We start from the raw sequence: 57671 nt of genomic DNA on the forward strand, positions 1-57671 counted from the left end.
GCGATGGCCTGGCCGAGGTCGTAGTCCGCGAACTCGGAGTAGAGCAGTTCCGTGTCGTCCACGTGGCGGCGCGCCGACGTGACGACGAGCAGGCCGGCGTCCGTCGCCCACCGGGCCGAGCTGGGCGCGAGGTGGCGGACCACCCGTTCGTGCCCCGGCTCGCCGGGGCGGCTCGTGAAGAAGCCCCAGGGCTGGGAGTTCCCGGCGGACGGCGCCCACCGCGCGGCTTCCATCAGCAGCCCCAGGGAGTGGTCGTCCACGGTGGCCGCCGGGTCGAACCGGTAGGGGCTGAACCGTCCGGCCAGCAGGGGGTGGATGCCGCCGAGCAGCTCCTGTTCGCGTCGCATGTCCTGGTGCAACCGGCCGCCGAGCAGGGGTATTCCGGCCGGGACCGCGCCTCGTCCCCGCCGGTCCGGCCCGTGTGGTCCCGCACCTCGGGGCCGGTCCCGTCCGGGTCCGGGACCGCGGTGCGCACGCCGTTCCTGACGGTTGATCAGCCGCGCGGCCCCGTCGGTCTGCCTGGTCCGATCCGGAACCTCAGCCGGCAGACCACGGCGTCCGTGTCCCGGCGGACGGCGTGGGCGACGACCGCTCCCCGCTGGTTCTGCAGCACCCGCTGCCACAGGTGTTCCGGCTCCACCTCGGGCACGAGGACGGTGACCCGGGTGTCCGGTTCGGCGGCGCGCAGTCCGCGTACGTACGTGGTGACGGGACGGCCGAGCGTCCGCCGCTCGGAGGGGAGCCGGACCAGGGGGACGCCCGGGTTCCACAGGGCCCAGTCCCGGGCCAGGGCGTCGGCCTGCTCGCGGTCCTCGGGGTCGGGGTGGCAGACGGTGACCGCCCGCACCTCGTCGCCCAGGGAGACCGCCGCGGTCAGGGCCTCGCTGGTGAGCCGGGTCAGGGAGGAGACCGGGACCAGGACGAGCGAACGCTCGCGGTGCGGCGGCTCCGGGATCCGGCCGACACCCAGGCGCTCGCCGATCCGCCCGTACGACCGGTGCACGGCCTCCAGGACGAGGACGAGCAGCGGCAGGGCGATCACGATCAGCCAGGCCCCGTCGTGGAACTTGGTCGTCGTGACGACGACCGCGCCGACCCCGGTCAGAACGGCGCCGAGGCCGTTGAGCAGTGCCTTCGCGACCCACCTGGCTCCCCGCCTCCGGCGCCAGTGGAGGACCATGCCGGTCTGGGCGATCGTGAAACCGACGAAGACGCCGATGGCGAAGAGCGGGACCAGCGTGTTCGTGTCGCCGCCGGAGAGGACCAGCAGGGCCGCCGACACGACGGACAGCCACACCACGCCGTGCCGGTGCACCTGGCGGTCGGCCCTGAGACCGAAGACGTGCGGGACGTAGTTGTCGCGGGCCAGCAGCTTCAGCAGGACGGGCAGCCCGCCGAAGGAGGTGTTGGCGGAGAGCGCGAGCAGCACCATGGTGGCGAACTGGACGACGTAGAAGGCCCAGTTGTGCCCGAGGGAGGCATCGGCGAGCTGGGCGAGGACGGTGACGCCCTGCACCGGTTGCAGCCCGAAGCGGGAGATCAGCACCGCCAGGCCGATCAGCATCACGCCGAGCAGCACGCCGAGCGCCGCCTCGGCGCGCATCGCCCGGCGGGCCGCCGGGGCGCGGAAGGAGGGAACGGCGTTGGCCACCGCCTCGACGCCGGTCAGCGCCGAGCACCCGGAGGCGAACGCCTTCAGCAGCAGGAGGGCACCGACGGTCGAGGCGTCCGCGGTGAGGGCGGAGGCGTGCCCCTCGGAGGCGGCCGTGGACACCGGCCCGTCACGGAGCAGGCCCACCGCGATCAGCGTCAGGACCGAAGTGACGAAGACCGCCGTGGGAACGATGAACACGCGTGCCGAGTCGACGATCCCCCGCAGGTTCACCCCCGTGATCAGGACCAGGACCGCCAGGCAGATCCACAGCCGCTCCCCGTACAGCCCGGGGAAGGCCGAGGTCAGGGCGGCGACACCGGCGGTGACGGCCACGGCCACGTTCAGGACGTAGTCCAGTACGAGCGAGGCGGCGGCCACCAGCGCGGTGCGCCGTCCCAGATGGGCCCGGGCCACGGCGTACGAGCCGCCGCCGTCCGGGAACGCGGCGATGACCTGCCGGTACGAGGCGACCAGCACGGCCAGCAGGACCGCGATGCACAGGGTCACCGGCAGTGTGAAGCCGAGCCCGTGTCCACCGGCGGTCGCCAGGACCAGGACGATCGCCTCGGGGCCGTACGCCACCGACGCCATCGCGTCCAGCGACAGTGCGGCGAGACCGGTGACGGCGGTCAGTCTGTGTCGCGCCCCCGGGTCCGGGGGCGCGGGCACGGGGTCGGTGCCCCGGTCTGCGGCCGGGGCGGGCAGAGCGGTCATGCGGGGAGCTCCTTCGGTTCGGGACCGGCCCAGCGTCCGCCCCGGCGGGCGCGTTCCCGCCGCTCCTGGCGCGTTCTTGGCGCCGCCCGCTCCGCTTCTGACAGCTCCTTGACGCGGGTCTCGGCCCGCGCGGCGTCAGGACCGCGTGAAGACTCCGCCGGGGTCCGCCCGGGGCCCGCCGCCCCGTCCTACAGTCCTCCCATGAGCCCATCCGGCGGGCGGACACCCGCCGATCACCAGGTACGGCGGCTCTCGGTGCTGCTCGCCGTCGGCGCCGTCCTCGTCAGTGGCTGCGGAGTGGCGGCCGACAGCATGTGGCTGCTCGGCACCGGGGCCTGGCTCCTCATCGCGGCCATCCTGCTGGACCTCGTCTACCGCCCCTGACCCCGTGCCCCGGACCGGGCACGGAGCACCCCGCCGCGTCGTGTCACGCTCCCGGGGCGGGCCCCGTGGACGAGCGGATGATCAGCTCGGGGTCGAAGAGCAGTTCGCCCACGGGGACGTCCCGGCTGCCGACCAGGGCCAGCACGCTTCGGCCGACCTCGGCGGCGAGGCGCTCGGCGGGCTGGCGGACCGTGGTCAGCGGAGGGTCGGTGAACTCGGTGATCGACGAGCCGTCGTATCCGACGACGGAGACGTCCCCGGGCACCGAGTATCCCCGCCGCCTGATGCCGCGGATGGCCCCGAGCGCCATGTAGTCGCTCGCCGCCACGATGCCGGTCGCCCCGAGGTCGAGGAAGGACCGGACCGCCGCCTGGCCGCCCTCGATCGTGTAGGACTGCCGGATCACCAGCCGGTCCGCGTCCTCGATGCCGCGCCTGGCCATGGCGTCCAGGAAGCCTCGCACCCGCCGGTCGGCCGGATGGTTGCCGACCGGGCCCGACACCATGCCGATGGTGCGGTGGCCCAGGCGGTGGAGATGGTCGACGGCGAGCTCCGCGGCGAGGGCGTCGTCGGTGGAGTACACGGGGACCGGCACGCCGTCGGCGAACACCCCGTTGACGCCCACGTACGGGATGCGGCGGCCGCGGAGCATCTCGTAGGGCTCCAGCTCCGCGCCCTCCACCGTGTTCGACGACGACAGGAACACGACGGCGGCGATGCCCTTGTCGACGATCGAGGCGATGTACTCCGGCTCCTGGACCCCGCCGGGGAAGGCCGGGCAGAGGACGGTCTTCAGTCCGTGGGGGGCGAGCGTGGCCTCGATCCGCTCGGCCACGTCCGCGAAGAAGGGGTTGGTCACGTGCTCGGTCACGACGGCGACGAGCTGTCCGCTCACCGGGCGCTCGTACCCGAGCTCGGCCATGGCGCTCTCGACGGCGTCACGCGTCTTCTTCGCCACGCCCTGGCGCCGGTTGATGACCCGGCTGACCGTTGCCTCACTGACACCGGCGAGCGCCGCGACCTCGACGATGCCGACCTTCATGCGCTCCCTTTCCACCACCGGTTCACTCTCCGCCCCTGATGGTGGCGGAGCCCATCCGCGGCACCGTCAGGCTGTTGAGGCCGACGGGGACGACCATCCGGTTCCGCTCGATCATACGACCGTCCGGGCCACGGACCTCAACGTCCACTTCGGCCCCGTCCGCGAAGTCCAGGACCAGCCGGTCGACTTCCGATCCGTTCACCAGGAACGTCGTCCGGACTGACGGGCGGTCCATCGGAACGGCCCTCTCGCTGTGCACGGTGACGACCCGGGTCTCGTCGTTCTCGGCGCGGACCAGGGTGTAGAGGTCGTCCGGACGGCCGGGCTCGACGTCCCCGTCGAGCAGGGTGTCACGGAGCCGCCTCCACCGGCCGAGCCAGAACCGGAGCGCCGCCGTGTGGCTCTCGGGAAGGGTGTCGAGGCGGACCGAGACCTGGGGCACCGAATGCAGCGCGCCGATGAGCTGGCGCGCGGCCGCCTCGACGGGTGCGGTGGTGTCCCACAGGAGGGGGTCCGAGTGCACGGCGCCGCCCACGGCGAGGAACGCCGTGTCGATGGTGCGGACCCGGTTGGCGGCGGAGTCGGCCGGGCAGTCGAACGAGCGCAGCATGTTGCCGAAGGCGGCCATCCCGGGGCCCACGTAGGGCTGGCGCAGTTCGAGCAGCAGGTCGGTGCGGACCGCCTCCAGGGCGGTGCGGAGCTCGGTGAGCAGCAGGGTCAGGGCCCTGCCGATGTCGCCCTGTCCGTCGCCCGCGTAGACCATGGCCTCGTCGAGGAAGTCGACCTTGAGTCCGTCGAGGCCGTGTTCCCGGACCAGGCGGACGCAGAGGCCGACCACATGGGCCCGGACCTCGGGACGGCGGGGGTCGAGGACGTACGCGCCCGGCACCCTTGCCGCGGCGGTCGCGTGGGGTGCCCACCGGGGGTGGCAGTCCGCGCGCGGGCCGAGCAGGAGGGGCGCCACCCAGGCGAGGTACTTCAGCCCGGTGCCGCGCACGCGGGCGACGTGGGCGGTGAAGTCGGGGAACTTCGCGGGGTCCGGGACCCAGTCCCCCACTCCCGCGTAGCCGCGGCCGCTGCCCAGGTGCTGCCATCCGTCGTCCAGGACGAGGGTGCCGAACCCGAGTCCGGCCGCGCACTTCGCCTGCGTCTCGACGGTCGCCGCGTCGACCTGCTGGTTGAAGGCGTACCACGTGGAGTAGAGGGGCAGTCGGGCGGCCTCGGGGACGGGCATGGCCGGCAGCTCCGCCGCGTACCAGGTGCGGAGGGTCTTGAGGGCCGACGCGACGGAGGGGCTGCGCGGGACGAGGAGGAGGCGGTGGGGCCGTGCCGAGGCGGGCAGGGCCAGGTGCACGACGTGGGTGTCGTTCTCCTCGGAGACTCCGTAGCGGACGGAGACCTCGGGAACGGGGTCGGCGGCCGCGAAGGTCAGCATGGTGGCGCCGGTGTGGTCGTAGAGGCAGCCGGCCGCCAGCCCGTCGACCAGGCTGACGTCGGTGCGGCCCGCCCAGTCGGCGACGACGGTGCGGGACCAGCCGGCCTTGGGGTGCCAGTATCCGGCCGCGTCTCCCAGGGGAAGGGAGAGGCGGACCTCCACGGGGGCGTCCGGGGCGTCGATGCGCAGCATCCTGAGTCCGCCGGGCAGTTCCGTGACGTTCCACTCGGGCTCCGTCCCGGGGGCGAGGACGGCGATCTCGACCGTGTCGAGCAGTGCGGTGTACGTGGCCGGGGCGAGTTCTGCGGTGGTGACGGCCTCGTGGGGCAGGGGGGTCACGTTCACTCCTTGACGGCTCCGGCGAGCAGGCCGGAGACGAAGTGGCGTTGGAGGGCGAGGAAGACGACGGCCATGGGGATCGCGGCGACGGCGGTGCCGGTGAGGATGGCGCCGTAGTCGGTCTCGTCGACGCCCTGGAGCGAGGCGAGCGCGACGGGGATGGTGAACGAGGCGTTGTCGCGCAGCACGACGAGCGGCCAGATGAAGTCGTTCCACTGGTACAGGAAGAGGAAGATGCCCAGCGCGGCGAGTGCCGGCTTCATGGGCGGCAGGACGACCCTGCAGAAGAGCCGGAACTCCCCGCAGCCGTCCATGCGGCCCGAGTCGAGGAGTTCGTCGGGCAGTGCGCCCATCGACTGGCGCATCAGGAAGATCCCGAAGGGCAGGGCCAGGTTGGGCATGATGACGGCCTGATAGGTGTTCAGCCATTCCAGCTCGGCCATCATCTTGAACAGCGGGACCAGTGTGACCTGGGTGGGGATCACCAGGCCGAGCATGAGGACGCCGAAGAGCGCGTTGCCGCCCTTGAAGCGGTACTTGGCGAAGGCGTATCCCGCGAAGGTGCACACGGCCCCCGCGGCGAGTGTGTAGAGGACGGCGATGAGCAGGGAGTTGAGCACGACCTCGTCGAAGGAGGCCGTGTCCCGGAGCGACCGGAGGTTCTGTCCCAGGTGACCGCCGGGGAGCAGGGCCGGGGGCGAGCCGAAGATGTCGTCGGTGCTGTGGGTACTGGCGACGACGAGCCAGTAGAAGGGGACGAGGACGGCCGCGAGCACGATGGCGAGGCCGGAGGTGAGCAGGATGCTCCTGCCGGCGGTCCGGTGGCGCGAGGGGCGGGGCGCGGTGCTCGCCGCCTTCGCGGTTCCGCGTGCGGAGGTGGTCATTTCTTGTCTCCCAGGACGCGGAACTGGATCAGTCCGAGGATGCCGATGAGCACGGCGAGGACGTAGGCGATGGCGGAGGCGTATCCGAAGTCGAAGTAGGTGAAGGCGTTCTGGTACAGGTACAGGCCGATGGTGAGCGTGGCGTTGTCCGGGCCGCCGCTGGTGAGGACGTACGGCTCGTCGAAGATCTGCAGGGTGCCGACGGTCGAGAGCACCGTGGTGAGCAGGATCGCCGGTCTGAGGCCGGGCAGGGTGACGTGCCGGAAGGCACCCCCGGCCCCGGCGCCGTCCACTGCGGCGGCGTCGTACAGCTCCTTCGGGATCGTCTGCAGCCGGGCGAGGAGGATCACCGCGTTGTAGCCGGTGTAGTGCCAGGTGAGGGCGATTCCGAGGGAGATCCTGGCCCAGAGGGAGTCGGTGAGCCAGGGGACCTCTCCGGCGCCGACCGCCGACAGGATCCAGTTGACCAGCCCGTACTTCTCGTTCAGGAGGACCGAGAAGACGACGCCGTAGGCGACGAGGCCGGTGACCATCGGCAGGAAGAAGCCGAGGCGGAACAGGGAACGGGCCCTGAGCACGGCCGAGTCGAAGGCCACGGCGAGTCCGGTGGCGAGGGCGAGCATCACGGGGACCTGGACCACCAGGATGACCGCCGTGTTCTTCAGCGCGGTCCAGAAGACCGGGTCGTCGAGGAGCCTGCGGTAGTTGTCGCCTCCGACGAACAGGTCGACGCCGTCGACGGTCCTGTGGAGGCTGAGGACGAAGGACCAGGCGATCGGGTACAGCTTGAACGTCGCGAAGAGCAGGACGGCGGGCAGGACGAAGAGGTACGGGGCCGTGCGGCGCCCCGTCGGGCGCGGCTTGCGGGCGGCGGCGGGGGACGGCGTGCCGGTCGCCGGCCGCGTGCGGTCGGGTGCGGTGGTCACGGCGGTCACCCGGCGACCTTGCGCCCGGTCTGCTCGGCGAGCTGGTCGGCCGCTGCCCGCAGGACGGTCGCGGGGTCGGCCTTCTTGAGGAGCACCTTGGTCTGTGCGTCGGTGACCGCCTTGAGTGCGCGCGCGTAGTCGCCGGTGTAGTTGAAGGCCGGGGAGGGGGCCTTGAGTGCTTCGAGGAAGATCTCCCCCTTCTTCCTGCCGCCGAAGAACGGTGACGGCTCGTGGAAGACCGGGTCGTCGTAGGCCTTGAGCAGTGCCGGGGCGATGCCCTTGCCCTTGTAGACGGCGGCCTGGGACTCGGGGCGGGTGAGGACGAACTCCACGAATCTCCACGCGGCGGCCTGCTGCTTGCTGGAGCCGGCGACGGCGAGGTGGGTCGAGTTGACGGTGGCGGCCCGGGTGCCGCCCCGGCGGACGGCGGGTGGCAGCCGGACGCCCCACTTCCCGGCCTCCCCGGGCACGGTCTCCTCGATGATGCCGCCGAACCAGGTCGGCCAGGGCACCACGGCGTTGGTGCCCTTCCTGATCGAGCCGATCAGGGAGTTCCAGCCTCCGGAGATGTCGCTGACGAGGCCGGCGTCGTTCATCCTCTTGATGAGCGTCATCGCCCTCACGGCCTCGGGCGATCCGATCATGATCTCGCCGTCGAGGTTGAAGTACATGGTGCCCTGCAACTGGAGCAGCAGCTGGAAGAAGTTGGCTGAGTCGGCCTGCGAGGCGGGTTTGTCGATGCCGAGCAGGTGGGTGCCCGTCCTGGCCTTGATCTTCTTGCCGGCCTCGATGGCGTCGTCCCAGGTGTCGATGGCGTCGACGTCGACGTCCGCCTTCTCGAAGATGTCGGCGCGGTAGTAGAAGCCGCCGGAGTTCGCCTCCCAGGGAAGGGCGTCGACCCGCTTGCCGTCGGGACAGACGGTCTCCCACAGTCCCTCGGCGAAGGCGTCGCGGTACTCGGTCGCGCCGAGGGGACCGAGGTCGGCGAGCTGGCCGGGGAACTTGGCGACGTACCCGGGCAGGTAGTCGACGCCGATGTGCATGACGTCGGCGAGGCCCGCGCCTCCCGCCGCCATGGCCGTGGTGATCTTGGCCCAGATGGCGGGGTTCCCGATGTCCTGGACGTCCACCCCGATGCCCGGGTACTTCCTGTTGAACGCCGGTATGAGCTTGCGCAGTTCCGCGGCCGGACCGGCCCAGCTCCACACCGTGATGTCCCCCTTGCCGGGGTCGCCCGCGGAGCCGCTCCCACCTCCGGTCGCGCTCCCCGTGCCGGAACAGGCGGTGAGCCCGCCGAGGCCGGCTCCGGCGGCGAGAACCCCGCCCGCCCTCAGGACTCCGCGGCGACTCATGTCCATGGCACAACCACCTCTGCTCACAGCTGGGGACGTCACACCGGCGGGCGCCAGGTCGACGGCACCGGACGCTAGCAATCGACCAAATCCACTTGCAAGACTTCATTGAAAATTTTCTGCCGTACCGGACATCGGTCCTGCGCATGTGTATTGAAAGTCCGAGAGGGCTGCTGTTAGCGTCCGGCCACCACCCCCGTCTCCACGCAGACCGGAGCTTCCATGAGGCCCTCTCGACCCGTGCGGCTGCCCCTTCTCGCGGCCCTCGCCACACTCGCGCCGCTCATCGTGGGCGGCGAGGCGTCGGCCGCCGCGCAGCCCGCGCAGCCCGCGCAGCCCGCGCAGCCCGCGCTGAACGTGATCAACCCCGGTTTCGAACAGGACCGCACCGGCTGGGACTTCACCTCCGGAACCGGCACCGCCACCAACGCCCCGCACGGCGGCACGGGGCTCGCCTACCTGGACGGGGGCAGCGGGAAGAAGGTCTCCCAGACCATCACCGCCCGGGCCGACGGCAGTTACGACCTCTCCGCCTGGATCGCCGCCGCCGGCACCGGCGGCAGGTTCGTCGCCCGCGTCAACGGAGCCACCGCGGGCAGCGTCGGCCTACCCGACCGCTCCACCTACGCCCGCTACACGATCAGTCGCGTGGCGCTGCGGAGCGGAGACACCCTCGAGATCGCCTTCGAGTCCGGCACCGGCTGGGTCAACGTGGACGACCTCATGGTCTCGCCGGCGGCACCGGTCGACCCGGTGGTGTCCTCCTCCGACCCGAAGATCGTCGCCATGTTCGACTGGGCGAAGCGCAAGGCGAACAGCTGGGTGCGACTGCCCGGCACCACCGGCCCCCTGAACGTCGACGAGAACAACCCCTCCGGAACCGGAACCGGGGTCTACGCCCCGTCGTACTGGGCCGGTTACGCCCACCGCAGCGCCTACTACTCACGCGACATGGCCCACCAGGTGGCCGGGGCGTCGGTGCTCGGCCTGAACGACGAGAACAGGGCGATGCTCCGCGCGTTCGCGGGCTCCGCCACCGCCCGGCACAAGTACTACCCCGTGTGGGCCCTCAACTTCGACAACAAGACCTACCTGTCCATCGACTACCACAACCCGAACAGCTTCGTCCGCGAGGTCCCCGCGACGTTCGAACTGGTGGAGAAGGCGAACGCGGCCTACCGGTGGAGCGGGGACAGCGCCTACATCGACGACCCCGCCCTGTGGAACTACTACAAGCACGCCACCAAGGAGTTCATCGAGCTCCACGACGGCATGAAGCCCAACGGGGTCGCCGAGGGCAGTGGCGGCGGCATCTTCTCCGGAGTGGCCACCTACAACGAGATGGGCACCGAGCACCCGATCGAGTCCGGCGACGCCATCGGCTCCCAGTACCAGGCGTTCCGCGCCATGTCCGCGCTGGCCGCCGACAAGGGCGAGGACGCCCTGTCCGCCGAGTTCGAGAAGAAGGCCGACGACCTGAAGTCGTACTTCAACACCTCCTGGAGCGGCACCGGTTCGGGCGGCTCCATGACCCGCGCCTACGGCAAGGACGGCGAGGCGTACAGCGGCTGGGGCAAGGAGAACAGCTGGTTCATGCCGATGAAGCAGATCATGGAGCCGGGCACGCGCACGGACGTGTACCTGGACTTCATCGACCAGCAGTCGAGCGGCAGCGGCAAGCCGGGCAACATCGAGGCGATCTCCTACCTGCCGGACACGTTCTTCGCCTACGAACGCAACGACACCGCCTGGAAGTGGATGAAGTACGTCTACGACCAGCGCGACCTCCAGCACCCGGTCTCCCGGCAGGGCCCCAACGGCGACTACCCCGAGGTCTCCTACACCCTGGTCGGCCAGACCGTCGAAGGCCTCATGGGGGTCCGCCCGGACGCCCCGTCCCACGCCCTGAGCACCGCCTCGCGCCTGCCCTCGGACATGGACTGGCTGCGGATCGAGGACATCAGGATCGGCGGCAACACGTTCGCGCTGCGGCACGACGGGGCGACGAAGTCGACGCTGACCAACACCACCGGACCGTCCTCCTACACCTGGGAGGCCCGCTTCCCCGGCGACCACGCCCGGATCGAGATCGACGGCACGCCCCGAACGGCCACGACCAGGACCGTGAACGGCAGAACGTTCAGCTGCGCCACGGTCACGGTCGCCCCGGGCCGAACAGTGACGGCCGAGGTGCCGTAGCCCCCCGCGGCGAACGACGGCACGCGCGGCCGGGGGCCGACGCACCTTTCCTTGTGCGTCGCGCCCTCGTCCGCGCTGTGACCACAGACCCTTCATGGCATCCGCTACATCCTTTGACCTGCAGGTTTGCCAACCAACTGATTGTTTCGGAATGGATTGAGCTCGGGTCTTGCACTCGGTGATCTCGGTCGGCAGGGTGTCCGGAGTGCGAGCTGATCTCGTTCCTGATGGCCTGTAGGAGCGGGCATCCCCGCTTCTGCCGTCCGCCCCCGAGCGCCGCCGCCGCTGCCCCGGGCGGCTGCGGGTTCCTGACCGGGCGGCCCTCGTCGGCGTCATGTACGTGTTGCGAACCGGTGCCGCGTGGCGCGATGTTCCCGCAGAGGCCGTGGGCCGCTCCGGGGTAACGGCCTGGCGCCGGCTGCGGGACCGGTCCGAGGCCGGAGTCCGGCCGCGCCTGCACGCCGCCCCGCTGACCGGACTTCGCCGCGCCGCCCTGCCGGACCTTGACGACTGCTCCGTGGACGGATCGTGCGTCCGGGCCCTCGAAGGGGGACCGCGTCGGCCCCTCATCCGTCGACCGCGCCCGCCCCGGCTCCAGGCACCACCTGACTGTCGACGTCACGGAACCCCGCTCGCCGTCACCCCCACCGGCGGCAACCGGCACGAGGTCACCCAACTCCTGCCCCTGCTTGACGCGATCCCGCCGATCCGGAGTCTTCGGGGACGTCCCCGCCGCAAGCCGCGGCGTCTGCATGCCGACCGGGACTACGACTTCGACAAGTGCCGCCGCCTGCGAACCTCGTCCTGAAGCGACCAGCAAGCGATCAGCCGGCTACGCCGAACCACCCCGGCCGTACCTCGGTCAGCAGCGGTTGCAGCGACTGCACGGCGGACCGCAGATCCTGATCCGTGACGTCAAGAGGCTCCGGCAGGCTCAGCCCGTACCAGCGCAGCCGCCAGAGGTCGAAGATTTCGCTCCCATCGGCTGTGAAGTCCACATCGACCTCGGTGCCGTTGTCGCTGACGAAGCGGCATCCTGCCCCATGAACCGTGTAGGAGTAGGTGCCGACGTGCCCACTCCGACTGATGATCCGGCGCGAACGGACCAGGCCGAGGATATCTGCCAGTCGCTCCAGCGAAGGCATTGCCGCCTTCATCGCCTCGTCAATCGCCTTCAGGGCGTGGACGTAACCGAGCACGAGGTCTTGCGCAGCCCCAACCCGTTCCATACGACGTCATCCCCCCTGAGCCCGTGGCCGAGGGGATTGTTCCATGGGCCCCAGCGTCTCCGTAGGACGGCATTCTGGAACGACCAGCAAGACCGTTTCCTATACGGTGATTGCTCGTCGGGCTGTTCATGGGGCGGGATATGTGAAGTCGGATTGTTCCGGCCGAATTACGGGAGATCGCGAAGCCGTTGATCCCGCCGTCGAGGACGCGGCCGCAGGGCGGCGGGACGCAGGGCCCCCTGACGAGACCCTGTTCCCGGCAATCGCCCATGTGCTCGTCAGTGACTGTGCGTGGCGGGCGCCGCCGTCGCGTTTCGGGGTCTCGAAGTCCACCGCTCACCGGCGTTTCGCCATCTGGTCCAGGGCCAATGTCTGGGGGCCGACTGCACGAGGCCGTCAGACGACGACGGCAATCTCCTCTCCGGCCTCGAAGTCCTCTGCCGGACTTGCCGCAGAGCCGCCGTCGATCTCTCTGAAGGGGACCAGCCCGAAGACCTCATCCCCGAGGTCGGCGAGGACACCGATGGGAAGCGCCTCCTCAACCGTCCCGCAGAATTCCTGGCCCACCACTGTGCGGTCGGCGAAAGCCTGGAGGGGGTCGGGCTCCAGCGCCTTCAAGGACAGTCCGGCCTCGGCGTTGTAGGTGTCGGACCCGATGAACTCGCACGAGACACGCTGCCCTGCCTGAACGGCATCGGCGGGATCATCGAAGCGCCGCCAGGACAGTCCGGGGATACCGAAAAACCCGACACCGGGCAGAGTGGGATGGCCGGTCCCATCGTCCAGGGCCACGAAGACCCCGAACCGTTCGATCGCCGCAACGGCGCCGGACAGGATGTCGCCACGGTGCAGGGACTCAAGGAACGCCCAGAGTTCCGGGCTCCCGGACGGCCAATCCATACCCACAGCACCGGCGCACGACGTCGTGCGCCGGCCATGTCCCAAGCTGAAGCGACCGTCCGCAATCCCGCCATGCCTCAGTCGCCGGCACCTTGATGGCCCGGACAAGTCCTGGCACCGACCCAACCACCGCTACGAACACCATCCCCGCAACTACCTGGCCTTCCTCGGCCTCGCCGTCCTCTGCCGCTACAAACAACTCGCCGAACTCACCACGTAGGACGCGGTCTGAGCTTGACTCTGTCGGGGATCTTGATTGCGCCGTGAGGCGCTGTGGTTCGAGTGGAGGTGAAAGTCCATCACCTCTGGCCTGTCGCAGCAGGTCAGAGTAGCTGAGGGCAGCCTGGTCCGGGTGGTGCCGGGGAGGGCGGGAGCGGCCCTGACAAAGCCGGAACGTACCAGCACTGCCAGATGGTGCGGGTTCGGCGAGCGAGACGAAGAGGAGTACGCGAGGAACCGGCGTAACTACGTCCTTCAACCCCGACACCGGCTCGAACCTGGCGGATCTGGGCCGGGCGCGGTGCGTCTCGTCGTCCGAAAGGGTCGGCGAGAACTTCCACGACCGTATTCAAGAGCGGGCGTGGGAGGCCACGAGGAAAGCCTGCTGCGTACTCGTGGCGAGGCCGCTGGGACATAGTCGGGCTCCTACTTCGACAAACGAACCACAGTGAACACGGGAACCGTCCGGTCACAGCTCCGCGCTCCTCATCTCCCTGATGAGGACTGCGGATAGGCGCACCGACAGCCGAACGGATCGGGCGGGGCGGAGCCGCCGTAGTACTCCGAGGCCGGGAAAGCCGGTCACATGGGGAAGGGCGGCAGCGGAGAACATGGAAGGAGGGACTGCAATGCCAGAAGACACCTCGCTGAACAGCGAGGATCCGAGCTCTCGGGTTCGGGTACTGGAGATGCAGACCAAGCTGCACCATTGGGCGACGGCCGATCCGGGCCGTCGGTTCGATGACCTGTTCAACCTCGTGCACGATCCGGCGACGCTGACCACGGCGTTCGCCCGGGTCGCGGGAAACCAGGGTGCCCGCACTCCCGGTGTCGATGGCCTGACGGTCATCGAGGTCGAGGAGCGGATCGGGGTGCCCGGGTTCCTGCATGACCTGCGTGCCACCCTCAAGGACGGCTCGTTCCGACCTCTTCCGGTGCGGGAGCGCAAGATCCCGAAACCGGGCGGGTCGGGGAAGGTCCGCAGCCTCGGGATTCCGACGGTCGCGGACCGGGTCGTGCAGGCCGCGCTGAAGCTGGTGCTGGAGCCCGTCTTCGAGGCCGACTTCACGCCGGTCTCCTACGGCTTCCGGCCCGGCCGGCGGGCCCAGGACGCGATCGCTGAGATCCATCACTTCGGCACCAACGGCTACCGCTGGGTGCTGGATGCGGATATCGAGGCGTGCTTCGACCGGATCGATCACGTGGCCCTGATGGATCGCGTGCGCGCCCGGGTGAAGGACAAGCGCGTTCTGGCCTTGGTCAAGGCGTTCTTGAAGGCCGGGATTCTGACGGAGCTCGGCGAGAACAAGGAAACCATGACCGGGACCCCGCAGGGTGGAATCCTCTCCCCGCTCCTGGCCAACATCGCCCTGTCGGCGCTCGATGAGCACCTGATGGGGCCGTGGAAGCCGGGTGGGGCGATGTCCACCGCATGGCAGCGCCAAAGCCGCCGCACTCGCAAGCAGTTGCCGAACTGGCGCGTCGTCCGCTACGCGGACGACTTCGTCGTGCTCGTCAACGGCAGCCGCGAAGACGTGCTGGCGGTGCGCGAGGACGTCAGCCAGGTGCTCAAGCCACTGGGTCTTCGCCTGTCGCAGGAGAAGACCCAGGTCACACACCTGGAGGACGGAATCGACTTCTTGGGGTTCCACATCCAGTGGCGCCGCAAGAAGGGGACGGATCAGTGGCACGTCTACACGTTCATCGCCAAGCGGCCCATCCGGCAGTTGAAGGCGAAGATCCGTGCCCTGACCCGCAGGCAGTCGCAACAAGATCTCAAGTCCCTGCTGATCAGGATCAACCAGATCGTACGGGGCTGGTCCGCCTACTTCCGGCACGCCGTGGCCAAGAATCAGTTCAGCGCACTCGCCGACTTCATCTGGTGGCGAGTGATGAGGATGTTGAGGGTCCGGCACGACTGGACGTGGAAGGATATCCGTCGACGGTTCGTCACAGCCAGTGGGCAGTGGCGGCCTATCTCGGCGGAGGGAACCGAGCTCTTCGACATGGCAACGGTGATCATCACACGATACCGCTGGCGAGGAGCCCGCATCCCCTGCCCATGGACCGAGATTCGAGCCTGATGGCGGTCTCCGTGGAGAGCCCGTTGCGTTGAGAGGCGCACGGCGGGTTCGGCGAGAAGTCCGGGGAAACGGGCCGGGAGCAATCCCTGCATCGCGCCCCGGGCTTACTCAGCAGTTGCCGGGGTCGGGTTCCCAGGGTGCGCCAGGATTTCGGCCCGGGGTGGCTCCTGTTGGTCGAGGTAGTTCTGGAAGGCCGTTGGCCGGCGGGATGTGGGGGCTTCCTGGGTGGGTGGTAGTCCGCTGAGGCGCTCGATCAGGAGTCCGCGGCGGGCCAGGCGGGTGTGGATGCCGGGCAGGACCTGACTGTCGTGAGTGGTGGCCATGTCCGTGATCACGTTGGGCCGTCAAGAGCGCAGGTCTCGGTCAGGTGAGCGGCGTACCCTTTCCAGCTGATGATGTGCCCGTGCCGTGCGTAGCGGGCCGAGGTGTCGTAGGGAGAGATGGTCGCCCGGGACGAGGGTGGCAGCCCGGGTTTGCCTTCCTTCTCGGCCGTGCGCCGGCGCAGGTGTCCTGCATCGTCACGGTGGTAGTTCTGCACCATGGTCCGGCGCAGGGCCTGGACGCGAGGACCGGACGCACACCCTGCGCGGTCAGAGACGGGACCTGCTCACCGGAACGGGGACAGAGCGACAACGGACACCTCGACAACAGCATCGGCGACGGAACGGCTTGAGCATGCCCGCCGATCATGTGTCCGCACCGGGAAAACCCAAGATCCCCGACAGAGCCAAGTTCAGTGCGTGCTTCTGATCCCCGATGTTTCTTGATCTTGAGACTTCGTTGCTCGCGAGGAGGCGCGTGGCGGTGCATGTGACCGAAGTGCTGCTGGACTGCGTACGGTTCCCCATGCCACGTTCGAAGCCTCGAGGGAACCGGCTACGGGGAGGGTGGGAATGCTGGTGACGGCGTTCAGCACGGAGGTCGTGGCGGCACCGGAGCGGTTCGAACTGTTTACCGAAATCACTGATCGCTCGCACATGATCAACCGACTGCGCAGCAACGATCAAGACGACTTCCGTGCCAGGATGCGAGTTCTGGATTTAGGGGATTTACAGGTCTCCATCATGCAATTTCCGCATCTGGAGATCACGCGGACCGCGAAGTTGATCCGGCAGTCCGACCCCGAGGCGTACCAGATCAACTACTTCCTCCACCAGGAGGGAGTTTTCTCCACAACTGGGGCCGATACGGCACTACGTGCCGGAGACCTGGTCGTGATGGACAGCAGCCGTCCCTTCCGCGGGGAAGTTCACTCTGTTCTGGACAGCTGGTCACACGTGACTGTGCAGTTTTCTCGCCGACTGCTGCCGCTGCCGGACAAGACGGTGCAAGCTCTGCTCGGCGCCCCAGTCGACGGGCGCAGAGGCATGGGCGGGGTATTCACCCGCTGGCTTACCGATCTCAACGTACGCGCCGACGAGTTCACCTCGGCCGACGTCCCCGCCCTCGCCTCGGTCACCTTGGACCTCCTCGGGTCCGTCATTGCGCGTTGTCTGGACGCCGAGGACGCGATGAGCCCGGATGCCCGTCGACGGGCCCTGAAGGTACGCATCCACGACTTCATCCAGCAGCGGCTCGCCGATCCATGCCTGGCCCCCGAGGCCATTGCAGCCGCACACGGCATTTCCACGCGATATCTGTACAAGCTCTTCCACGAGCAAGGCCTCACGGTGGCCGGCTGGATCCGTGAATGCCGCCTGGAGCGTTGCTGTCGCGATCTCACCGATCCAAGTTTCTCCTCGCGCTCCATCCAGGCCATCGCGAGCCGCTGGGGCTTCATCGACAAGGCTCACTTCAGCAGAGTCTTCCGCGCCGCCTATGGCATGCCTCCCCGGGACTACCGCCACTTGGGGGCGCACAGGCACGGCGTGCAGGGACCGTCAACCACTGTGCGAGGGCGGTCAACGACACCCTTGCCACCCGGTGACATGCTCTCGTCATCCATCGACCGGAGTGGTCCGAGCACCTGAAAGGCGGAACATCAGTGACACCTGCGAAGGAGCATAAGCGGTGGGTTATGGCGTTCGATGCCACCTGCGGCACGTGCACGGCGATCTCCTCGGCCGTGGCCCAGGCGAGCGACGGCAAGCTGGAGGTGCTTCCGCTGACCGACCCCGACGTGCAGGAGTGGCGGCACCAGAGTATGGGCCTCGATCCTGAGTGGGCCCCGACATTACTCCGCGTCGACGGACCCGCCGTCCGCGCGTGGACTGGACCCGCCATGACAGTTCCCCTGGTGAGGCGGCTCGGGCCAGGCGCGACAGTCCGGGTCCTGCGCGCTCTGGGCCGTTTGCGCTACGAGGCCAAGCACGGCTCGTCGCAACCCGACAGCATGCCGATCGGTCGCAAGCGGTTCTTGCAACTGTGCGGCGGGATCGCTGCGGCGGCCGCCCTGACGATGACGGGCAAGACGCCTGCCTTCGCACAATCGGGCCAGACCCAGGCGCGGGCATGGGCCGAGGCCAACAAAGGCAACCTGCCGCGCACCTATTCGGAGATAGTCAACCACTCGGAGCCGTACCGCAAGGCGATTCTGCGCGCGCTGTCGCCGCAGGACCGAACACAGCTCTGGCTGGACCACTTCGAGCACTACCGCGCGGCACATCCCAACCTGTCGGCCCCTCAGACACAGGTCATCGACCAGGCTCGCGAACTGGTACCCAAGGTGCTCCTGTCCGAGGAGGACGTCTCCCAGAAGGTACGGCGTCTGGAGGACGTGGCGAAGCGTGAGTTCGGCCGTGAGGGAGCCGCCGACCTGCTCGCCCGGCTCGGACCTGCGGACGCCGGGCTCGGACCGCTGGCCTACTGCTCGTGCGCGACGGAGAGCGACTACTGCAGCGGATCCTGCCGACGCGGGGGCTGCACCATAATTCCGTCGGACTGCGGGACGCTCTGGGCGTACGACTGCAACGGTCTGTGTGCCTGAGCACGCAACGGAAACCCGAGTGGGCCACGGGGCGTCGGCTGTCTGAGTTCCAACGGCGGCAATGATCTGGTCATCCGGGTGCCGCGCACGTCGCGGCACCCGAGACCCTGCCGAGGCTGACGACTTACTGATCGTTTCAGAATGGGCGACCGGTCCAGAGCTTCCTCGCGGATCACGCAACACTCGACGTGTGACAACGCCCGAAGAACCGCCCAGAGCCGGCCCACCCGGCTGCGGTCCGTATGCCTGTCCCTGCTGCAAGCTCTTGACGCTGGAAGCCCGCGGACAATTCCAGATCTGTGACGAGTGCAGCTGGGAAGACGACGGCCAGGACGACCCGAACGCCGACGAGGTCTGGGGCGGCCCCAACGGAGCGGAGAGCCTGACCGACGCACGTCGTCGCTACGCGCAGTACGTCACCACAACAAGGGCAACAGATCCGAGATCGGCAGCCAACGGCGGCCCAGGCAGGTGGCGTTCACGCCCGAACCGGCGTCGCATCTGAGTACGGGAATTGGTCCACACCGGAGATCCTCCTCAGCCTTTCCGCCACCGCGACTGTGCAGAACGGAACAGCCGTCGTGGTAGCCGTAGCCTCGCGCGGGGCCATGAGACTGGCTTAGCTTGGCTCTGTCGGGGATCTTGGGTTTTCCCGGTGCGGACACATGATCGGCGGGCATGCTCAAGCCGTTCCGTCGCCGATGCTGTTGTCGAGGTGTCCGTTGTCGCTCCGTCCCCGTTCCGGTGAGCAGGTCCCGTCTCTGACCGCGCAGGTCGCGCGGGCGGGCAACCCGGGCAAGTACGACGGCAATGTGGGTACGGGACCGCCCTGACGGGCTCTGGACCGACGAGGATTCCACCGACTGGTACCCGCGGGACGGCCGCCCGGGGCTCTCACCTGCCCAGCCGGCCACCGGCAACGACACCGTCCGGCCCTGGAACACCTGCACCGGCATGGCGCAGGGTGTGCGTCCGGTCCTCGCGTCCAGGCCCTGCGCCGGACCATGGTGCAGAACTACCACCGTGACGATGCAGGACACCTGCGCCGGCGCACGGCCGAGAAGGAAGGCAAACCCGGGCTGCCACTCTCGTCCCGGGCGACCATCTCTCCCTACGACACCTCGGCCCGCTACGCACGGCACGGGCAAAGCGCGATCAAGGCGGTCGCGCCGCCTGAACCGCCTGAACCGCTCTCGCCGACCGTGCTGTGCACGCCTCGCCCCTGCGGTCCGCCGTCAACAGGTTGCCGGCGGCCCAGAAAGATCCCGTGGCTGCGACCGCCCCGGGACCGCCCTCAGCGAAGCCCACCTCGTGGGCGAACTTGCGTGCGCCACCTATCACTTGTGTGATTTCACGGAGATCGTGGCCGAGATCGCGTGCCTTGACATCATCGTGGACCGGTCCGACGGCACCGCCACCCTGCCCGTCTCCGAGATGGAGCGATCCACCGGAAAATGGATCATGGTGACCATCAGCCTCTGCATGTGACAACTGAAATCGGCAGTCGCACGCGCTGTGACCAGGATTGCTGCTTGACATCAGGAGACCCTCGTGACCTGCGCTGATGCCAAGTAGTTCCAGCGACCGAAGGGGAAGAATCAGAGAGATAGTTGGCACTTTGGTACAGCGCAGGTCACGAGGCTTGTCACCACAAGGAGCGTGCCCGTTCAACTGCAGACCAACGGCGGCACGAGAACTCGCGCGCAGGTGCAGCCATCGCCCCCGCGCACACGCACAGGGTTCACGCACGGTTCAGGCAAGTACTGCGTTCGGCGTGCTTCTGCGCGATCGACTGGGTGTGACGTCGACGGTCGCGCCGCCTTGATGGACGACAGCCGTCGGACTACTGCTGTGCCGGGAGTTCCCTCGACTCACATTCCGCCCCGAGCCGGTCGGCGTAGGAGCCGAGCCTCTGAAGCAAGGTGAGCATGCCGCGGCCGCGGGCGTTACGAAGCTGGCTCGCAGCGCCAGTGACGATATGTGCACTGGCGAGCCGCTTCCCGGTCGTGGCGTCTCGGATCAGGGGGCTGAACAGGTGGTAGCTCTGAGTTGCACGAGCCCAGGCAAGTACGGAGAACCCGATGTGGTGGTGGGACTGCTTGAGACTGTGGTCCAAGTCGCATGTGAGGTCCATCCAGTCCTGTGTGGGAACGACCCATTGAGCCAGTTGCCGTCGTCGGCGAGCGTAATTGTGGCGCTCCGGGTCTCGGTCCATCTGTTCCGCGACGGCTTCTACAGCCGAGAGGAAGAGTGGCCAGGCGTCTTCTGGGCAGCGCTTCCTCAGTTGCCGCACGGAGGACTGTGCACAGCTGACCGGCATGTCGAGGATGCGGGCGGCTTCAATCACCGTCGCCCCGGTGCTCATCTCGATCAGCTTGAGGGCTGCGGCCTTGCGGATGTGGTTGGGATTGGCCGAGCTTGACACGGTGAGACTAGTGGCGAATACGGAGAAGTATTGCTGATACCAAGTGGCGGGGATGAATTGTGGGACCTCTCCCGGGTTGAAGCGATTGTCTCGTGAAGGGACGCGCAGAGCGGCGGTGGCCAAGGCATGACGGGTGCCGCTATGGAATCCCCGGTACTGGCGGCTCAGCGCCCGTGCGAGCGATGGAGTCACCGGCCGACTGCGGAGCGTCCTCATGAAGCGGCCTCGATCCTGCCCGGCAGCACTGCCCGCCAGGGACTGCATGGTGTCACGTAAGCGCGCGGGATTCCGATCGGCGAGGAGAGTGTCGCTCTGCAGGAGGAGTGCTGCGGTCGCTTTGGGGTCGACAGGCGGTCGAAGAATGGATGCCGGCCCGTGCTGGGCACCCTCCTGCGGAGCGCTGTTGCGTCGCGCCTCAGCGATGTAACCGTCCAGAGCGTCAGCGAGCGGTGTGTCGAGTGTTGCGGAGTGAGTGGGGGCTGGCCAGGCAAGGATGACGAGCTGCGCGACTGCAAGCAGGTCGTTGAAGTAGAAGGGGTCTTCGCGTCCCAGCAGTAGTCGCGCAGCGATGCGTTCCTGCAGTCGCAGACACGATTCCAAGTATGAGATGGCGGAGTTTTCGCCCTCGCACCTCCGGGCCAGCGGCGCTTCGCAGTAGGCGCGGGGCTGGCGGCCAGAAGAGCCGCGTAGGACGTTACGGCAGTTCGTGGGGTGGATTCCACTGGCATCAGGGTTCAGCACCATACCGAGGCGGGCTCGGGAAGCGGTATGGAGCGGAAGGGCGCATGTGGGGCACTGGTACTCCAGTAGCTTCCTATGCCGCGTGCACGCAAAGATCACGGGAAGATGCCAGTCCCGGCGCCAGGCGCCTCCGTGAGCGCGCTGAATAGGGCTTCCGTCACCAGCAAGGCAAGCGGCGCAGAAGCGGTTGGCTTGCGAAAAGGCCCAGGCGTCACGCCGAATCTTTCCATTCGCCTGCAGTCCGACACGAGCGAGCGGTGGATAGCTGCTCGCATGAAATCTCAGACCGAAGGCTGAAACTTCGTCCGTCGTGAGGCGAGTTGCCGCGGCGAACGAGTTCGCTGTCTCGGGCTCTAGCCCTAGCAGAAGGTGAGCGGGGAACCGTGAGGCCCTATCGTCGGGGGCATAGGTAACCAGCGATGTAATTCGCCCGATTTGGGCAGGTGATCGATCCAGGCGATGAGCCAAGCGCAGAATGAAACCCGTCAAAGATTCTCCCAGAAAGGGTGCGAGGCTACGGGGAAGGGGCCTCACTCTTCTCCCCATTGCACGGCCCGCTGCGCCAGCGTCATCACGTGCACCTGTTCCGCTTCACTCTCGTCAACGCTCCCATGCCACTTGCGTCTTCCACGCAGGCACCTTTCAGATCCACGTCGGCAGGCCGTCGGCGACGCCGCGTCCCTCGCGGCGTTCAGCTTTCGCCACCTACTCTCATCGTGGGTCCTTCCACGACTGGGCAGATTGGTGGACACCGCGTCAACTGGGGAGACCCTCACCACCTACGAGGGTCGAACCGTGAGCGCAGCCGAAGGCCGAGACGTAGTCCCCGATGTCTTAAGGCCCCCGCTCGCCTCATACTGAAGCAGCGCGCTATCAGGCCTCCCAACTCGCGTCTCTGTCGATCACTCGAAGGTGTGACTCCCCTGAAGCCAAGAGACGGGACAGGCGGTGCTGGCCGTATCCTCACGAAGGCAGTTGCGGGTCGAATCAGCAGACAGTCACGGCGTGGGACCAACGAAGCGTGAGCCTTTTCCAACCTCACGCTGACGCGTGGTGAAGGACGAGGACGGCCCGGACGATCGCTGTTATGCGGTTGGTGCGGCAGCGGAGCTTCCGCAGGAGACGCTAGCCCTTCAGGGTGGCCATGGCCTGCTCGCCGAGACAGCGGATCTTGGCGTGGGTGGTGTTGTGGCGGCGCTTCCACCGCTTGAGGCGCCGGCCTCGAAACGGTACGCGGACGGGTCCACCGGCGCCTTGGCACGCCTTGTCCGCTCAACATCTCAGCCCGGCTTCGGCGAGGGCTTCGATGATGCCGTGCTGCCTGGCAGCGGTCAGGTCGTAAGTCGAACCGGGCAGAGCCGGAGAGGCCCACAGCAGCCGCCCGAACGGCGTGAGGACCTGCACGTTCATGCCGTGGCGCTTGTGTTTTCCGGAGTAGTAGGGGTGTAGGCGGCGATCCCGGTACGGAACCCGGCGGCCATCTGGGCGTTGCGCAGGACTGTCCCACTCGCGGTCGGCACTGCCAGCTTGGAGAAGGCGCGGTATACCTCGGACACAGGCAACAAGGCGCGGCGCCTCGGCTTGCGCAGCAGTTTTCTCGAGGATCGGCCAAAACTCCTGCTACGCAGCTAGAGTCTGTCCATGACGAGAGAACGCCTAACCCTCGCGCTAGAGCGGCTGGGTTCTGGAGACTGGAAAGTGTTTGAGGAATTCGCCGCAGATTTCCTTTCCGTCGATTATCCAACCCTTCGCACCATGGCCGCACCTGCTGGCGATAGGGGCAGGGACGGGCAAATGTATCGACCCGCCGAGGAGCCATCGGTAATGGTTCAATACTCGGTTTCCGTTGATTGGGCATCGAAAATCAATAGAACCATTAGACGTCTTAAGGAGAATTTCCAAGAGATCGATCGGCTGATCTATGCAACCAGCAAGAGAATCGGCCCCGCTGCCGATGACCTGGTGTCAAAGATCTTCAGGGAGCAGGGAATCTCAATCGACATCCGAGATGACTCCTGGTTTCTAGATCGACGCGAAACGCATCCCCAGCGGGCTGCGGCTAGCGCGAGCCTGTGTGATCGAATCGTAGAGCCTCTCTTGCGTCGCCGGGGACTATCTGACCGAGTCGGTCTTTCGCTCAATGAAGGCGAAGCAAGGTTGGGCCTACTTCACCTGAGCCTGCAGATTCAGGATGCGGCCAGCGACAAGGGGCTAACTAAGGAGTCGTTCGAATCTCTCACCCTTTCCGCGCTTCACGATTCGGACTCCGAGAATGCCATTGCGCGCGAGGAGATTCATCGCCGAGTAGCATCTTTCCTCCCCGCCGGACATGAGCAGCAAGTTACTGGGCAGGTAGATGCCGCGTTGACTCGAATGAGTGGCAAGCGAGGCGTCATTAAGCACCACAAGGCCGACGATCGCTTTTGCCTCTCCCATCAGGAGCGCGTCAGCCTTGATGAGCGAGTCGCCAAGTTCGTTCTGAGCGAGGAGCTCCTAGAGAAAGAACTGTGGCGCATGGTTGAGTCGCACTCAAATACCCCGGAGGGGGGTGGCGGTGAAGAGAAGGTAGGACGCGAGCTGCGTGCCAGTATGGAATGGATCCTTCTCAGGCAGGGGGAGATCTTCGCGAATGCGGCAGGATCGGGAGAGACAACTAATACCGCTATAGACGACCTGGTCGAGATCCTCACAGAAGAGCCCACAAAAAAGTCTCATGGGCTTCCCCAGAAGGTGGTAGCCAAGGCCTTGATGGATGTTCTCACCAATCCCGGAGAAGGCATTAAAGATCACCTGAGGCGCCTGGCGGACGGGTACACGCTATTTGCTTTCATGCGCCAGACACCCGACGTGCAGAAAGTCGTGGTGAGACTCTTCTCAGATGGGGAATTTTGGCTGGACACATCGATCATTCTTCCCCTGATTGCCGAGACGCTGGTTGAGGACCCTGCGAGTAGGCATTACACCGTAATATTCCGCGCGGCCCTTGATGCTGGAATCGACCTATACGTAACGGACGGCGTGGTGGAGGAGGTTGAGCGACACCTCAATCGGTGCTTGATGTTCAGCCGGAGTGAAACGAGGGCATGGAACGGTTCCACTCCATTCGTCTACGGCGCCTACGCAATGAACGGCCGAGCACGAAATGCGTTCGCGGGTTGGCTCGAGAACTTCGTTGGCGACTCGCGTCCCGAAGATGACATCCGTGAATACCTGGAGGATGTGCACTCGATCAAACGGAGGAACCTGGGAGAGGAGAGTGAAAGTGCATCGCCCGAGTTTCGATTCGCCGTCCAGGAAGAGTGGAGTGCGGTTCATGAGCGGCGCAGGAACTCGCGATCTGCACAAGTTGACGTATTTGCCACGCAACAGCTGGTGGCGCACGACACAGAGAATTATGTCGGTGTCACTATGCTTCGGAGCAAGGGGCCGGCCAACCCGATGGGATATCGGCAGTGGCTCGTCACGCTAGATAAGGCGGCTTTTGGAATTAGAAGAAGCTTGGTTGATCGAGTTGATTCACCTCCGCCGTCGCCGGTCCTTAGCCCCGACTTCCTTTCGCAGTTTTTGCGAATCGGCCCACTCAGGTCGGCGATTGAGCGGGATTTGAGAGTAAACCTTCCGGTACTCACGGACGTTTCGCGATTCGACTACGTACCCAAGCAGCTTATTGAAGCAGCTGAAGAGCTGAGGGCTGAACTTGACGGAAAGAACGAGAGAATTATTCAGCGACGCGTCCGTGACTCTCTGGACAAGATGAGAGTGCAAATGGGCGAGGAGGCTGCTGCGGGGTCTGCTGGGATGGAAAAAAGGATCATGTCTTTGCTCAAGGACGGGAATTCTACAGTTTAGATCGACTGTAGCCTGAAGGGGCTCCCGAAGGCCGGTGGAGCGGCTTTGGGCTGGAGCTGCTTTGGGGCGAGTGATCATGGCCCCGTAAGCTTCCGGCGCGTCTCGCAGCTTGACAGATGGCATTAGGAATCATTGCCCACGATCCGGAAGACGTGACCGCGCGGTCAGCTGAGGGAGACGGGGTGGGCCCACACCCATGGTGGGCCCACCCCGCCAGTTACTGATCGTTTCAGAATGAAGTTCGTTGTGGGTCTTGGCGGTTGGGTGATGTGTCGGCAGGATCTGTTGGGTGTCTGCTGATCTTGTGCCTGATGACCTGTGGGAGCGTGTGGCCCCGCTGTTGCCTGCTCGTCCGCCGCGGCGGCATCGGTATCCCGGGCGGTTGCCGGCGGATGACCGGGCTGCGTTGCGGGGCATCGTTTACGTGCTGTGCAAGAGCGTGAGCTGGCGGGACGTTCCGGCCGAACAGGTCGGCTGCAGCGGTGTGACGGCCTGGCGTCGGCTGCGGGACTGGACCGAGGCCGGTGTCTGGCCGCAGCTGCACGAGGTACTGCTGGCCGAGCTGCGGGCCGCGGGCCTGCTGGACATGGACGACGCGGCAGTCGACGGCTCTCATGTCCGGGCCCTCAAAGGGGGGCTCACACCGGACCTTCGCCGGTCGACCGCGCCCGTCCGGGCAGCAAGCACCACCTGATCGTCGACCGGCACGGCACCCCGCTCGCCGTCTCGCTGACCAGCGGAAATCGTCACGACGTCACTCAGCTGATGCCGCTGCTGGACGCGATACCCCGCATCCACGGGGTCCGCGGGCGGCCGAGGCACCGGCCGGGCCGGCTGTTCGCCGACCGTGGCTACGACTACGACAAGTACCGCCGCCTTCTCCGGGCCCGCGGCATCACACCGAAGATCGCCCGGAAAGGAACAGCCCACGGCTCCGGCCTGGGAAAGACCCGCTGGGTCGTCGAGCGCACATTCGCCTGGCTCCACCAGTTCAAGCGGCTCCGGATCCGCTACGAGATACGCGCCGACCTTCACCTTGGCCTACTCCAACTCGCCTGCAGCATCATCTGTTTGAGACGACTCCGAACTTCATTCTGAAACGATCAGTAAGTGGGCCAAACATCACGTCGCCATGCTGAGCGTCGGCACGAAGACCCTCCAGCACCCGATCCTCGGCGAACTCACCCTCGACTGGAACACGCTCACCTCAAGCACGGACCCCGACCAGCAGCTCGTGGTGTGGACCGCCGAGGCCGGAATGACTTCCCACGACGGTCTGCGCCTGCTCGCTTCGTGGGCGGCCACGCACCGAACCGCTCAGCAGACGATGTGATCGTGCCGCCGACGCTCAGGACCGATCTCCCGACATGAGCGCAGGTTGAGAAACGGTGTGCACCCGCTCATGGCACCGATCACGGGCCGCAGGGGCGAGCTGCTGTCCTTTTCACTCCATGTCGTCGATGCTCAGCTGGCCTCGGGTGATCTGCGAACGTTGCTCCGGCGCCACAACGTGGAGCAGGGTGTCAAGCTGGCCCACTGTGCGTACGACGCTGGCGTCGTAGAGCCAGTGCAGGTTGCCTTCGCGTTCCAGTCGGCCGTTGACCTGTAGAGCCAGGTTCTCCTCGTACGCATGGATGGCTTCGTGGTACTGGTCTTCGTCCGCCAGCCGCACCCGGACCTTGCGGGGCTGTCCTCCCATTACGTTCTCGACGCCGAAGACTCCTGGGCCGTCGGCTTCCTTGCGAGCCAGCAGGTGGACGCGGCCGGTCACCGTCACGAAGCCGGAGTCCTCCGCCGCAGCCAGACGGTGGGCCGCCTTCTCCAGAATGACTGCGTCACCACCGGAGAATGCGAATCGGGATACGGGTTCATCGAACCCGCCGGGCACAGAGGTGTCCCATTCGATGGTGATGTCCGAACCGTCGGAGTGCTCTGTGATGCCGAGGATCGCCGTCGCCATCTCGTACGAGACTCCCTCTCGTACGCCCGCGTCGAACCCCGTGAGTGATCCGCTGGAGCGGTAGTGGTCAATGGCCTCGGCGGTCGCGGACAGCGCCTTCACCACGGCGTGACTCACGTCTCGGCCGTACGGTCCGACCGCTGCTCCGACATCCAAGGTTGGCACGGTAGTGGTGGGGGGCTTGCGCAACGGCACGGTGGTTGCCGACGGGGCGAACGCTTTGACGATGTAGCTGCCTGGCTCTGTCTGTCCCATCAGCACCGTGTCGAGGTAGCGATTGGCGAACTGGCCGTGCCGGTTGCCGAAGTGCCGTGTCTGGTCGAGGTAGGACTTGGCGCCGGCGACCAGTGTGCGCCGTGCGCTGGAGATGAGCCGTTCGCCCTCCCTCCAGGCGATGAGCCCGCTGGGGAAGGCCGCTTCCCTGCGGAAGCGGAACTCGTCCGTGGGGTCGGTGAACAGCCGTGGGGCGATCGCCCGGGCCCACAGGTTCCGGTAGCTGGGAGCGCTCACCTGGTGCAGCAGGCCCTGGAGGTCCTCGATGTACTCCGGAGCCTCGCGGTCCAGCGGCACGACGAACGCTCCAGCGCGAGGGTCGGGCTCCCCAGGAGGGGCGAGCCTGTTGTAGACGCCGCTGCGCCGCCCAACGAGTGTCCAGCCCGCTTCGGTCATGAGGGTGGTCAGCCGTGTTGGATCGACACGCCACAGATCGAGTTCGGTGGATGCCAGGTCACGCATGGAGCGGCTCACCCTTCTCGATCTTTCCCATGATGACGGTCAGTGCCTCGGCGTTGAAGAGGTTCGCGGTGGGAATCCGTACCGAGGGCTTCTCGGCCGGCGGGACCGTCATCCCCTCCAGACTCGCCCAGTAGCAGGCTTGCTTCACCTCCAGGTGGGTGTGCGCCGTGCGAGTCCACTCCGACTGCCCCTTGGGGATCGTCATGACAACCAGGAGGGACTTCATACGCTGGCGAGGACGGACCAGACGCTCCATGTAGTCACGCTTCTCGAAGCGGTAGCGAAACGACTCCGCGCTGCTGTCCACGGCTATCTGGGTCGTGCTCTTCATCTGGACATAGAAGCCAGCCTCTTCCCCCAGCGGGTCGGAGGGCGTACGAACCAGCAGCGCATCGACGCCAAACATGTCACGGCCCTGCTTGATGAAGAGACAGCCCGCGGTCGCAGCGACGCTCTGCATGTAACCCTCCTGGAGCTGTTCCATGCAGGTCGTGAACGTCCGGCGATCGACGGGCTCGGTCATGCCGCTCCCCACGGCTTGCGACACGGGTGCCCCCCTTTGGTAGCCCTTGCCCCAGCCAGCGCAGCATACGGTTCCTCACTCCCAGCTGTGGAGACATCCGCTGCCACGATATTGACCACCCTTGACGAGTGCGCAGGCCCGCGGCCGTCCGAGCGAAGGGATGGTCAATGCGTTTGGCGGCGTCCGAGGAACCCGGCCCTGCGCCCGACGGTTTCTCAGATCCTGTGTCTTCCTCAGTCCCTAAGATCCTCGCCTCGGGCGCCGGGGATGTGTCCGCCGCGCTGGTACGTGATCTCGTCCGGATGGCTCCGGACGCGGGCGTGCCGCCAGGCGGCGTCAAACGAGACGTTGCCGTAGCTGGCTCGCACCAGGTGCCATGCGTGCCAGCTGGTGCGTGGCGCGAGTAGCCACCGCAGCATCGTCGTACTCGCGGCGGCGGGAGGACAGCGAGAGCGCGGGAGACGACGCCGTATCATCCCTCGCCGTCCCGGCGGGGCGGAGAGTGTCCGTTGAGCAACGCCGATGCCTGAGCCGCGTGTTCGGGACGGTTCGCGTGGTGCATGCCCGCGGCCAGGAGGGTGTAGAGCATCTGCTTCTGCGGTACGTCCTGGAAGCTGTCGAGGAAGTCCTTGACCACTTCGAGGGCCTGGTGGTCGACGGTGCGTTCGTACGTGAGGCGGTGGCTGGCGAAGACCTCGGCCAGGGTCTCGGCCGTGGCGACAGGCAGGTGGTCACGCCAGTCGGCGCCGTCTCTCTCTAGCCACCGGACGAGCACGGCTGCGGGATCGGACAGTTCCCTGGCCAGGGCATCGGTCCGCTGTCGGCGCAGGGTGTCGGCGATCGCCTGCCGCCGTTGGGCGGCGTGGAGCTCAGTGACGGCATCCTGATCGTCGCGCGGCAGATGCAGCGAGACCCAGGCCTCGAACTCGACCGGCGGGCTCGTCGGCAGGCGGCGTCGGCGCACGAGATGCTGGTTGAGGGCGTCGCGTGCGGAGGAGACATCGGACGGATCGCATTCCCGGGCCAGGGAGATCGCCGCTTCCCGAAGATGCTTGCGTACCTTCGCTGCGACTTCGTCGACGCTCCCGGGAAAGGGAGGTTCACTCAGCCGGGTCACGCCGATCCGTGCTGTGAAGGCGATGCCCGGGTACGAGCTGGGGAGGCGAACCTCGAAGCGGCGAAGGGCGCGCCGCAGCGCCCGGTGGGCGCTGCGGCGCTGCCATCTGGTGGGCTTCACAGGTCACGTTTCCTTGACCGGGCCGGAGGTGAACATGTCCGAGAAGGGGATGTGCAGCTCTTTTCGCAGCTCGATGACGGCCTCGTCATAGCGCACGTCGGGTTCGCCATAGACGAGAGCGGCGATGGGAGTCGCCATGAGGTGCCGTCCGATGACTTGGCGCAGGATGTCGGTGAGCAGGTCTCGGGCGATCAGCTCGTCGGATGCCCAGGTGCGGGCCCACGCGATGAGTACGTCGCCAGCCTTGCGGTGCACCTGTGTGTCTGTCAGGACCGTGCTCCAGGCGTCGATCAGCGCCTGTTTGATCTCCGGTTTGCTCTCGGCGGCCGTGAGCATGACCCGTAGGACGAAGGGGTCGACGCTGGGATCGACGAGGGCGAGGAAGGCCCGGTGGCCGGCCAGGTTGTCGGACTCCTTGGCCCACTTGATGACGGTGCTCCACACGCGGGCGAGCTGGTGCTCGCGGCCGGCGAGCCGACGCAGCGCCGTCTCGGCTGCTTCGACCGCCCCGTCGTACTGTGCGCGCGCCAGGATGTGACGCAGCCGGACGAGCGTCTGGCGCGGGTAGTCGTCGGCGAAGGAGGTCTGGCAGACCAGGGCGACAGTCCTAGCCAGTGCCTCGTTTTCCTTGTCCTGAGCCCAGGTGAGGAGTCGGGAGCGGACCGTCGGTCCCAGTCCGTCCACCTCGGCGGAGCGGGCGAGCACGCGGGCGATCAGGTCTAGATGCTCTTCGCGGTTGTTTCCGTTGTCGATCCAGTCGCGGATCTTGTCGATGACGCGGATGTCGTTCTCCGCGATGGCGAGGTCAACGAGCAGGTCGCTGATGGGCGAGAGTCTTGTGGCGCCCGCCTGCCCGGGAGAGGTGAGCCCGTTCAACCAGGTCAGCAGGTGGGGGTGGATGTCGGCGCGCTGGCGCCACAGGTGCAGCAAAACAGCTCGCGCGTAGCCCGGCTTGTGGTCGAGGCCGGCGTGGCGTCCTTGTACCTGTGCCCCGACGCGTGTGAGGCGTGTGGCCAGGTCGGGCCCGGTCAGAATCTTCCGTACGTTCTTCTCCGGGCCCTCGCCCAGGAGCCTGCGTCCGGCCTTCTGGATGGTCAAGGCGTCTTCGCCGCTGAGGAACACCGAGGCGATGAGCAGCGCACGGTCGTCGGCGTTGTCTTCGGTGGTCTCGAACACGTCGTCGACCTGGGTGCGCCACTGCTGGAAGGAGGCCCGCGCGGCCTCCAGCCCTTTCGGTGACGGTTCGACACGTGCCAGGGCGTCCGCGAGCCGCACCGCGTCGGCGGGGCTGTTGGCATCGGTCAGCAGGTCCCAGGCCTCGCCCACGTGCCCCGCCTCGCCCGAAGCGGCATCCAGCCAGTGGACCCGGTCCGGCTTCTGGTAGACGTGGCGCAGGTGTGCCGCGGCGACTCGGTGCGGCGAGGGACGTGCCTCTGCCCGCGAGACGACTCGCGCCAGGGCTCCCGACTCGCTCTCGGGCCAGGTTCGTTCGTCGGCGACCAGCACAAGGAACGAGCCCTTGCGGCGCAGCGTCTCGGCGTGACCCACAAGGCCGACTGCGACCTTGTGTGGGTCTTTCCACGCGTTGATCTCCGAGGCGACATCCAGGAGGTATCCCGTGCCTGGCTCTTCGGGCAGGAGTGACGTGTCCGGGACCGCGGGGTCGCTCCAGTCGGGCCGGATCTCCTTCAGTACAGGCAGGGCCTTCTCATCGTTCGGCTCCGCCTGTGCAGCCTCCGAGAGGGCGCGAATCGCGGCTGTGCGCTTGCCGAATCCCGGCGCGCCCGCGATCACGGCGATTCCCGGTCCTGCGACGCCGAGCATCGCCGCCGCGTCAGCTGCCGTGGTCACCGTCTTGCCGTCGGAATCGAAGCCCACCCAGACGGGAGAGCGGACGATGTCGAGCTCTGCGGCAGAGATCGCGGCCACCGGCAGCAACTGCTTGCCCGACATGGTCACGGGGCCAGCCGCGATGATGATCGACGAACGGTCGTTGTGGGCGACGCTCACCCTCATGGACCGCACAGCCTCAGCAGGTGTCTCATCGGGCGGGGCCGCCGGCTGCACGTGCGGTGCCCCCTCCGTCTGGAGCTCCTCGCTCACTCCGCGCCACCGGGCGCGCGGTAGACGATGTCGCCCCCGGCGTGGATCGACCTGCCGGAGATCAGCACCTGCGAGTTGGTGTTGTGGTGAACGCTGGTACGCGACCTCATGGCCTCGTCAGCCGAGTCCGACCCGTCGATCAACTGCTGGAGTTCGACCGCGGCCTCCGGGTACTTCTGCAGGAACGCTGCCAGCTGGATGAACATCGCCTGCCGCAACTCCTCGGCAACGGAGTCCCGATCGGATTCCGTGCTCTGGGTCAGGCGTGCTCGGGCTTCGTCGACGAGCTGCAGATCCCTCTCGGCCGCTTCCTGCCCTCCGCGTCCGAACAGCCTCGCGACGGCACGTCGACAAGGCTCCCACGTCGCCTTCGCCATCTCCGCGACGACGGCAGCGGCTCCGCTGGTGGCCACCTGCATGATGTCCAGTGCGTCTCCCATGAAGCATCCCCCCAAAAAACCAGTCGGCAGATATTCGACAGCACAGCGTGCAGATTCCTCACCGACCACGGCAATCGAAAACTCTTGCGTCATCCATAAAAGACAATCAACGCCACGCTCGAATCTCGCCAAGCCTTGACCACCAAAGAAGCCACTGCCTGATCGAATGGATCATGAGACGCGCACTACACTCCTCTCGAACCCGCAAGGAGGCTGGCGCAATTGAGCCATGGTGAACCTCAGTCGAACTCATGGAAAGCAGGCGGAAAACCCGCCGCCACATCCGTCCAGATGACCAATCCTCGAACATCAATGCGATGCGGCCCGCCCTGGTGGCACCTTGACCCGCCCTCGCCCATCGCGGACATGCCGTGCACCTCAAGGCAATACGCAAACCCGCGATCACCAGTTCATTCCGCCGAAGCGATCTCCCAGGTCATGTTCTCTTCCGTAGGGTCGACGACCCACTGAGACAGCACACCGTTTTCCGCGAGCTGCTCGAATGCGCGCGCCGCGGTTACGGAATCCACGCCCGAGATGTGCGAGATTTGAGCGCTGCCGAAGAATTCGCCCTGCGCAACCTGGGGCGCCAGAGCCATCAACACCATCGCCAGCACACGTGCGGTCGGCTCCAGGGCGCGCATCCGTCGCTGCCGGGCGACGCGCAGCGCCCAGTCCGCTGCGCGTCTACGGCTCGCCCGGCTGGGCATTCCTTCGCACGGGTCCGTCAGCCAGCCCGCGAACGCGGCTTCCGGGGTGGCATCGGCCGTGATCAGACGGGCATCCAGGAGCTCCTGCCAAGCTCGCTCCACGGACCCCTCCCCCACGCCCTGAAGGAGGCCTGCGGGGAGGTGCACTCGGCCTGCCGCGGTCGCCCGAAGAACAGCCTGGAGCGCGATAAGGCGCGCCAGCGGGGTGATGCGGAACGGCAGTGAGGAGGCAACGTAGTTGAGCATCTGGGCGACGAGCGCGGGGTCGGCAGGGGCCGACCGGTGCCGGCGTCTCGTAGGCATGCGCTGCGGGAGTGCCGCCGCCGAGTGCCGGGTCTGCGGCACCACCGACGCGTTCGCCATGGCGTACGCGCAGGCCGCGCACACGTCGGCGAGGCGCCATCGCCGCCCGCCGCGCTCGCACGCGAGCACGAGCAGTACAGGTCCGTCACAACCGCGGTGGCGCGTATGCCAGCGACAGCCCCGTTCGTGACACTGACAGGTCTTCAGGTGCTGCGGCACGGGGCATGCGCGGGCATGCTGCGCAAGGTGCGCGAGCGCGGCGGCCCGTGCGGACCGCCCGTCAACCGCTACCGGCTCCGGAGAGCAATGGGGACATACGAGCATCGGCCCCCGCGGAACTGATTGCAGTTCGACGGTCCACGTACGTGGCGCCAAGGGGCGTGTAGTGCACAGCCTCATCGGGCCCCTGTCTCCTTTCCGCCCACTCGGCCGGCCATGCCGGAGGGCATCGCTGCGGCGAGTGCCACGACGGGCGCACACCGTAGTGCAGACCTCTGCACTTTCGAGCTCGAACCCCATCCACACAAATAGGGCAGACATCTGCACTGACATCACGGTCGACTGCGCCGTCGGATGGGCGGGTGACGATCTTGCCGCCCGAGCCGAACTTCGAAGCACTACGCCTTCGGCTTGCGCGACTGAGGGGCGAGCGGGGTTGGTCCTACGACGATCTCGCCGAGAGAACCGGCAAGTCCCGGCGCACGCTCATTGAGATCGAGCAAGGCCGGACCGTCGGATCCCTCGACACCTGGCACGCGCTCGGCCACGCCTTCGGCGTTCCACTCGCCGACCTTTTCGCCGCCCTGTGCGAGGGTCACGACCGGCCAGAGGGCGTCGCCAGGTAGCCTGGTTTCGCTCCAAGGAACGACCACTCGATCGGGTCGACCGACACGAACGGACATTCGCTTCGCCGGGCATACGTTCATGACGCTTAGGCCGAAGGGGCAAATCCGCGGCGGGGGTCGCGGGTCCCACGGTGTGTTGCCTGGATCCTTCCGGCCATGCGCCTCACTCACCCGGGCCGTCATTGGGACGGCACTCCCATCACACCTCACCGTCGCCGTGCGTTGGTCATCGCCCGTGACAGCCCCAGCAGGCTGCTGCGCAGTGCGCAGTCCTCCCGCTGCCAGGAATGCGGCAACAGCGTCGACCGGTACGCCACCACCGGACACCGGCACATCAGCCTTCATCCCGTCGAAGTACCGGCGGCTCTCACCCCGCCCGACGACCGCTGGCACCTCGCGTCAGGCATCGCTCACCCAACCGATGGCGGCGACCTGTGGTGCCGCCTCGCGCACCGAGCCGTGTGCCCCGCCGCCACCGAGCCGAGCGTACTTCCCTCCGCTCTCGGCGACATCAGGCGACGCCTGGCACTCCACACCCGGCGCCTGATCGACACCGGAACCTTCACCCCCGGAAACGACCGCGAAGCCAGGCCGCACAACGAAGGCATCTGCCGCCCCGCACGGCCCGTCGTCCAACTGCTCTACACTCGCTACATCGCCGCCGCACCCGTCGAAAACATCCAGTGCGTCGCCCAGAACACGTGCCGCACCCGCTGCGCCAATCGAGTCCTAGCTCCCGGCACACTCCCAGGGCGCTGGACCCTCGTACCCGCCACTCCTCGTCGGCGAGGCACTCAGCAACTCGCCCTGCCCACGACGGACTTCCTCGTATACGACCTCGGAAGCCTGCCCTTCGGCGAGCAGGTGCGCTGGCGTACTCAGCGCTGCCCCGCACATGCGGTGACGAGCGGAGCACCAGACCTCGCCCTGCCCGATTGGGAACTCTTCGACCCGCTGCTTCACCACGCATACCTGGCCACCCGGCTGCCGGACACGGCCCGACGCGCCTGAGCTCCCATCCGCCGGGAGACAGCCGCCCACCACCCCCGAGATTCAGCACCCGATCTGGAGCACCCCGTTGTTCACCCCCACCGACGAGCAAACACACGCGGCCGACCGCTTCCACTCAGGTCACCACATGGCCCTCCAGGCCGGGGCCGGCACCGGCAAGACCTCCACGCTCGCCCTGCTCGCGCACGGCACCAGACGCTGCGGTCGCTACCTCGCCTACAACCGCTCCATCGCCCGGGAAGCGGCCACACGCTTCCCGTCCACCGTCACCTGCAGGACGGCCCACGCACTCGCCTACGCCGCCCTCGGTCACCGCTACTCGCGTCGGCTCGGCGCACCCCGTCGGCCCGCCTGGAGGACAGGGCAAGACCTCGGGATCACCAGGCCGGTCCACATCGCCGGACACACTCTGACCCCCACCACCCTGTCCAACGCCGTCCTACGGACAGTGACCCGCTTCTGCTACTCCGCGGACGCTGTCCTCACACCGCGCCACGTCCCGCTCCTCCGCGGCATCGACGGCCCTGAACAGCATCAAGAGCTCGCCTCCTGCGTCGTCCCCTACGCCGAGAAAGCCTGGGCGGACCTGCAGCACCCCGATGACGGCGCGGTCCGCTTCGACCCTGACCACTTCCTCAAGATCTGGTCCTTGACCAACCCGAAAATCCACGCCGACTTCCTCCTCCTCGACGAGGCCCAGGACACCAACCCTGTCGTCGAGCAGATCTTCAACAGTCAGCGAGAGCACGCCCAGCTCGTCATGGTCGGGGACTCCGCCCAGGCCATCTACCACTGGCGCGGCGCCAAGGACGTCTTGACGGGCTTCGACGGCACCCACCTCCCCCTCTCCCAGTCCTTCCGTTTCGGCCCAGCCCTCGCGGCGGAAGCCAACAGATGGCTCGCCATCGCCGAATCACCTCTTCGCCTCAGCGGCAGCAGTACCAAGACCACCCGCCTCTGCCCCGTCGCCGCTCCCAACGCAGTCCTGTGCCGGACCAACGTGGGGGCCATGCAACACGTGATGACGCTCCTGTCCGCCGGCATCCGCGTGGCACTCGTCGGAGGTGGCGAAAGCCTCCGCTCCCTCGCCCTCGCCGCCCGACAGCTCCAGGAAGGCCGGTCCACCAGCCACCCCGAGCTCGTCCTCTTCCCCACTTGGGGAGCCGTCCAGGACTACGCCGCGTACGACCCGTCCGGCCGCGACCTGCAGCCCTTGGTGGACCTCGTCGACACCCACGGAACCCCGGCCATCCTCGACGCCGTCGACCGCCTCAGCCACGAGCTGCACGCCGAGGTAACCGTGTCCACCGCTCACAAGGCGAAGGGGCGAGAGTGGGCCGGTGTGAAGATCGCCGACGACTTCACACCGCCCAAGGACGGGGACGAACAGGACGACACCGGCCGACCGCTCCCCGGCCGCGTCGAACAGGACGAAGCACGCCTCGCGTACGTTGCCGTCACTCGCGCCAGCCACCAGTTGGACCTCGGTGGACTGTCCTGGATCAACGAACACCCTCAGGGACACGCCTGACCAGGTCAGCAGACCTACGGCCTGACCTCAGAGACAGGTGGACGAAGCTCTCGGGAAGGCTCGCCCAACAAGCAGGATCACGCCGAGGGCGACTAGTGATCACGGTGTCAACCATCCCTCTTTTATGCCAACTAAGAATCCTCGTCACACGCGCTCAGCGCCGTACCCGCGGCATCCCCAGGCCGATCCACGAGATGATCTCCCGCTGGATCTCGTTGTTGCCGCCGCCGAAGGTGAAGATGACGGCGGAGCGGTATCCGCGTTCGAGTTCGCCGTGCAGCACGGCGCCCGCCGAGCCCTCCTTGAGGGGGGCCGCCGAGCCGACGATCTCCATGAGCCAGGCGTAGGCGTCGCGGCGGGCCTCGGAGCCGTAGACCTTGACGGCGGAGGCGTCCTGCGGGGTGAGGGTGCCTTCCTGGACCGCGGAGACCATGCGCCAGTTGAGCAGTTTCATGGCGTCGAGCCTGGCGTGGGTGCGGGCCAGGAGGGTGCGGACCCAGCCGAGGTCGGCGACCCGGCGGCCGTCGGCGAGGCGGGTGTCCACCGCCCAGCGCTGGACGTCGTGGAGGGCGCGGATGGCCATGGTGCCGTGGGCGGCGAGGGTGACGCGTTCGTGGTTGAGCTGGTTGGTGATGAGCCGCCAGCCCCGGTTCTCCTCGCCGACGCGGTGCGTGACGGGGACGCGGACGTTCTCGTAGTGGCTGGCGGTGGTGTCGTGCGAGGCGAGGGTGTTGATCAGGGTGCAGGAGTAGCCGGGGTCGGTGGTCGGGACGAGCAGCATGGTGATGCCCTTGTGCGGCGGCGCGTCCGGGTCGGTGCGAACGGCGAGCCAGACCCAGTCGGCGGTGTCGCCGTTGGTCGTCCAGATCTTCTGCCCGTCGACGACGTAGTCGTCGCCGTCGCGCACGGCCCTGGTCCGGAGGGCGGCGAGGTCGGTGCCCGCCTCCGGTTCGCTGTAGCCGATGGCGAAGTCGATCTCGCCGCTGAGGATCCTCGGCAGGAAGTACGCCTTCTGCTCGTCGGTGCCGTACCGCATGATCGTCGGCCCCACGGTGTTGAGGGCCATCAGCGGCAGCGGCACGCCCGCCTGGGCCGCCTCGTCGAAGAAGATGAACTGCTCCATCGCGGACAGGCCCCGTCCGCCGTACTCCGTCGGCCAGCCGACGCCGAGCCAGCCGTCGGTGCCGAGGCGGCGGATCGTCTCCCGGTAGAAGCGCTTCTGTTCCTCGGGGGCGGCGTGACGCGCGTGGGCGTCGCCGGGTACCAGGTCGGCGAAGTAGGTACGCAGTTCGGCGCGCAACTGCTGCTGTTCAGGCGTGTATTCGAGGTGCACGGCCCCTCCGGAGTCTCGCGTTCGCGTCGCCCGTGTGCGGCGGCGCACACAGTAGAACGTGTTGCAGGAATCCGGAAGGGGCAGTGCCCCTCGTACGGGTCAGCGCTTGACGGCGCGCAGGACGACGAACTTCGGGTTGCCCGCGACCGTGGCGCAGTTGCCGAAGATGCGGCGGAGCTGGGTGTGGTGGCCGAGGTGCCGGTTGCCGACGACCCAGAGTTCACCGCCGGACCGCAGCGCGGCACGGGCCCCGTGGAACATCGTGCGGGCCGTCGCGTCGGTGGTGGCCTGGTGGGAGTGGAACGGCGGGTTGTTGAGCACCAGGTCCACGCTGGCGGGCGGCACGTCCGCCAGCCCGTCGCCGACCCTGAACTCGGCCTCGGCGTCCGGTCCGGCGTTGGCCCGGAAGGTCTCCTCGGCGGAGGCGACCGCCTGGTACGACTCGTCGATGAAGGTGACCGACGCCTCGGGGTTGGCGAGCGCCGCGGCGAGACCGACGACGCCGTTCCCGCAGCCGAGGTCGACGACCCGGTCGGGGCCGCTGCGCGCGGGGAGGTGACCGAGGAAGAAGCGGGTGCCGATGTCGAGGCGGTCGGCGCAGAAGATGCCCGCGTGGTTGACGACGGTCCGGCCGGAGACCGGGCCGACGTCCCCGGGCAGTTCGTAGCGGCGGGGCCAGGGGCTGGGCGTCCGGGCCAGGCCGGGGTCCGGGGTGCAGAGAATGAGCCGGGCCTTCCGCACCGCGAGGGAGGTACGGGTCGGACCGATGATCCGCTCGAAGAGTTCGAGGGTGGAGGTGTGGATCTCGCGGACCATGCCGGTGCCGATGACGACGGTGCCCGCGTGGACGGCCGGCGCGAGCCGGTGCAACTGGTCCTCCAGCAGCGCGAGGCTCTTCGGTACGCGCACCAGCAGGACGTCGACGCGGTCCGGCGGTGCGTCCCTGGCCGACAGCAGGCGTACGGCGTCCGTGTCCGCGCCGTTGCGGGCCAGGTTGGCCAGGGTGGCGCGCCGCGCCAGGTAGGAGTCGGTGATCTGCACGGGCCGGTGGCCGGCCAGCACGGTGCTCAGGGCGCCCCAGCGGTCGCCCACCACGACCACGGTGCCGGACAGGTCGACGGGTTCCGCCCCGTCCTCCCCCTCCAGCCGCCGCAGCAGGTACTCGTCGGCGGCATCCCAGGCGCGGAACGGGTCGCGCGGGTTCTCGGGGAAGCGGGCCAGTTCGTACCCGGCCCCTGACGTCGTCAAACGGTTCATTGTGCACCCAGGCTAGCCGAGCCGCGGGAGGTGCCCACAACACTCCCCGCGGCCCGGCCGCCGGGCGGCCGCGCCCGCTACGGCAGCGCCTTGTCGATCGCCGACCGGCCCTCCCGGGCGAGCCTGCGCTCCGCCCACTGGAGGTTCTCCGGAGTGAGGTCCCGCCCGGAGGCGAGCACCAGGTCCTCCGCCGACGGATGGTCGCTGCCACCCGTGTGCAAGAGGCTGTCGGGGGTCACTCCCCGAGTTGCGGATACGGATTCGGACTCGTCGCTCATGCCGCCTCCTCGTCCCTTTCGGACATTCTCGCTCCGCGCCCGACGCGCCGCATCCGAGACCCATGCACCCTTTTCCGACACGGAGGCCGGATCATCACTTGACCTGCACATGATAGGTACGGAGCGTTCACACCATGGTCACGGTGCGTGTGGCACGCTCCCGCTTACCACATAGCACACGATCGCCGCGGCGCCACCCCCACCTAGTGGCGGTGTCGCGGCGCACGTATTTCCGGAGAGGACACCCCACATGTCCCGTCGTCACCCTCGCCACCGGCGCATGCTGCTGGCCTCCCTCGCCGCCTTCGCGGTACTCGGCGGCACCGCGGCCGCCGCACCGGCCGCCACATCCCAGGACGCGCCGACCGCCACGACCCCGCTCCGGGTACTCGACGACACGTACTACCAGGACGCGCTCGGCAAGAGCGGGTCCCAGCTGAAGAGCGCGCTGCACGAGATCATCAGCGACCAGACCAAGATCTCCTACAGCCAGGTCTGGACCGCTCTCAAGGACACCGACCAGGACCCCTCCAACAGCTCGAACGTGATCGAGCTCTACACCGGCCGTTCCATTTCCAAGAACGCCAACGGCGGCTCGGTCGGGAACTGGAACCGTGAGCACGTCTGGGCCAAGTCCCACGGCGACTTCGGCACCGCCACCGGCCCCGGCACCGACATCCACCACCTGCGCCCGGAGGACGTCACCGTCAACTCGATCCGCGGCAACAAGGACTTCGACAACGGCGGCAGCTCGGTCAGCGGCGCCCCGGGCAACTACACCGACAGCGACTCCTTCGAGCCGCGCGACGCGGTCAAGGGCGACGTGGCCCGCATGATCCTCTACATGGCCGTGCGCTACGAGGGCACCGACGGCTTCCCCGACCTGGAGCCCAACGACCGGGTGTCCAACGGATCCGCCCCGAACATCGGCCGGCTGTCGGTGCTGAAGGCGTGGAGCCAGGAGGACCCGCCGGACAGCTTCGAGAAGCGTCGCAACGACGTCATATTCGACCAGTACCAGCACAACCGGAACCCCTTCATCGACCACCCCGAGTGGGTCGAGTCCATCTGGTAGCCGGTGACGCACCGGGACGCCGCGCGGCGTCCCGGTGGCCGCCCGGCACGGTGCGCGGCAGGCGTGCGGGCCCCCTCGGGCGCTGGGACACTGGAGAGGGTCCCGGCCGGACCCCGTGCCGAACCCCGGGGCGGGTGCCGGGGAGAGGGGTGACCGCACCATGTCGCATGGATCCGGCACCGGACGGCATCGGCAGTACGAGCACATCAAGGAGAGCGCGCAGGAGCGCGGGGTCGGCGAGGAGCGGGCCGAGGGGATCGCGGCCCGTACGGCCGGCGGGGACCACTTCCGCACGGGCCCGGTGAGGACCGCGCGCCGCGCGTCCGCCGCGGGCCCGTCGTCCGTACGGCACGACGGGGCCGAAGGCCCCACCCGCGACCAGCTCTACGAGGAGGCGCGGCGCAAGAACGTCCACGGGCGGTCGACCATGACCAAGGCCGAGCTGGCCCGGGCGGTCGGCCGCTGAGCGCCTTCCGCGCGGGGCCGGGACGGGGTCAGCCGCCCCAGGTCCAGTCGGCCACCTCGGGCAGGTCCGTGCCGTGTTCCCGGATCCAGGCGTGGTGGCGGGTGCGGGCGTCCGCCATCTCCTGGCGCACGGCAACGGCGCGGACCCCGAGGCCGGGCACCCGGTCGATGACGTCCATGACCAGCCGGTAGCGGTCCAGGTCGTTGCGGACCACCATGTCGAAGGGCGTGGTGGTGGTGCCCTCCTCCTTGTAGCCCCGCACGTGCAGACCGGCGTGGCCCGCGCGGCGGTAGGCGAGCCGGTGGATCAGCCACGGATAGCCGTGGTAGGCGAAGACCACCGGGGCGTTCCGGGTGAACAGGGCGTCGTACTCGGCGTCCGGCATGCCGTGCGGGTGCTGCTCGCGGGGCATCAGCCGCGCCATGTCGACGACGTTGACCACCCGTACGGCCAGCTCCGGCAGATGTCGGCGCAGCAGGTCCGCCGCGGCCAGGGTCTCCAGCGTGGGCACGTCCCCGGCGCAGGCGAGCACCACGTCGGGTTCGCGGCTGCCGTCCTCCGTCCCGGCCCACTCCCACACCCCGGCGCCGCGGGCGCAGTGCGCGCGGGCCCGGTCCATCGTGAGCCAGTCGAAGGACGGTTGCTTGCCGGCCACGATCACGTTGACGTGGTCGCGGCTGCGCAGCGCGTGGTCGGCGACCGCGAGCAGTGTGTTGGCGTCCGGGGGCAGGTAGACCCGTACGACCTCGGGGCTCTTGTTGAGGACGTGGTCGACGAAGCCCGGGTCCTGGTGGGAGAAGCCGTTGTGGTCCTGCCGCCAGACGTGGGAGGTGAGCAGGTAGTTGAGCGAGGCGACGGGGCGGCGCCAGGCCAGCCTGCGGGCGGTCCTGAGCCATTTGATGTGCTGGTTGACCATCGAGTCGACGATGTGGGCGAACGCCTCGTAGCAGGAGAAGAGGCCGTGCCGGCCGGTGAGGAGGTAGCCCTCCAGCCAGCCCTGGCACAGGTGCTCGGAGAGCACCTCCATGACGCGTCCGTCGTGGGAGAGGTTCTCGTCGGTGGGCAGGATGCGTTCCTGCCAGTTCTTGGCGGTGGCCCCGTAGAGGGCGTTGAGCCGGTTCGAGGCGGTCTCGTCGGGGCCGACGACCCGGAAGTCGCGGCGTTCGGCGGTGGCGGCCATGACGGCCTCCAGCAGACCGCCGAGCACCCGGGTCGGTTCGTGGAGCGAGGTGCCCGGGGCCCGGACCTCGACGGCGTGGTCGTCCAGCGGCGGGAGGGGCAGCTCGCGCAGCAGCAGGCCGCCGTTGGCGTACGGGGTCGAGCCGAGCCGGGCGTCGCCCTCGGGCACGCAGTCGAGCACCCGGGGGCGGGGCCGTCCGGACGCGTCGAAGAGTTCCCCGGGCCGGTAGGAGCGCAGCCACTCCTCCAGTTGCCGCAGGTGGTCCGGGTCGTCCCGGACCCCGGACAGCGGGACCTGGTGGGCGCGCCAGGTGCCTTCGACGGGCACCCCGTCGACCTCGGCCGGGCCGGTCCAGCCCTTGGGGGTGCGCAGCACGATCATCGGCCAGTGCGGGCGCCCGGTGTCGCCGCCGGCGCGGGCGGCGGCCTGGATCTCCCGGATGCGGTCGACGGCCAGGTCCGTCGCGGCGGCCATCGCCCGGTGGACGTTGAACGGTTCGTCACCGCCGACGTACAGGGGGTCGTGCCCGTAGCCGCGCAGCAGTGCGTCGAGTTCGGTCTCCGGGAGGCGGGCGAGCAGGGTCGGGTTGGCGATCTTGTAGCCGTTGAGGTGGAGGATCGGGAGGACCGCCCCGTCGTGCACCGGGTCGAGGAACTTGTTGGAGTGCCAGGACGCGGCGAGCGGCCCGGTCTCGGCCTCGCCGTCGCCGACGACGCAGGCGACGAGCAGGTCCGGGTGGTCGAGGGCGGCGCCGTAGGCGTGGGTGAGTGCGTAGCCGAGTTCGCCGCCCTCGTGGATGGAGCCGGGGGTCTCCGGTGCCACGTGGCTGGGCACGCCGCCGGGGAAGGAGAACTGCCGGAACAGCCGTCGCATGCCTTCGGCGTCGCGCCCGACGTCGGGGTACGTCTGCGAATAGCTGCCCTCCAGCCAGGAGTTGGCCAGGACGGCGGGTCCGCCGTGGCCGGGTCCCCAGACGCAGAGGCAGCGCAGGCCGCGGGACTTGACGGCGCGGTTGAGGTGGGTGTGGACCAGGTTCAGTCCGGGTGAGGTGCCCCAGTGGCCGAGCAGCCGCGGCTTGATGTGCTCCCGGGCGAGCGGCCGGGTCAGGAGCGGGTTGTCCATCAGGTAGATCTGGCCGACGGTCAGGTAGTTGGCGGCCCGCCAGTGCGCATCGAGTGCCGCGATCTCCTCGTCGGACGGGCCGGGTATGTGGACCGGGCCGGCGTCGTCGCTCATGCGGTCTCCCGGAACGTGGTGCCGAGGGGGTCGGGGCCGTACCAGACCGTGGTGGCGTTGCAGAATTCACGGATGCCGTGACCGGCGAGTTCCCGCCCGTAACCGGAGTGCTTGATGCCGCCGAAGGGCAGCGCGGGGTGGGACGCCGTCATGCCGTTGAAGAAGACGCCGCCCGCCTGCAGGTCGCGCACGCAGCGGCGGGCCTCGTCCGGGTCCCTGGTCCATACGTTGGAGCTGAGGCCGAAGGGGGTGTCGTTGGCGAGTTCCACGGCCTCGTCGAGCCCTTCGACGCGGTAGAGCGTGGCGACGGGTCCGAAGGTCTCCTCGTGGTGGATACGCATGGCGGGGGTGATGCCGGTGAGGACGGTGGGGGCGTAGAACCAGCCGCCCCTCAGCTCCGGGTCCAGGCGTTCGGGGCGGCCGCCGCCGCACAGCACGTCCGCGCCCTGCCGCACCGCGTCGTCCACCAGTTCCTCCAGGTCGGCGCGGCCCTGCCGGGAGGCCAGGGGGCCGATGTCGGTGGATTCGCGGAGCGGGTCGCCGACCGTCAGGTCGCGCATGCCGACGGTGAACCGCTCGGCGAACTCCTCGTACACGTCCGCGTGCACGATGAAGCGCTTGGCCGCGATGCAGGACTGTCCGTTGTTCTGCGCCCTGGCGGTCACGGCGGTGCGGGCGGCCCGGACGACGTCCGCGGACGGCATGACGAGGTACGGGTCGCTGCCGCCCAGTTCCAGGACGGTCCGCTTCACCGCGTCGCCGGCGATCGAGGCGACCGAGCGGCCGGCCGGTTCGCTGCCGGTGAGGGTGGCGGCGGCGACCCGGGGGTCGCGCAGGATCGGCTCGACCGCGGCGGCCCCCACGAGGAGGGTCTGGAAGCAGCCCTCGGGGAATCCCGCCCGGCGGAACAGGCCCTCCAGGTACATCGCGGTCTGCGGGACGTTGGAGGCGTGCTTGAGCAGGCCGACGTTCCCGGCCATCAGCGCGGGGGCGGCGAACCGCACGACCTGCCACAGCGGGAAGTTCCACGGCATCACGGCGAGGACGGCGCCGAGCGGCCGGTAGTGGACGTGGGCCCGGGAGGCGCCGGAGTCCCGCACGTCGTCCGGGGAGGGGTGTTCGTCCGCGAGGAGTTCCTCCGCGTGCGCCGCGTACCAGCGCATCGCCTTGGCGCACTTGGCGGCCTCCGCGCGGGCCGCCGTGACGGGCTTGCCCATTTCGACGGTCATGGTGCGCGCGATGTCCTGCCGGTCCTCGTCGAGGAGTTCGGCGGCGTGTTCCATCAGCCGGGCCCGTTCGGCGAATCCGGTGGTCCGGTACTGCCTGAACGCGGTGTCGGCGGCCGCGAGCCGGCGTTCGATCTCCGCCTCCCCCAGCGGGTCGAACGTTCTGAGGGTCTCGCCGTTCGCGGGGTTGACCGTCGCGATGGGCATGGCTGGGTCCTCCTTGCCTGGGTCCTTCGACCGTGCCGTGCCCCGCGCCGCGCCGCAACGCGGGCCCGGCGGGCGGGTGCCCGGCGGGCGCGGACGGGGCGTGCGGGGTGCGCACCGTCCGCGCCTTCCCGGCCTTCCGCGCCGGAAGGGGTGTTCCGCCGGGTGCGGGCCTGCGGGGCGGGTGCGGCGGCCGTCTCAGACGAGGACGGCGGCGGGCTCCGGGACGGTCGCGGAGCCGGGTACGTCAACGGTCGTGACGGGCGGGCGGCGGAACTCGCGCACGCCGGGCAGCGGCGACAGCGGCACCAGGTCGACGCCGTTCGGCTCCTTCGCGTACCGGGTGAACCAGACGACCTTGCCCTCGTCGGTGCGGCAGGTTCCCCAGCTGTCGCTCAGGGCCATGATCCGGCTCAGTCCGCCGCCTCCGGTGCTGAGCAGCCGCGGCATTCCGGAGCCGTCGTCGGCGACGGAGACCGTCAGGTGCCGTCCGGACCACCGGAGTTCGACGACGCATTTGTTGTCGTCACCGACGTGCCGGTGGACGTTGGTCAGCAGCTCCTCCACGCCGCGGCACACCGGCCGGACATGGAGTTCGAGACTCCAGTGGCGCAGGTGCGCGGCGATTATTCGCCGCAGCTGGGACACGCGCTCTGCCGAAACCTGGAGTTCGACCAGATAGTGCCGGTCGAGTGGAACGGTCATCGTCGAGGCTCCTCACATCGAGGCCCACTGGCTTCGCCCCGTTGAACCAACGACCCCCGAACACGAAGAGTGAGCAGATGTCTCTTCTGGGTCACTGACAGCGTGGCCCGGCGGGGCCCGGCGCGCAACACGAGGGAGGTGCCGGCCGGTCCCGCCCGCGCGTTCACAGCAGGTAGGGCAGCAGTTTGTCCGGGGTGAGCGGGAGGTCGCGCAGCCGGACGCCGGTGGCGTGCCGGACCGCGTTGCCGACCGCGGCGGCGGCGCCGACGATGCCGATCTCGCCGATGCCCTTGCTGCCCATCGGGTTGAGGTGCGGGTCGTCCTCGTCGATCCAGTGCGCCTCGATCTCCGGCACGTCGGCGCTGACCGGTACGTGGTAGGAGGCGAGGTCGTTCCCGGTGAAGTCCCCGAAGACGGGGTCGACGGTGCTGCCCTCGGTCAGGGCCATGCCGATCCCCATGGTCATGCCGCCGATGAACTGGGAGCGCGCGGTGCGGGGGTTGAGGATGCGTCCGGCGGCGAAGACGCCCAGCATCCGGCGCAGCCGTGCCTCTCCGGTGCGGGAGTCGACGGCGACCTCGGCGAAGTGCGCCCCGAAGGCGTGCCGTGCGTACGGGGACTTCTCCGCGGTCTCCTGCCGGGTGTCGGCGGTGGCCGTGAGGCCCTGCGCGGGGAGGGGGCCGGTGTGCTCGTCCAGTCGCCGCAGCAGGAGGGTGGCCGCCTTGTGCACGGCCCAGCCCCAGGAGGCGGTCCCCGCGGAGCCGCCGGCCACCGGGGCGTCGGACAGTTCGCTGCTGCCGATGTCGATCCGGACGTTGTCCAGGGGGGTGTCCAGCGCGTCGGCCGCGATCTGCGCGAGCACGGTGCGGGCGCCGGTGCCGATGTCGGTGGCGTTGACCCGGACGTGGTACGAGCCGTCGGGGGCGGCGTGGGCCGAGGCGCCGCAGGGGGCGATGTACACGGGGTAGGTGGCGGCGGCGACGCCCGTGCCGATGAGCAGCGGCCCCTCCTCGCGGACCGCGGGGCGCGGGTCGCGGTCGTACCAGCCGAAGCGTGCGGCGCCCGCCTCCAGGCAGGCGGTGAGGCCGCGGCTGCTGAACGGGAGGCCGGAGTCGGGCTCGTGCGCCGGGTCGTTGCGGACGCGCAGTTCGACGGGGTCCATGCCGAGGGCGGAGGCCAGTTCGTCCATGGCGGATTCGAGCGCGTACATGCCGGGGGCCTCGCCCGGCGCGCGCATCCAGGAGGGGCTCGGCACATCCAGGGCGGCCACCCGGTGGACGGTGCGGCCGGCCGGTGACCCGTACATGACCCGGGCCGGTACGGCGGCCTGTTCCACGAACTCCTTGACGGTGGAGGTGTGGGTGAGGGCCTCGTGGTCGACCGCGGTGAGGATGCCGTCGAGTCCGGCGCCGAGCCGGACGCGCTGCACGGTGGGGGCCCGGTGGCCGACCACGGCGGCCATCTGGCGGCGGGGCAGGGCGATCTTGACCGGCCGTCCGGTGTGGCGGGCGGCCATGGCGGCGAGGACGGCCTGCGGGCGCGGGGTGCCCTTGGAGCCGAAGCCGCCGCCGACGTGTTCGGAGACCGCGGTGACCTGCTGCGGTTTCAGCCCGAAAGCGGCGGCGAGGGTGTCGCGCACCGTCGTGGAGCCCTGGCTGGAGTCGTGGACGGTCAGGTGTCCGTCCGCGTCCCACCACGCCGTCGTGGCGTGCGGCTCCATGGGGTGGTTGTGCAGGGGGCCGATGGTGTACGTGGCGTCGATCTGCACGGGGGCCGTGAGGAGGGCCCGTTCGGTGTCGCCGCGTTCGCGGACGGCGGGGTAGCCGCCGTTGACCGTGTCGGGGACGTACAGGCCGGGATGGTCCTCGGTCAGGACGACGTCGTGCCCGGCGGTCTCGTACGTGATCCGCAGCGCCCCGGCCCCGGCCCGGGCGGCTTCGGGGGTGTCGGCCACCACGAGCGCGACGTACCAGCCGCGGTGCGGGACCCGGTCGTTCCGGAGGACGGCGAGGGCGGGGTCGTCGGGTTCCTCGGTCCGTGGGGCGTTGTCGTGGGTGAGCACGGCGCATACGCCCGGCAGGGCCAGTGCCTCGTCCGCGTGGACGGCGGTGACCCGGCCGCGGACGATCGTGGCGGGGACGGGGCGCCCGTACAGGCATCCGGGCGGGGTGTGCTCGGCGGAGTACCGGGCGGCGCCCGTGACCTTGTCCCGGCCCTCGCGGCGGACGACGGGGGTGCCCAGTGGCGACGGGGCCTGGCTCATGACGGGGTCCTCACCTCTGCGGGTCGGCCGGTGCGGGGCGGTTCAGCTGTCGGCGGCGAGTTCGGTCAGCGCGTCCACGGCGAGGGCGCGGGCGAGTCCCACCTTGTACGCGTTGTCGCGCAGCGGACGGGCCGCGGCGAGTTCGGCGTCCACGGCCTGTTCGAAGGTCCCGGGTACGGCCGGGGCGCCCCGGAGCGCCGTCTCCGCGATGTGTGCGCGCCAGGGCCGGTGGGCGAGCCCGCCGAAGGCCAGCGCCACGTGCTCGATCCGGCCGCGGCGGACGCTCAGCACGGCGGCCACCGACGCGAGGGCGAAGGCGAAGGAGGCCCGGTCGCGGGCCTTGCGGTAGAGGGAGGCCGCGCCGTCCGGGGGCGGGGGCAGGACCACCTCAGTGACGAGTTCGCCCGGCAGGGCCTCGGTGTCGCGGTGCGGGGTGTCGCCCGGCAGCCGGTGGAACCCGGTGGCGGGCACGGTCCGTTCGCCGTCCGGTCCGCGCAGGTGGACGGTGGCGTCGAGGGCGGACAGCGCGACGGCCAGGTCGGACGGGTGGGTGGCGACGCAGTGCTCGGAGTGGCCGAGCACTGCGAGTTCGCGGTGGGCGCCCTCGACGGCGGGGCAGCCGGTGCCGGGTTCCCGCTTGTTGCAGGGTTTGGAGGTGTCCTGGAAGTAGGGGCAGCGGGTGCGCTGGAGCAGGTTGCCGCCGGTGGTGGCGGTGTTGCGGAGCTGCCCGCAGGCGCCGGACAGCAGCGCCTGCGACAGGGCGGGGTAGCGGGTGCGCACCGCGGGGTGGGCGGCCAGGTCGCTGTTGCGCACGGTGGCTCCGATGCGCAGTCCGCCGTCGTCGGTGTCGGTCACCCGGTCCAGCGGCAGCCGGCTGACGTCGATGAGCAGGGTGGGGGTCTCGACGCCGAGCTTCATCAGGTCGACGAGGTTGGTGCCGCCGCCGAGGAAACCGGCGCCCGGGTGGGCGGCGTGCTCGCGGACGGCCTCCTCGGCGGACCGGGCACGGAGGTAGCCGAAGGGCTTCACGGCGCCACGTCCCCGATCGCCTCGACGATGCGGGGGTAGGCGCCGCAGCGGCACAGGTTGCCGCTCATCCGCTCGCGGATCTCCGCGGCGTCGAGGGCGGCCGGGACGGCGACGGGGGCGGTGCGCGCGGTGGCGTGGGACGGGAAGCCCTCCGCCGCCTCGCCGAGCATGCCGACGGCCGAGCAGAGCTGGCCGGGGGTGCAGTAGCCGCACTGGAGGGCGTCGCGCTCCAGGAACGCCGCCTGGAGCGGGTGGAGCCGGTCGCCGTCGGCGAGGCCCTCGACGGTGGTGACGGCGGCACCGTCGTGGGCGACGGCCAGCAGCAGGCAGCTGTTGGCGCGGCGGCCGTCGACGAGGACGGTGCACGCCCCGCACTGGCCGTGGTCGCAGCCCTTCTTGGCGCCGGTCAGTCCGAGGTGTTCGCGCAGGGCGTCCAGGACCGTGGTGCGGTGGTCGAGCACGAGGGTCCGTTCGGTTCCGTTGACCCGCAGCGTCAGGGTGGAACGGTCGGCGGTCGCCGTCTGCTGCCGGGCGCCGTCGTCCCGTCCGTGGGAGGGGTCCACTCACTCGCACCTTTCAGGGGTGACTTCCGGGTGTTTCCTCATGACTGGTCCGCTTTCTACCAGAAAGGTGGCTCCTTCCCGGCTCATTGCCCCGCTTCCGGGCCGTGGCCCTCCGGACGGTCGCCCGACCGGCTCCGCAGGCGCAGGCGCACCTCTTCCTCCTGGTCGCCGGAGACCGTGCCGACGACCTGGACGTCGAAGGCGTGCGCCAGGCTCCGCCTGAGCCGTTCGACCGCCCAGTAGCCGCCCTGTACGTCGACGCTCACGGGGGCGTCGAGCGCGACCACCCCCGAGACCACCCTGGCCTCGGTGACGTCGACGGTCACCGCCCACGCCGTGGGGCGTCTGCCCGCGAGGTCCTGCGGGACGTCGGCCGAGGCCCGGTCGGTGGTGAACGCCGCCCGCAGCACGTCGAAGACCATCCGTGCGTCGCCTTTCCCGCACCCGCTGATGACGACCGACACCTCCTGGCCGTATCCGCTCGCCGCCGTCTGCTTCTCCTTGATCGTGTTCACCGCGGTTCCTTCCGGTCGGTGCGGCGCCGCACGTTCCCGCGCCGGGACCGGCCCATCGGCCGGGCGGATCCGGCGCCCGTCATTCCGCTCCGGCCCCTTCGACGATTCGGGGGCTGTCTCCAGCCTCGCTCCGCAGCGGTGCGACAGCGACACGAGAACGCCGCCGCGTGCCGTTCCGCCCTCCGGTGCCCGCCGGCCGTGCGGGCCCGCCGTCCGCGCCCCGCGCCGGCCGCGCAGGCCCGCCCCGCCTCCCGAACGAAACGCTTTTCGCACCATATCCACTTAAAATATGAATTCATGGTGTTTGTCGCGTGCGGGACTCGCCTCGGGGTATCCGGCACATATGGACGGATCGCACATGGACGTATCGCACATGGACCTGAATTCGCTGGCCCTCGTCCTCGCCGACGGCCGGGGCGCGACCGGAGCGGTGATGGGCGTGGTCGGAGTGGCCCTGGTGGCCATGCTGATCGGCGGCTTCTGGCTGGGCAAACGGCGCCGGGACCAGGAGCTGCCGCCCCCCAGACCCGATGAACAGCCACCGCGGCCGGACCACCGGAGCCACGTCGAGGCTCACGACGTGCACGGCGACGACAGCTTCCCGCCCAACGGCAGTGGCCTTTCCCCCTACGAGCTCGGGGACCACGGGAACGAGCCCCTGCGCCGCAACGGCGACGAACGCCGCGAATGACCCCCGGACCCCCTGACGACGGCTCCCCGGGACGCACGTCGCTGCCGGCGCCGCTGACCGGATCGGCGGCGCCCTGCTGGGTCAACCTCATGACCCGCGACCTCGGGGCGGCGCAGGAGTTCTACAGCGCCGTGCTGGGGTGGTCCTTCCGGCCCGGCAGGCTGGGGCAGGAGTTCTCGGTCGCGCGCCGCGGCGACGTGCCGGTCGCCGGGATCGGCGCGCTGGCGACCGCCTACCGGGTGACCGTGGCCTGGACGCCCTACTTCGCCGTCCCCGACGCGAACGCGGCCGCCTCGCGGATCCGGGAACGCAGCGGCACGGTCGCGGTGGGACCGCTGGCGCTCGGCAAGGGGCGCGGGGCCCTGGCGGCGGACCGCGACGGCGCGGTGTTCGGCATCTGGGAGCGGACCGAGCCCGCAACCTCGCCACCCGCGCCGGACGACCACTCGCACGCCTGGCTCCGGCTGCACACCAGGAACGCCTTCGACGCCGCGATCTTCTACGGCGAGGTGCTCGGCTGGGCGAGCGGGTGCCCGGGGTGCTGCGAGGTGTCGTACGAGAAGGACGAGGTCGTCGTCGACTGCCGCGGCCGACGGCTCGCCCGGATCGGCTCGGGCGCGGTGGAGGCGGCACCCGATCCGATGGTCCGCCCGCACTGGCAGGTGTACTTCCCGGTCACCGACGTGGCGGCCACGGTCGCCGCGGCACGGGAGAACGGCGGCGGCCTGATCGAGCGGCGGCCGCTGGGCCGGGGCGGCGAGGCGACCCTGCTGGACCCGGACGGGGCCCTCTTCACGGTCACGGACGTCCCGGAACTCGCCGTGGCGGACCCCCGCTGACCGGACCGCGCACGGGGCCCGCACCCCGCCGGGATCATTCCGGCCCGGCCCGTTCCTCCCCGTCGGGCGGCGAGGAACGGGCCAGGGCCCAGGCCGGGAACACGAACCAGCAGGCCAGGAACCACACCGCCATGCCGCCCACCAGCCACAGGGCGAGGGGGTTGTGCAGGGCCACCCGCAGGATGAGCAGCAGGGTGGAGCACATGGTGCAGAACAGCAGGACGAGCCCGAGCACGGTCATCCGGGACGCCCAGGCGACCGTCTGCGGCTTGAGCCGCCGCCCGGTGAGCAGCCGGTGGTACGAGACGGGTCCGATCAGGGCGGCGGCGGTGGCCGAACCCAGCATCACGGTGACCACGTAGATGTTGCGGTCGGTGTCCGGGAGCTGGGCGAAGCGCGGCTGGAAGACCACGGCGAGCAGGAAGCCGAACAGGATCTGCACACCGGTCTGGGCCACCCGCAGCTCCTGGAGCAGATCCGTCCACCGCCGGTCCGCGCGTTCCTCGGGGGTCTCGTGGCGGCCCGGATCGTCCGAGGGGTCTGCTGTCGGGGTCACCGGGAGCCTCCGTCCGAATGCCCGGCCTTGTGCCCCCGCCTCCTTCACCGTAGCCCCGGCGGCGGGTGCGGGCACGGGCATCGGCCCGCGGCACGCACCGGAGTCACCCCTCGTACGACCCCGGGCCGGTCCCCTCCCCCGGCACCCCGACCGGCAGCAGCAGTTCGGGCCGGTCCCACATCACCGCGGGCGGGCGGGCCGGCGCCGTGCCGGTGCGCAGGGCGCCCATGCTCCGGTAGAAGCCCTCGGCCGGCGGGTGCGAGACGACGCGGACGCCGCTCAGCCCGGCGCGTCCCGCCTCGCCGCGCAGGTGCCCGACGAGGAGTCGCCCGATGCCGAGCCCCTGCACGTCGTCGGCGACGAACATGAGGTCGAGCTCCGGCGGCGAGAGGACGAGCGAGTAGAAGCCGAGCAGCCGGTCGGTGCCGGTCTCGACGGCCGCGAAGACCCGGTGGGTCTCGATGTAGTCGGGGCCCACCCGGTAGCCGGTGACCATCGCGGCGTAGTGCCCCTCGTAGGCGCTGGAGGTCCTGACCAGTCGGGTGAGCCGTTTCGCGTCCCGGGCGGTCGCCCGCCTGACGTGCACGGCCGCCCGGCGCGGCGTCCGGCCCGGACGCGTGGTGCTCGTTGCCATGGGCCGAGTATCACCCATCCGGGCCCGGGGGCCGGGCGGCCGTCGCCCGGCAGGCCCTCACCCGGAGTCGCGCGCGGCGCGCCACTCCTCGACCACGGCTTCGACGTCGAACGGCCGGAGGTTCAGCAGCGGTCCCGGCGGCGGGCGCCTGATGGCCGCCCGGATCTTCTCGTTGACCTCGGTGAGCATGCGCCGCACCTCGGCCTCCGTGCGCGTCCCGGGAACGGCCGCGGACACGTCCTCGGCCTCCTTGCGCAGGGCCAGCGCCGGCGGGAGCACCGACACCCCTTCGCGGTGCATCTTCCCCTTGATCCACCAGTTCTCGTCGTAGGGGGCCTCGACGCTGTCGAGCGGCTTGCCGAAACCCGGCAACTGCGAGATGTCTCCGCGCTGTTCGGACTCCCGGATCTGCTTGTCGACCCATGATTCGAAGCTGATGTTCGCGGGTTTGCGCTCGGTCAACGTACGCCCCTTCCGGAGTTTCGCAATCCGTGCCTTCACGATACCCGGGGCCGGTACACGGCCGGGGCGGCCGGGTCAGTGCGCGTGCCCGGCGGCGCCCTTGTCCTCGCCCTTGCCCTTGTCCTCTCCCTCGTTCCCGCCCTTGCCCTCCTGGTGGTCGCCGCCCTTCTCGGCGGACGCGGGCACCCGGACGGTGAAGGCGGCCGTGCGCACCTTGCCCTCGTGCTGGAAGTCGAGGAAGAGGCGGTACGTGCCCGCGCTGGGCGCCGTGGCGGTGAAGGACACGTCGGGACCCGGGCCCCCCTCGTTCGGGTGGACGTGGAGGTAGGCCAGGTCGCCCGAGCGCAGGGCGACCAGGTGCCCGTACGCGCCGAGGTAGCGCTGGAGGTCGGTGACGGGGCGGCCGTTGCGGCTGATGGTCAGCTTCAGTTCGCCCGACCGGCCGGCCCGGAGGTCGCCGTCGAGCGCGACGTCGTACCCGTCCGTCTCGGCGGTGGCGCGCGGGGCGGGCATGGCGGCGGGGCGGTACGAGCCGGAGACGGCCAGGTCCGCGCCCAGGGTGAGGTTCTCGGCCCCCGCGGCCGCGGGGGTGAAGTCGGCGAACGCCCGGTAGCCACCGGCCTCGGGCAGTTCGACGGAGGTGGACCAGGTGCCGTCGGCCGCGCGGACGGGGTGCAGGTGCCGGTACTGGGTGAGGTCGCTCGACGCGAGGATGAAGTGCAGTTCCTTGCCGTGCTCGCGCCGGTAGGCGGTGACCTTGCGTCCGCTGTCGTCCTTGACGGTGAACCGGATCTCGCTGCGGGCCCCGGCGCGGATCACCGGCTTCTCGAGCGCCAGCGTGTACCCGCCGTCGGAGATCTCCAGGCCACCGGCCGCGTGGTCCGCCGCCTGCTGCTTCTCCTTCCCCTCGCCCGCCTCCTCTCCCCCGCCGTGGCCGCCGTGCTGCGCGGGGCGGTCCTCGGCCGCCACCAGCGGGTCGACGCTCCGGCCCACGCCGTACGCGGTTCCGAAGGTCGCGGCGAGCGCGGCGGCGAAGGCGGTGATCCTCAGGGCGTTGTTCATGACGGTTCCTCCTCGGGTGGACCGGGAGGCCGCGCCCCCCGACACACCACAAGATACCCCCTGGGGGTATCAAGTCAACCCGGGAGGGCGGCATCGTTTCCCGCTCCCCGCGAGGGCGGGGCCGGCGGTGTGCTCCGGGAGGGCGCGGGGGCGTCCGGCTCAGGCGGGCACCACGAGCCCGCCGAGCAGCCGCTCCAGCGCGGCCTGCGGGATCCGCAGGCCGTCGCGCACGTAGCCCTCCAGCCCGCCCCACCGCTCGTCCATGGCGTCCAGCGCCGTGTCGAGGTACCGGGGCCGGACCTCGCTGATCGCGGACGCGATCTCCGGGTCGCCGCCCGCGTCGAGGAAGTCCTGCACGTAGGGGGCGAAGGCGGCCCGCACCACCGGGTTCACCGCGAGGAACTCGGCCCGGACGACCTCGCGCGACGCACCGAGCATCATCAGGAGGAGCGCGGCGGCCCAGCCGGTCCGGTCCTTGCCCGCCGTGCAGTGGAAGAGCACCGGGCGGGCCCGGTCGTCGGCGACCGTCTCGACGAAGGCCCGGTGGGCGGCCGCGGCACCCGGCGAGAGGACCATCTGCCGGTAGGTCCCGGCGAACATCTCCTCCGCCTTCCCGCCCCCCAGCAGCCGCTGCGCCTCGGCGGGGTCGGCCAGCAGCGCGCGCAGCCGGGCGGGCGCCACGCCCGGGTTGCCCCCGAGCACGTCGGCGACGAACAGCCGCACCCCGGGAGGCAGCCGGTCCGGTGCCGCGGAGCGCTCGTCGGCGGTCCGCAGGTCGACGACGGTACGGATGCCGAGCGCGGCCACCTCCGCGTCCTGCGCCGCGTCGAGCCCGCTGAGCTGCCCGGAGCGCAGCACGGCCCCCGGCCGGACCCGCTGCCCCCGGCCCAGGGCGATACCGCCCAGGTCGCGCAGGTTGAGGACGGTGGATGCGGGGACGGCCCTGGCGGTCTGCACGATGAAATTCCCCTGTTCCCGACGCTTGTGCGCATTGATTCGGCCTGGCCGGTCAAACGTCGCACGCACCCGGGAGATCGACAAAGTAAAACGCCGGTCGGCGGCGATCGGGAACCCCTATGGAGATAAAGGAAATGTGAAGCCTCGCCCTTCCGACCCCAGGTCAGGAGCGTTCCGCAGGGGAAAGCGGCTCTTTTCCGCCCTTCCCCGACAGCTCTCCACTCTTCTGCCTCAAGGGCCGGACGGCGGTAATCGAATTCCCGGCCCCACATTTTTCCTCACGCACACGTCCGGCCCGGATCGGCGGTGGTCCGTTCACCGGGTGACGACGGTGACCTCGGTCGCCTTGACGCTCGCCCACACGGCCGTTCCCTCGCCGAGGCCCAGCTCGGCCGCCGCCTCGGGGGTGATCTCGGCGACCAGGTCCGGTGCCCGGTCGAGGACGACGGCCACCCTGATCCGGCTGCCCACGGCGGTGAGCTCGCGGACGGTGCCGGGCCAGACGTTGCGCGGGCTCCCGGTCGGCCGGTCGCGGTGCACCGCGACCGCTTCCGGCACGATGACCGCGAGGACGGCCGTCCCCTCGGCGGGCGCGTCCGCGACGACCAGCCGGCCGCCGTCCGCGAGGGCGAGGGTGCCGTCGCCGGCGGCGGTGCCCGGCCAGGCGTTGCGGCCGAGCATCCGGGCCACCCACGGCGAGCGCGGGTGCCGGGTCACTTCGGCCGGGGTCGCGTACTGGAGGGTGCGGCCCCCGTCGAGCACGAGCACCCGGTCGGCCAGCGACGCCGCTTCGACGGGGTCGTGGGTGACGATCAGGCAGACGCCGCCGAACCCGGCGAGGTGGGTGCGCAGGGTGTGCCGGACGTGGGCGCGGGTGGTCTGGTCGAGGGCCGCGAGGGGTTCGTCGAGCAGCAGCAGCCGGGGGCGGGCGGCGAGTGCCCTGGCCAGGGCCACGCGCTGGGCCTGGCCGCCGGAGAGCTGGGCGGGTCTGCGGTGGGCGAGATGGCCGACGCCCAGCCGGTCTAGCCACCGCTGCGCCTCGCGCCGGGCCTCGGCCCGGGGGACGCCATGGGCGCGGAGCCCGTACGCCGTGTTCGTCAGCGCGCTCAGGTGCGGGAAGAGCGCGCCGTCCTGCGGCACCCAGGCGACCTGGCGGCGGTGCGGGGGCAGTTCGGTGACGTCGGCGCCGCCGAGGCGCAGCCGGGCGCCGGAGCGCGGGGTCAGGCCGAGCAGGGCGCGCAGCAGGGTCGTCTTGCCCGCGCCGTTGGGGCCGACCACGGCGATCGTGGTGCCCGGGGCGGCGTCGAGGGTCAGCCGGTTGAAGCCGGTCACCTCGGCGTGCAGCGACCAGGGCTCCTGCCGGGCGGGGAGCGGCACCTCCCGGCCGTTCGGGGGCTCCGCCGCGGCCGGATCGTCCGGGACGGGGCCGGGGGCGCGCGAGCGGTCGCGCGGCGTCCCGGTCCAGCGCCCGCGCAGTGCGACGAGTACGGCCATGGCGATGGCGAGCAGCAGCAGCGAGACGGAGGTGGCGGCCTCCGGGGATTTCTGGAGCAGCAGATAGACCTGGAGGGGCAGCGTCTGCGTGGTGCCCGGCAGGTTTCCCGCGAAGGTGATGGTCGCCCCGAACTCGCCGAGTGCGCGCGCCCAGGTGAGGGCGGCCCCGGCGGCGAGGCCGGGGGCGACCATCGGGAGGGTGACGGTGAGGAACACCCGGACCGGCGGGGCCCCGAGGGAGGCCGCGGTCTCCTCGTACGCGGGGCGCAGGCCGGCCAGTGCCCCTTCGAGGCTGATGACGAGGAACGGCATCGCGACGAAGGTCGCCGCGACCACCGCGCCCGACGTGTGGAAGGGCAGGGTGATGCCGAAGGTGTCCTCCAGCCAGGGGCCCAGCAGCCCCCGTCGGCCGAAGCCGAGGAGGAGGGCCACGCCCCCGACGGTGGGCGGCAGCACCATCGGCAGCAGGACCAGGGAGCGGACGAGCGCCTTGCCGGGGAAGTCGACCCGGGCCAGCAGCCAGGCCAGCGGCACTCCGAGCAGCAGGGACAGCCCCAGCGCCCAGAAGGAGACGAGCAGGGACAGTCTGAGTGCCCGGGTGACGTCCGGATCGGTCAGATGGGCGCCGAGGTCGGCCCAGGGGGTGCGGGCCAGGATGCCGATCAGCGGCACCAGCAGGAACGCGACGGCGAGCAGGGCGGGAAGAGCCAGGGCGACGGGGGTGCGCACACCGGGCACACGGCTGCGGAGGGCTCTCATCGGGATTCCCTGGAGGGGTCGGTACGGAGTGCGGGGGAGCGGCCGACGGCGCTTCCCGGGCGGGCCGGCCGGCACACCATCGGCGTGTCGGCCGGCCGCGGCGGGCTACGGCTGCTGGAAGCCCGCCGCCTGGAGGATCTTCTGCGCGGCGGGGGTGCTCAGCCACTTCACGAACGCCGTCGCGGCC

At 69.4% G+C, this 57671-nt stretch carries 49 protein-coding genes and 6 pseudogenes (1 of these 55 running past the window's edge); 20 read left to right on the top strand and 35 right to left on the bottom strand.

Annotation, left to right across the window (positions count from 1 at the left end; genetic code table 11):
- Nucleotides 1–347: nitroreductase family protein (locus ABZZ04_RS25695; protein ID WP_356934568.1), on the bottom strand; the 347-nt coding region annotated here is incomplete at its 3' end.
- A 146-nt stretch (nt 348–493) separates the two neighbouring features.
- Nucleotides 494–2368: an APC family permease gene (locus ABZZ04_RS25700; protein ID WP_356934569.1), complete on the bottom strand. Its 1875-nt coding sequence runs from the start codon at nt 2366–2368 to the stop codon at nt 494–496.
- 201 nt (nt 2369–2569) lie between these two features.
- Between ABZZ04_RS25700 and ABZZ04_RS25705 the strand changes: the two genes are divergently transcribed.
- Nucleotides 2570–2752, top strand: coding sequence for a hypothetical protein (locus tag ABZZ04_RS25705; RefSeq protein ID WP_356934570.1), 183 nt, complete (start codon nt 2570–2572; stop codon nt 2750–2752).
- A 43-nt stretch (nt 2753–2795) separates the two neighbouring features.
- Here the strand turns inward: ABZZ04_RS25705 and ABZZ04_RS25710 are convergent, their stop codons facing one another.
- From ABZZ04_RS25710 to ABZZ04_RS25730, 5 genes are read right to left on the bottom strand one after another with little or no spacing between them, the layout of a single operon-like run.
- Nucleotides 2796–3812, bottom strand: a complete 1017-nt coding sequence (locus ABZZ04_RS25710; RefSeq protein WP_356934571.1) for a LacI family DNA-binding transcriptional regulator — start codon at nt 3810–3812, stop codon at nt 2796–2798.
- 4 nt (nt 3813–3816) lie between these two features.
- A complete protein-coding gene (locus tag ABZZ04_RS25715) occupies nt 3817–5568 on the bottom strand; it encodes a glycoside hydrolase family 36 protein (protein ID WP_356934572.1) in 1752 nt (583 codons plus the stop codon).
- A gap of 2 nt (nt 5569–5570) precedes the next feature.
- Nucleotides 5571–6452 carry a carbohydrate ABC transporter permease gene (locus ABZZ04_RS25720; protein ID WP_356934573.1) on the bottom strand — a complete coding sequence of 294 codons (882 nt, stop codon included), beginning with the start codon at nt 6450–6452 and terminating at the stop codon, nt 5571–5573.
- On the bottom strand, nt 6449–7378 hold the full coding sequence (locus ABZZ04_RS25725; RefSeq protein ID WP_356934574.1) for a sugar ABC transporter permease: 930 nt from the start codon (nt 7376–7378) through the stop codon (nt 6449–6451). Before ABZZ04_RS25725 ends, ABZZ04_RS25720 begins: the two co-directional genes overlap by 4 nt.
- A gap of 5 nt (nt 7379–7383) precedes the next feature.
- On the bottom strand, nt 7384–8736 hold the full coding sequence (locus tag ABZZ04_RS25730) for an extracellular solute-binding protein (protein WP_356934575.1): 1353 nt from the start codon (nt 8734–8736) through the stop codon (nt 7384–7386).
- 216 nt (nt 8737–8952) lie between these two features.
- On the opposite strand from ABZZ04_RS25730, the gene ABZZ04_RS25735 reads away from it, so the two are divergent.
- Nucleotides 8953–10929: a hypothetical protein gene (locus ABZZ04_RS25735; protein WP_356934576.1), complete on the top strand. Its 1977-nt coding sequence runs from the start codon at nt 8953–8955 to the stop codon at nt 10927–10929.
- Between the two features lie 256 nt (nt 10930–11185).
- Nucleotides 11186–11719, top strand: a pseudogene (locus ABZZ04_RS25740) (transposase); the annotation flags it as partial.
- Between the two features lie 34 nt (nt 11720–11753).
- On the opposite strand, the gene ABZZ04_RS25745 reads toward ABZZ04_RS25740, so the two are convergent.
- Nucleotides 11754–12158 carry a hypothetical protein gene (locus ABZZ04_RS25745; protein ID WP_356934577.1) on the bottom strand — a complete coding sequence of 135 codons (405 nt, stop codon included), beginning with the start codon at nt 12156–12158 and terminating at the stop codon, nt 11754–11756.
- Nucleotides 12159–12310: 152 nt separating this feature from the next.
- Here ABZZ04_RS25745 and ABZZ04_RS25750 point away from each other — a divergent pair.
- Nucleotides 12311–12556: pseudogene (locus ABZZ04_RS25750) on the top strand (transposase); the annotation flags it as partial.
- Here the strand turns inward: ABZZ04_RS25750 and ABZZ04_RS25755 are convergent.
- Nucleotides 12555–13058: a S1 RNA-binding domain-containing protein gene (locus ABZZ04_RS25755; protein WP_356934578.1), complete on the bottom strand. Its 504-nt coding sequence runs from the start codon at nt 13056–13058 to the stop codon at nt 12555–12557. The pseudogene ABZZ04_RS25750 and the gene ABZZ04_RS25755 sit on opposite strands and share 2 nt — an antisense overlap.
- Before the next feature lie 118 nt (nt 13059–13176).
- On the opposite strand from ABZZ04_RS25755, the pseudogene ABZZ04_RS25760 reads away from it, so the two are divergent.
- From ABZZ04_RS25760 to ABZZ04_RS25785, 6 genes and pseudogenes are all read left to right on the top strand, one after another.
- Nucleotides 13177–13278: pseudogene (locus ABZZ04_RS25760) on the top strand (IS5/IS1182 family transposase); the annotation flags it as partial.
- 628 nt (nt 13279–13906) lie between these two features.
- Nucleotides 13907–15361, top strand: a complete 1455-nt coding sequence (gene ltrA, locus ABZZ04_RS25765) for a group II intron reverse transcriptase/maturase (protein WP_356934579.1) — start codon at nt 13907–13909, stop codon at nt 15359–15361.
- Nucleotides 15362–16254: 893 nt separating this feature from the next.
- Nucleotides 16255–17331, top strand: a complete 1077-nt coding sequence (locus ABZZ04_RS25770; RefSeq protein WP_356934581.1) for a helix-turn-helix domain-containing protein — start codon at nt 16255–16257, stop codon at nt 17329–17331.
- 47 nt (nt 17332–17378) lie between these two features.
- The gene (locus ABZZ04_RS25775; protein WP_356934582.1) at nt 17379–18287 is read left to right on the top strand and encodes a bacteriocin fulvocin C-related protein; all 909 of its coding nucleotides are present in this window, start codon (nt 17379–17381) and stop codon (nt 18285–18287) included.
- Between the two features lie 61 nt (nt 18288–18348).
- A complete protein-coding gene (locus tag ABZZ04_RS25780) occupies nt 18349–18792 on the top strand; it encodes a CPCC family cysteine-rich protein (protein ID WP_356934583.1) in 444 nt (147 codons plus the stop codon).
- 857 nt (nt 18793–19649) lie between these two features.
- A complete protein-coding gene (locus ABZZ04_RS25785; RefSeq protein ID WP_356934584.1) occupies nt 19650–19775 on the top strand; it encodes a hypothetical protein in 126 nt (41 codons plus the stop codon).
- A gap of 355 nt (nt 19776–20130) precedes the next feature.
- Here the strand turns inward: ABZZ04_RS25785 and ABZZ04_RS25790 are convergent, their stop codons facing one another.
- From ABZZ04_RS25790 to ABZZ04_RS25800, 3 genes and pseudogenes are all read right to left on the bottom strand, one after another.
- Nucleotides 20131–21312, bottom strand: coding sequence for a hypothetical protein (locus tag ABZZ04_RS25790; RefSeq protein WP_356934674.1), 1182 nt, complete (start codon nt 21310–21312; stop codon nt 20131–20133).
- A gap of 219 nt (nt 21313–21531) precedes the next feature.
- Nucleotides 21532–21999, bottom strand: a pseudogene (locus tag ABZZ04_RS25795) (TniQ family protein); the annotation flags it as partial.
- 492 nt (nt 22000–22491) lie between these two features.
- A pseudogene (locus tag ABZZ04_RS25800) lies at nt 22492–22896 on the bottom strand (transposase family protein); the annotation flags it as partial.
- A gap of 198 nt (nt 22897–23094) precedes the next feature.
- Between ABZZ04_RS25800 and ABZZ04_RS25805 the strand changes: the two are divergent.
- From ABZZ04_RS25805 to ABZZ04_RS25815, 3 genes and pseudogenes are all read left to right on the top strand, one after another.
- A complete protein-coding gene (locus ABZZ04_RS25805) occupies nt 23095–25302 on the top strand; it encodes a hypothetical protein (RefSeq protein WP_356934585.1) in 2208 nt (735 codons plus the stop codon).
- Between the two features lie 289 nt (nt 25303–25591).
- A protein-coding gene (locus ABZZ04_RS25810) for an IS5 family transposase (RefSeq protein ID WP_356934586.1) occupies nt 25592–26400 on the top strand; the annotation gives its coding sequence in 2 pieces (ribosomal slippage) (nt 25592–25931 and nt 25931–26400; 810 coding nt in all).
- A 7-nt stretch (nt 26401–26407) separates the two neighbouring features.
- Nucleotides 26408–26635 (top strand): annotated as a pseudogene (locus ABZZ04_RS25815) (transcriptional regulator); the annotation flags it as partial.
- A gap of 111 nt (nt 26636–26746) precedes the next feature.
- On the opposite strand, the gene ABZZ04_RS25820 reads toward ABZZ04_RS25815, so the two are convergent.
- The 6 genes from ABZZ04_RS25820 to ABZZ04_RS25845 form a co-directional block, all read right to left on the bottom strand.
- Nucleotides 26747–27997, bottom strand: a complete 1251-nt coding sequence (locus tag ABZZ04_RS25820) for a hypothetical protein (protein WP_356934587.1) — start codon at nt 27995–27997, stop codon at nt 26747–26749.
- Nucleotides 27990–28520: a DUF4365 domain-containing protein gene (locus ABZZ04_RS25825; protein ID WP_356934588.1), complete on the bottom strand. Its 531-nt coding sequence runs from the start codon at nt 28518–28520 to the stop codon at nt 27990–27992. Before ABZZ04_RS25825 ends, ABZZ04_RS25820 begins: the two co-directional genes overlap by 8 nt.
- Before the next feature lie 472 nt (nt 28521–28992).
- Complete coding sequence (locus ABZZ04_RS25830) at nt 28993–29757, bottom strand: hypothetical protein (protein ID WP_356934589.1); 765 nt, start codon at nt 29755–29757, stop codon at nt 28993–28995.
- 3 nt (nt 29758–29760) lie between these two features.
- Nucleotides 29761–31767, bottom strand: coding sequence for a hypothetical protein (locus tag ABZZ04_RS25835; RefSeq protein WP_356934590.1), 2007 nt, complete (start codon nt 31765–31767; stop codon nt 29761–29763).
- Between the two features lie 89 nt (nt 31768–31856).
- Nucleotides 31857–32300, bottom strand: coding sequence for a hypothetical protein (locus ABZZ04_RS25840; protein ID WP_356934591.1), 444 nt, complete (start codon nt 32298–32300; stop codon nt 31857–31859).
- A 410-nt stretch (nt 32301–32710) separates the two neighbouring features.
- Nucleotides 32711–33112 carry a hypothetical protein gene (locus ABZZ04_RS25845; RefSeq protein WP_356934592.1) on the bottom strand — a complete coding sequence of 134 codons (402 nt, stop codon included), beginning with the start codon at nt 33110–33112 and terminating at the stop codon, nt 32711–32713.
- Nucleotides 33113–33894: 782 nt separating this feature from the next.
- Between ABZZ04_RS25845 and ABZZ04_RS25850 the strand changes: the two genes are divergently transcribed.
- From ABZZ04_RS25850 to ABZZ04_RS25860, 3 genes are all read left to right on the top strand, one after another.
- Nucleotides 33895–34158: a helix-turn-helix transcriptional regulator gene (locus ABZZ04_RS25850; RefSeq protein WP_356934593.1), complete on the top strand. Its 264-nt coding sequence runs from the start codon at nt 33895–33897 to the stop codon at nt 34156–34158.
- 222 nt (nt 34159–34380) lie between these two features.
- Nucleotides 34381–35169, top strand: a complete 789-nt coding sequence (locus ABZZ04_RS25855; protein WP_356934594.1) for a DUF6083 domain-containing protein — start codon at nt 34381–34383, stop codon at nt 35167–35169.
- 67 nt (nt 35170–35236) lie between these two features.
- Nucleotides 35237–36700, top strand: a complete 1464-nt coding sequence (locus tag ABZZ04_RS25860) for a UvrD-helicase domain-containing protein (RefSeq protein ID WP_356934595.1) — start codon at nt 35237–35239, stop codon at nt 36698–36700.
- Between the two features lie 154 nt (nt 36701–36854).
- On the opposite strand, the gene ABZZ04_RS25865 is transcribed toward ABZZ04_RS25860, so the two are convergent.
- From ABZZ04_RS25865 to ABZZ04_RS25875, 3 genes are all read right to left on the bottom strand, one after another.
- The gene (locus ABZZ04_RS25865; RefSeq protein ID WP_356934596.1) at nt 36855–38033 is read right to left on the bottom strand and encodes an acyl-CoA dehydrogenase family protein; all 1179 of its coding nucleotides are present in this window, start codon (nt 38031–38033) and stop codon (nt 36855–36857) included.
- Between the two features lie 99 nt (nt 38034–38132).
- Entirely contained in the window at nt 38133–39290 is a 1158-nt protein-coding gene (locus tag ABZZ04_RS25870) for a methyltransferase (RefSeq protein WP_356934597.1), read from the bottom strand.
- 77 nt (nt 39291–39367) lie between these two features.
- Nucleotides 39368–39568 carry a hypothetical protein gene (locus ABZZ04_RS25875; protein WP_356934598.1) on the bottom strand — a complete coding sequence of 67 codons (201 nt, stop codon included), beginning with the start codon at nt 39566–39568 and terminating at the stop codon, nt 39368–39370.
- 250 nt (nt 39569–39818) lie between these two features.
- Between ABZZ04_RS25875 and ABZZ04_RS25880 the strand changes: the two genes are divergently transcribed.
- Together ABZZ04_RS25880 and ABZZ04_RS25885 are read left to right on the top strand one after the other, a co-directional pair.
- Complete coding sequence (locus ABZZ04_RS25880) at nt 39819–40643, top strand: endonuclease (protein ID WP_356934599.1); 825 nt, start codon at nt 39819–39821, stop codon at nt 40641–40643.
- A 160-nt stretch (nt 40644–40803) separates the two neighbouring features.
- Entirely contained in the window at nt 40804–41109 is a 306-nt protein-coding gene (locus ABZZ04_RS25885) for a plasmid stabilization protein (protein WP_356934600.1), read from the top strand.
- 28 nt (nt 41110–41137) lie between these two features.
- On the opposite strand, the gene ABZZ04_RS25890 is transcribed toward ABZZ04_RS25885, so the two are convergent.
- The 7 genes from ABZZ04_RS25890 to ABZZ04_RS25920 form a co-directional block, all read right to left on the bottom strand.
- A complete protein-coding gene (locus ABZZ04_RS25890) occupies nt 41138–43525 on the bottom strand; it encodes a phosphoketolase family protein (protein WP_356934601.1) in 2388 nt (795 codons plus the stop codon).
- Nucleotides 43522–44958 (bottom strand): NADP-dependent succinic semialdehyde dehydrogenase, encoded by a 1437-nt coding sequence (locus ABZZ04_RS25895; protein WP_356934602.1) that lies wholly within the window; start codon nt 44956–44958, stop codon nt 43522–43524. Before ABZZ04_RS25895 ends, ABZZ04_RS25890 begins: the two co-directional genes overlap by 4 nt.
- Nucleotides 44959–45153: 195 nt before the next feature.
- Nucleotides 45154–45660 carry an ATP-binding protein gene (locus ABZZ04_RS25900; protein WP_356934603.1) on the bottom strand — a complete coding sequence of 169 codons (507 nt, stop codon included), beginning with the start codon at nt 45658–45660 and terminating at the stop codon, nt 45154–45156.
- A gap of 163 nt (nt 45661–45823) precedes the next feature.
- Nucleotides 45824–47923, bottom strand: coding sequence for a xanthine dehydrogenase family protein molybdopterin-binding subunit (locus ABZZ04_RS25905; protein ID WP_356934604.1), 2100 nt, complete (start codon nt 47921–47923; stop codon nt 45824–45826).
- Nucleotides 47924–47965: 42 nt separating this feature from the next.
- On the bottom strand, nt 47966–48952 hold the full coding sequence (locus tag ABZZ04_RS25910; RefSeq protein WP_356934605.1) for a xanthine dehydrogenase family protein subunit M: 987 nt from the start codon (nt 48950–48952) through the stop codon (nt 47966–47968).
- Nucleotides 48949–49515: a 2Fe-2S iron-sulfur cluster-binding protein gene (locus tag ABZZ04_RS25915; protein ID WP_356934606.1), complete on the bottom strand. Its 567-nt coding sequence runs from the start codon at nt 49513–49515 to the stop codon at nt 48949–48951. Before ABZZ04_RS25915 ends, ABZZ04_RS25910 begins: the two co-directional genes overlap by 4 nt.
- Before the next feature lie 83 nt (nt 49516–49598).
- Nucleotides 49599–50030: a hypothetical protein gene (locus ABZZ04_RS25920; RefSeq protein ID WP_356934607.1), complete on the bottom strand. Its 432-nt coding sequence runs from the start codon at nt 50028–50030 to the stop codon at nt 49599–49601.
- A 358-nt stretch (nt 50031–50388) separates the two neighbouring features.
- On the opposite strand from ABZZ04_RS25920, the gene ABZZ04_RS25925 reads away from it, so the two are divergent.
- Together ABZZ04_RS25925 and ABZZ04_RS25930 are read left to right on the top strand one after the other, a co-directional pair.
- Complete coding sequence (locus tag ABZZ04_RS25925; protein ID WP_356934608.1) at nt 50389–50721, top strand: DUF6479 family protein; 333 nt, start codon at nt 50389–50391, stop codon at nt 50719–50721.
- 89 nt (nt 50722–50810) lie between these two features.
- Nucleotides 50811–51560: a VOC family protein gene (locus ABZZ04_RS25930; protein WP_356934670.1), complete on the top strand. Its 750-nt coding sequence runs from the start codon at nt 50811–50813 to the stop codon at nt 51558–51560.
- Between the two features lie 34 nt (nt 51561–51594).
- Here ABZZ04_RS25930 and ABZZ04_RS25935 read toward each other — a convergent pair whose 3' ends face one another.
- From ABZZ04_RS25935 to modA, 7 genes are all read right to left on the bottom strand, one after another.
- Entirely contained in the window at nt 51595–52116 is a 522-nt protein-coding gene (locus tag ABZZ04_RS25935) for a DUF6328 family protein (protein WP_356934609.1), read from the bottom strand.
- Between the two features lie 103 nt (nt 52117–52219).
- Nucleotides 52220–52750, bottom strand: a complete 531-nt coding sequence (locus ABZZ04_RS25940) for a GNAT family N-acetyltransferase (protein WP_356934610.1) — start codon at nt 52748–52750, stop codon at nt 52220–52222.
- Nucleotides 52751–52807: 57 nt separating this feature from the next.
- A complete protein-coding gene (locus ABZZ04_RS25945) occupies nt 52808–53212 on the bottom strand; it encodes a DUF1992 domain-containing protein (RefSeq protein ID WP_356934611.1) in 405 nt (134 codons plus the stop codon).
- Nucleotides 53213–53287: 75 nt separating this feature from the next.
- On the bottom strand, nt 53288–54274 hold the full coding sequence (locus ABZZ04_RS25950) for a hypothetical protein (RefSeq protein WP_356934612.1): 987 nt from the start codon (nt 54272–54274) through the stop codon (nt 53288–53290).
- A 159-nt stretch (nt 54275–54433) separates the two neighbouring features.
- On the bottom strand, nt 54434–55231 hold the full coding sequence (locus tag ABZZ04_RS25955) for a tyrosine-protein phosphatase (RefSeq protein WP_356934613.1): 798 nt from the start codon (nt 55229–55231) through the stop codon (nt 54434–54436).
- Between the two features lie 315 nt (nt 55232–55546).
- On the bottom strand, nt 55547–57484 hold the full coding sequence (locus ABZZ04_RS25960; protein WP_356934614.1) for an ABC transporter permease: 1938 nt from the start codon (nt 57482–57484) through the stop codon (nt 55547–55549).
- 105 nt (nt 57485–57589) lie between these two features.
- Nucleotides 57590–57671: the 3' end of a molybdate ABC transporter substrate-binding protein gene (gene modA / locus ABZZ04_RS25965; protein ID WP_356934615.1), read on the bottom strand. 710 nt of this gene lie beyond the right edge of the window; 82 of the gene's 792 nt are visible here — the last part of the coding sequence; its start codon lies off the right edge, out of view — the gene reads right to left on this strand; the stop codon is at nt 57590–57592.

Origin of the sequence: Streptomyces sp. NPDC006435 (assembly GCF_040612315.1) — a bacterium.
Lineage (GTDB): Bacteria > Actinomycetota > Actinomycetes > Streptomycetales > Streptomycetaceae > Streptomyces.

Excerpts from the sequence above, each read along its gene's own strand:
- ABZZ04_RS25880 (WP_356934599.1), top strand. The coding sequence starts at position 39,819 with ATGTCCCGTCGTCACCCTCGCCACCGGCGCATGCTGCTGGCCTCCCTC.
- ABZZ04_RS25755 (WP_356934578.1), bottom strand. The coding sequence starts at position 13,058 with ATGGATTGGCCGTCCGGGAGCCCGGAACTCTGGGCGTTCCTTGAGTCC.
- ABZZ04_RS25895 (WP_356934602.1), bottom strand. The coding sequence starts at position 44,958 with ATGCCCATCGCGACGGTCAACCCCGCGAACGGCGAGACCCTCAGAACG.
- ABZZ04_RS25950 (WP_356934612.1), bottom strand. The coding sequence starts at position 54,274 with ATGAACAACGCCCTGAGGATCACCGCCTTCGCCGCCGCGCTCGCCGCG.
- ABZZ04_RS25770 (WP_356934581.1), top strand. The coding sequence starts at position 16,255 with ATGCTGGTGACGGCGTTCAGCACGGAGGTCGTGGCGGCACCGGAGCGG.
- ABZZ04_RS25820 (WP_356934587.1), bottom strand. The coding sequence starts at position 27,997 with ATGCGTGACCTGGCATCCACCGAACTCGATCTGTGGCGTGTCGATCCA.
- ABZZ04_RS25960 (WP_356934614.1), bottom strand. The coding sequence starts at position 57,484 with ATGAGAGCCCTCCGCAGCCGTGTGCCCGGTGTGCGCACCCCCGTCGCC.
- ABZZ04_RS25840 (WP_356934591.1), bottom strand. The coding sequence starts at position 32,300 with ATGGGAGACGCACTGGACATCATGCAGGTGGCCACCAGCGGAGCCGCT.
- ABZZ04_RS25925 (WP_356934608.1), top strand. The coding sequence starts at position 50,389 with ATGGACGTATCGCACATGGACCTGAATTCGCTGGCCCTCGTCCTCGCC.
- ABZZ04_RS25780 (WP_356934583.1), top strand. The coding sequence starts at position 18,349 with ATGATCTGGTCATCCGGGTGCCGCGCACGTCGCGGCACCCGAGACCCT.
- ABZZ04_RS25825 (WP_356934588.1), bottom strand. The coding sequence starts at position 28,520 with ATGACCGAGCCCGTCGATCGCCGGACGTTCACGACCTGCATGGAACAG.
- ABZZ04_RS25720 (WP_356934573.1), bottom strand. The coding sequence starts at position 6,452 with ATGACCACCTCCGCACGCGGAACCGCGAAGGCGGCGAGCACCGCGCCC.
- ABZZ04_RS25705 (WP_356934570.1), top strand. The coding sequence starts at position 2,570 with ATGAGCCCATCCGGCGGGCGGACACCCGCCGATCACCAGGTACGGCGG.
- ABZZ04_RS25700 (WP_356934569.1), bottom strand. The coding sequence starts at position 2,368 with ATGACCGCTCTGCCCGCCCCGGCCGCAGACCGGGGCACCGACCCCGTG.
- ABZZ04_RS25930 (WP_356934670.1), top strand. The coding sequence starts at position 50,811 with ATGACCCGCGACCTCGGGGCGGCGCAGGAGTTCTACAGCGCCGTGCTG.
- ABZZ04_RS25805 (WP_356934585.1), top strand. The coding sequence starts at position 23,095 with ATGACGAGAGAACGCCTAACCCTCGCGCTAGAGCGGCTGGGTTCTGGA.
- ABZZ04_RS25875 (WP_356934598.1), bottom strand. The coding sequence starts at position 39,568 with ATGAGCGACGAGTCCGAATCCGTATCCGCAACTCGGGGAGTGACCCCC.
- ABZZ04_RS25885 (WP_356934600.1), top strand. The coding sequence starts at position 40,804 with ATGTCGCATGGATCCGGCACCGGACGGCATCGGCAGTACGAGCACATC.
- ABZZ04_RS25940 (WP_356934610.1), bottom strand. The coding sequence starts at position 52,750 with ATGGCAACGAGCACCACGCGTCCGGGCCGGACGCCGCGCCGGGCGGCC.
- ABZZ04_RS25735 (WP_356934576.1), top strand. The coding sequence starts at position 8,953 with ATGAGGCCCTCTCGACCCGTGCGGCTGCCCCTTCTCGCGGCCCTCGCC.
- ABZZ04_RS25905 (WP_356934604.1), bottom strand. The coding sequence starts at position 47,923 with ATGAGCCAGGCCCCGTCGCCACTGGGCACCCCCGTCGTCCGCCGCGAG.
- ltrA (WP_356934579.1), top strand. The coding sequence starts at position 13,907 with ATGCCAGAAGACACCTCGCTGAACAGCGAGGATCCGAGCTCTCGGGTT.
- ABZZ04_RS25730 (WP_356934575.1), bottom strand. The coding sequence starts at position 8,736 with ATGGACATGAGTCGCCGCGGAGTCCTGAGGGCGGGCGGGGTTCTCGCC.
- ABZZ04_RS25900 (WP_356934603.1), bottom strand. The coding sequence starts at position 45,660 with ATGACCGTTCCACTCGACCGGCACTATCTGGTCGAACTCCAGGTTTCG.
- ABZZ04_RS25890 (WP_356934601.1), bottom strand. The coding sequence starts at position 43,525 with ATGAGCGACGACGCCGGCCCGGTCCACATACCCGGCCCGTCCGACGAG.
- ABZZ04_RS25745 (WP_356934577.1), bottom strand. The coding sequence starts at position 12,158 with ATGGAACGGGTTGGGGCTGCGCAAGACCTCGTGCTCGGTTACGTCCAC.
- ABZZ04_RS25870 (WP_356934597.1), bottom strand. The coding sequence starts at position 39,290 with ATGAACCGTTTGACGACGTCAGGGGCCGGGTACGAACTGGCCCGCTTC.
- ABZZ04_RS25775 (WP_356934582.1), top strand. The coding sequence starts at position 17,379 with ATGGCGTTCGATGCCACCTGCGGCACGTGCACGGCGATCTCCTCGGCC.